Consider the following 56,901-nt stretch of genomic DNA (forward strand, 5'->3'; position numbering starts at 1 on the left):
AACTCCGTAAAATTATTAGCAATATAGAATACATTTTCTCTCGCTACTTCCTCTGCTTCCTTAGCCGTAATCCCTTCGCTTTCCATCAATGTTTCCTTTTCCCATGCTCCCTCATGTTCCCAAAAGACGACAATTGGATCTTCTTCATGATTTTTATAATCAAAGCAAATTAAATTTCCTGCTGGATCAAATGCGAAAGGAAATAATTCTTTAGGTAATGTATCGATAAAGTCACTATATACATCAACTATATATTCATCACTATTTTCATTAAAAGATAATAAAGTACCGAAAATTCTTTCGTGATTATTCACATTAAATAATTCTGGTTCTACATTGGCACCATTATTTACAGCTACACATTTTATATAATCCATTGGAAATTTAAAACCTATTTTATTACTAATCTCTCTCACAAGATCTTCATTTACAGCTTCATCAGCAAATTGCCATTCTACTTTTCTCACCAAGTTCCATCACCCCATGGTTATTTACTCTTAAGTAATTTTACAAACTGTCCTATATGTTACCAATAATATATTGTAATTTTTATATCAATGGATTATCTTCTCGTTTAGAGCATCGGTTGATGAATGCTAATTCCTCTTTTGTCGGTGCAACTTTTTTTCTAATTACATCCCCATGTTTATCCCATTCTGTATAATGTAAACAAATACCAAACTTAAATTCTCCTTCATATTTGAGTACTTCGCATTCATACCAAATTTTCCGTATCCCTCTTGTCTGTCCTTTTATCATGAAATTCGTAGTTTTCACTTTTCCGCTCTGATAAAACTTAACATAATTCCCTTCTTTAAAACCATCCCTATAGTAACAATAATACGCTAGGGTGCCATTGTCATATAACTCATATGCTAAACCAGTAAAAGGTTTCCCATTCTTTTCTTCTGGCTTATCTAGCACTTCATCACTGGATGAGGTAAACCATAGTTCCTCATCAAAATTTATTCCATGCTCTAATACGTATTTTTTACTTAGTACATCCATCTTATTCTCCAATTTTATTCACCTCTAAACAACAATCAAAGCTTTCCGTTATAGTAAAAATCACTCCTTAACAGAGTGCCATAGAATGGTTTTATTTTCATCACATATATCGTTTTCTTATACGACTACATGTCCATAAAAATACTTTTTACCAATCTTCCATTCTTTCTTTGTTAGAACATCGATATATGACATCAACTCTCTATTTTTTTCATTTGTTATTATCGTATCGTATTGAATTGGACATTTGATTCCACTCCAAATTGATAAAACGGAAGGTATAGTAACAACATTATAAGTAGTTCTATCTCTTAAAGAACTCATAACTTCCGAAACTAACTCCTTTGCCAAATCTCCAGGAAAAGATAGTCTATTACGATAATAGTATTCTTGCGTATCGTTATTTTCGATAAAACTAGAATAAGCTTCATTAAATTCTTCTAACGATACTTCATAATACTCGTCCTCAATTCCAAGCATCCATGAAAGTTCATTTCTTATAGCTTTTTCAACAAAGGTATCTTCCCACTCTTCTAGTAACGCTAAAAGATATGGTACTACATGATATGAAAGAGTTTCACCAGCACTTACTACAAAATTATGAACTCTATCCTCTGAAGCACTTGAAAGGAATTTCAAATTATTCGTTTCTAATAAATCATCGTGAGTAGCTACTGAACAAAATAGTCTAGTGCATAAATGTAAAACAAGCCCATTTCGAGTACTATTCATAAGTTCAATTAGTAATCCCTTAACGGAGAAATCACCTAACTTTAACAATTCGTTAATTAAAATAAAGGATTCTGTCTCTGCTACACTATCCCTTAAGTTAGACTTAAGAGTTTCAATTGTATGATTAGAAACTTCTCCATACCAAATATCTTTTTTTAAATGCTCTAAATCCATCATTCTCCCGCCTTTTATTGCTGCTTACATTTATACGAACCATTTTATATGGATAGTATTATTAATCATGTAACTTATTTAAAAACTCCGTAAATTTATTAGCTACAAAAAATACATTTTCTCTCGCTACTTCCTCTACTTCTTCAGCCGTAATCCCTTCACTTTCCATCAATGTTCCCTTTTCCCATGCCCCTTCATGTTCCCAAAAGACGACAATTGGATCTTCTTCATGATTTTTATAATCAAAGCAAATTAAATTTCCTGCTGGATCAAATGCGAATGGCACCAATTCATTTGGCAGAGTAGAAATATACTGGTTATATACTTTAACGATATATTCACTACTATCTACATCATAGGTAAGTAAAGTTCCAAATACTTTTGTTATCGTGCCTATTTCAAATTTATAAGGTAACACAGCCGAACCATTATTATTTATAGCACATTCTGCATAGTCACATGGAAATATATAGCCTATCTCTTTTCCCACATTGTTTATATATTCTGCTGAAACTGGCTCATCCGGTACTGGCCATGTTAAGTCATTTCTCATTTAACTTCACCTCCTAACAAATCACATCACGTTTATCCGAAATAACTTATTGCATCATCTGAACTTTTATGCAAATTCAAGTCTAATTACGACCTCGCTTCTTTTAACTTTCCAAATACTTCTTCCAGGCGACATTAGGAGAATAGGTTACAACCATCCGACTTTCATGAAATCTTGGTATAGCTATTACTTGAGCTGGTTCCAAATGATTCATTACAGATAACCAACTATCGAGTAACGTATCAATATGTGCTTCTAATGGATTTTGTAAAAGGTCTATACTCAGCCCGCCCCAATTCAATTCCGATACAACCCCCGGGCTATTTAACAATAGTTTCTTATCAAAAGCTTCTAAAATATAACTACTAAAATATGTTCTAGCTCCTACCCCCAAAGGACCGTTAGGAAGAAACCTGACTGGTATAGGTAGCGAAGATATATTCATTTTCATATGTAAACTCTCACGTTCCGTATTCCACGGATAATTTGCTTTCCAAAAAATATGCGCCACTCCAAAACTTGGCTTTGCGATTTCTGCGATTTGATCAGATAACTCAAAAAAAGCACACCACAATTTTTTAGGTATCGATTTATGAAACTCAAACTCCAAATATGAGCGACGATTCAATTTAATTTTAAAACTTCCTCTATAAATTACCGATTTATCGCGATACAAATGAACTTCAGATACCCTTTGCTCCAAAATTACTTTTTCTATGATTTCCTGGCGATTATATTCTACCTGCACCGTTTCACAGTTTCCCCAATGAGTAGGAGCAAATTTTTCATTTGACTCAAACACATCTAAAAGACAATTTAATATCTCTTCTTCGTTAAATGCTACAGTCGGATACATTGCGATTGTAAAATAATTCGGTTTCATTTTACTACTCCTTTTATTTGCTTTATCACAGCCAAATAAGTTTAAATCCCTTTCCCACTATTAATCATGTAACTTATTTAAAAACTCCGTAAAATTATTAGCAATATAGAATACATTTTCTCTCGCTACTTCCTCTGCTTCCTTAGCCGTAATCCCTTCACTTTCCATCAATGTTTCCTTTTCCCATGCCCCTCATGTTCCCAAAAGACGACAATTGGATCTTCTTCATGATTTTTATAATCAAAGCAAATTAAATTTCCTGCTGGATCAAATGCAAATGGCACCAATGCACTCGGTAATGTGTCATTGTAGTCATAGAATACCTCAATAATATTTTCATCATCATCCATATCATAAGTTAGTAATGTACCAAAAACTTTTCTCTTCCCCTCAACTTCAAATACTTCTGGGCTAACATGTGCTCCGTTATTCTTCATTACACATTCTATATAATCTAAAGGAAAATGAATGCCCAACTCTTTTTCCACATTCTTTACATTTTCTCGCAATAAAGGCTTATCTGGTGATCTCCATTCTACTTTATTCATCTCCTACCACCCCACTGAATCTCCTCAAGTCTTTTTTTCATTTATATTTGTTCGCGCCATAAACATACTTCTATATTTCGATACCTCTTCACATTTCCTATATATCTTTCTATGACTATCTCTCAATCGAATTATAATTCGTTATTTTATTAATATTCAATATTTTTAATGTAGTGTTCCTTACTTGTTTAAACTGCTACTGAATTTTTCCGCATATAATATATCGAATTCAGTTGGTTCTATTTTTTGTTTTACAACATTCCCTTGTTCATCATACTTTTTAAAAGTCATTTCACGTCCCGCAATATATTCAGACTCATGCTTCTTCATTCCGTTTTGAAAAAATTCAACATAGTAGCCTTCAACCGCGCTTCTATTCATATTGCTGATTCTTTTTAGATTTCCATCCATGTAAAACTCCACATACTCTCCTTGTTTAACACCATTTTCTACATAGAAATAACATTCTATATTTCCATTCTCATAAACATCATAAGCTAAGCCAGTAAACAATTTTTCTTTATCATCATCTGCACACTCTACTATTCCTAGCCCATAAGGTCCCCCATATTCTAAACACTCTTCAAACTCAAGGCCATTCTGTATTATATACTCCTTCGTTAATACATCATTTAACATCTTCAATCCTCCTTTACAATATTAGCTAATGGTTAAGCTGTTATGTAAAAGTAAGTTTTTATCGTAATATAATTCTATTTTTATTATGTAATTTCTATATACAATGAGAGGGATTTTCTAATATTTGTTTATAACGTATGCTATCCATCATAGGCCTTTAAATGTTCAAAATTCATTTATTTCTCACCATATTTAATATTCTCTTTAAAGAAGTCCGCTTCACCAAATCTACAATCTGCAATATGTATTTCCTCTAAATTACAGCTTCTGAAATCGGCAAACTCAAAATCACAATCAAAAAACGATGCTCTCATACTTGTTTGGCCATAATATCCTCTGCCATCACCTCTTACAAATCAAAAAAGTAAGGTCTACATTGCTCATATCTAGCCCATCTATTATTTCATCATTGTATTGAGATCGATTTAATATTTCCATGACTCTTATTCTATTATTCTCATTCATAACTGCGATCCCTTTTCATTTATCTTGTTAAATAATCCTTCCAGGCAACATTCGGAGAAAAAGATACTCCCATCCGATCCTCATCAAAGCTTGGTAGAGCCATTACTTGAGCTGGTTCTAAATATTTCATTGCAGCTAGCCAACTATCAAGCAACAAATCCATATCAGATTCTAAAGGGTTGTGTAAAAGATCTATGCAAGTTCCACCCCAATTCAGTTCTGATACCACTCCTGGGCTATTTAATAATAATTCCTTATCAAACATGTCTAAAATATGACCACTCAAATATGTTCTAGCTCCTAATCCTAATGGACCGCTCGGAAGAAACCTAACTGGTATAGGTTGAGAAGATATTTCCATCCACATTTGTAAGCGTTCACGTTCGGTATTCCACGGATAGGACAATGGCCAAAAAATTTGAGTTACTCCAAAACATGGTTTCGCGATTTCTGCGATTTGATCAGATAACTCAAAAAAAGCAGACCATAATTTTTTAGGTATCGATTTATGAAACTCAAACTCTAAAAATGAACGATGGCTCCAGTTAACTTGAAAACTTCCTGTGTAGTTCACAGACTTATCACGATACAGGTGAACTTCAGATACTCTACGCTCTGAAATTACTTTTTCTAAAATTTCCTGACGGTTATATTCTACCTTTACTGTTTCACAGTTCCCCCAATGAGTAGGAGTAAATTTCTCATTTGACTCAAATACATCCAAAAAACGTCCCAGTATCTCTTCTTCGTTAAAAGATACCGTTGGGTACATTGTAATAAAGAAAAAATCAGGTTTCATGTAAATTCTCCTTTCAATATATAATTTTAACATTTAAATACATATTTTCTGTTATTTTCACATGTTTTTTCTGATTTTTAAATTCACTCCTCAATCTCCTAATGAACTAACAGATCCCCCTTAGTTATTTTTCATTTTGCACATTATGTATTAATTACACACAAATAAAAAACTACAGTCTAAAAGTATATCACTGTAGATTCTTACATTTATTCTTCTTGATAAAGCACTATATCATAAGGGTAATTGCATCATTTTAAGTCTATCTATAGTACTTAATGCATCTTTCTTGTGAAGGGATTCTATCATCAAGCAGCAATTCTTCTTGCAGAAATTTTGTTATATCCTCTATTTTCGCAATGAATAATGCGAAAAAGTCGCCCGAATTAGGATAAGAAAATAGTCCATATCCCCTTGGTGACAGTATTTTGTTGGCCACCCCAATCTTTTCAGGTAAATATTCATAGTTAAATGCTTCTAATTTCTCGAGTTCTTCTTGTGTCGCTAATTCAATTTGGTTTGTAAATTCGTAATCAAGCATAAAGTTGACAATTTCTTGATATTGCTCACCTTTATAGTCAACGTATAAAAACAGTTTCGTCATCAAACCATATTTTAATAGATCTTCATGTAAGCCATAACCTCCTTGCTCCTTCAAAAACGTTTCCAAATCCTTGCTATCAGGAAATATACTCTGCGCTATACCTTGATCCGGCATATTAGCTTCCTCCTTTTTATTAAAATAATTCTCCATGCTTGTTAGGAATATATTCCGGATAGTTTTTACGATAAAATTGATCAATCATCTGAAGCACAGTATCCCATTTAGGATATGGCTCACGTTCCTCAAATACCATTCTCGCTTCTGGAGTATTCATCAGAAAATTATCAATTTGAGTAGGTACTGGCAACCCTAGTTGTTTCCTTACATGAATTAAAAATAAGATTTCAACAGGATAAAACCCGTATCTGAAATCGCCAAATTCACCTAGTTGTCCGATTTCAGAAACTAATGCAGAATGATACTGAGCCATTATTGAAATTAGATGTTCTATTTCTTCTAAATCATCAGTCGCCCAACGTCCCAACACTTCATCATACATGTTAAGGTCTTCAGGAATTAAATCGCATCGCAGCTTAGCTTCCTTAAACTTATTTTTCACGATTAAGTGCAATTTTTGATTTGTTCCCATGATGGTTTTATTTTTATACTGCAAGTACAGCTCTAGCAAAAACCAAATATGTCTATTCTCTTCATTAGCATCTATTAAATGTCCACAGAAGTGATGAACCATAAAATCATATAATATATTCTCTTCTTTCTCCCATCCATACATTGCAAAATGAACTATTGTGAGGGCGACTTCTCTAAACGTATATCCCAAAATCATCTTTGGATACCTGATTGTATAGAGATCCTGTCCCATGCACTGGTAAAATAAGACTTTCTGCATGTTCTTTAATCCTTCTACATTGTTTCCATCGTTTATCAATACATCGTTTTTCCATAGTGACAAGTGATATGAGAAAATTTTGCTTAAATTTATTAATAAGATGTGATCTTTCTCTGTTTCATTTTGCTCAACAATTTTCTCAATCTTATTTTTACTGACATTATACTTATCTTTAACATCTTCAAATTTGATTCCATCCACAAAATTTTTGCTATATCTTTTAAAAGCCATTTCTAACTTTTTTTGATTCATAACTGCATCCTTCCTATGAATACATCTATTTCCTTCTTTAGCCTTTCCCCTTAATTCACTCTCACCTTCAACGAACTCATATATTTCTATACAATTTGTATTATCTATTCATTCATATAACTTATCACCAGACACACTTTTCTGTTCAATCCAAACCTCGCATTTACACAGTGCATCTCTTTCAGTAAATTAAAGCAATAGAAACTATCTTTAGTTTTTCCTCTTCTCTTATTTTTTCCCACAACTGTTTGCTAAGTGAACATGTTCATTAAAAATGTTGTTGTTAATTTGTTTTTCATATTTTTTTAATTCTTCATTGATTTTACTGCCAGTTTTACTTTCAAAACTTTTCTCTAATTCTGCTGCTATATCTCTTAGACTCGTTTGTAATTCATGAAATGCCCCTATGTTTTTTTGAAGAGTATATGTATCTTCTTTTATAATGTCTATTGATTTAAACCCTACTTCTGTTTTTAACATCATACGCTGCATTTCTCTTTCAATCTGTTTTTTAGCAGCTTGTAACTCCTCAACTACCTGATCCGCTAAATCTCCTGTAACACTTTCGATTTGCTTTTCTATCTTTTTAATTTCCCCCATAAAATCCATCATATAATTATCTCCTTATCTAAACTGAAAATTCCCTGCTAATTGATTGTCTTTATCCCTAAGTGAATTTGCTGCATCACTAATTTCGTCCCCAAATCTACTTAAACTTTTTTGTTCTTTTCTTAAAAGATGAATTAATTCTTCTGCCATGTGTACATCGTGAAAATAGTCATTTCCACCTTCTTTCGTTTTAGCAATTCGTGAGATGGCTTCATCTATTTCGTATGCTTCTAATAGATGATATTTCCCACCTGGCCCTGTTTCATATTTTAATTGACTTTTCAACTTTTGAACCGCTTCAGCTTCTCTTCTTTGAAACTCTTCTATATTTTTTGCTATATCTGATAATCGATTGCTGAGTGTTTGAATTTTTTTTGCTTGTTTTATAATATCTTCAGGTTCTAATTTTAATATGGGGCTTCCATTTGAATGAAAGGATCCCATAAATGTATCTCTGCCGTGTCCGTCCATAGTTAAACGTGTAAAAAGTCCTTGTTTTGTATCGTTCTGTCTCACTGTGTATTGCTTACCAATTAGAGGTGCACCGAATTGAGTGTGGTTACCAATCGGGTCATTTTCATGTGTATAATCAGTTGCTTTATTTTCCATTTTTCCTTCATTTACTCGTTTTTTTGCTTCAGGACTTAGTACACCATAGGGATTCGGTGCAGCCCATGTAGTTGCATAACAATCTAATTCTGCAGCGATAAGGTCCGCTTCTGCACCACCTTTACTATGTCCAGTAGTATGAAGAGAAGAAGGGTTATATTTTGCTACGATGTCATTTTTTGCCCATTTTAATCCAGTATCAAATGATGTTGCAGAATCAGGTTTTATAGTTTGACTGTTACTTGGAGTAATTACTTTAGAATGTGTTTTAATTCCAAACGTAATCTGATCGATATCTGTTTCGAAATCTGCTAATTGCGTAGGCTCTGTTCCACGAAATGCTAGGATTATATCATCATAATGTGTTGCATTTTCATCATATTTGTCTGCTGGTACTACTGCGATAGCTTCTAATCCATTTTTTACTTTTTGACAATCTGCATCAATTGATTCTATAACTACCCACTTTTTACCATCTGCCATTTTTATTTCTTTACCTTTTTCTAAAACTTGGTCATCATAAACTTGATCTGCTAGTTCGAAATAATTTTCATCTGTCGCAATTGGATTCTTTTTAAATTCACCCATATGTTTCAACTCGTTTCATGGTATATTTTAACTATATTTAAATACAAGGGGATTTTCTATGAAGAAAAAAACGGTAATTATTTTATCCATTATTTGTATTATAGCAGGAGGGTATTTTACAATGGAATACTTAAAACAAAAAGAAGAAGAGGAAAAGTTTTGGAAAGTACAAGAAGCAAGGGTAGAAAAGTATATTCGTTATAATATTCAGGATGTAAAATCGATTACGTTTACAGAAAAGAGTGTAAGTCCTATGGGAGTCCCTAGATTAAAAGGCTATATAAATAATAATAAAGAATTAGATTTCATAGCTCGTATAAGTACTACTGAAAACTTTGAAGGCCAATTTACGCGTTCTGGGAAATTAGGAAAACTGATAAAAGACCCTGAAAAATCGGTATCCGAAATTGAAAAGGAGGAGAAAGAAAAACATCAAGAGTAGTCTTTGCACTACTCTTATTTTCTGTATCCTATTTTAAGAAGAGTGCAATGGTAAGTTTTTTATAAGGGGATTTTTTATGAAGAAAGTAATGATTTTATCCATTATTTGTATTATAGCAGGAGGATATTTTACTATGGAATACTTAAAGCAAAAAGAAGAAGAGGAAAAGTTTTGGAAAGTACAAGAAGCAAGGGTAGAAAAGTATATTCATTACAATATTAAAGATGTTAAATCTATTACATTTACAGAACGTGAAACTAGTCCTATGGGCATTCCTAGACTAAAAGGGTATATAAATAATGACCAACAATTAGATTTTGTAGCTCGTATTAGTACTACAGATAATTTCGAAGATAAATTTGACTGTTCCGGGGAATTAGGAAAACTGATAAAAGACCCTGAAAAATCCGTATCCGAAATTGAAAAGGAAGAGAAGGAAGAGAAAAAAACAATAGTCTTTGCCCTATTTTTGTCTTCCCTACCCCATTTTAAGAAGAATGCAATCGTAAGTTTTTCATAAGGAGATTTCCAATGAAGAAAGTAATCATTTTGGTTGTATCTGCTGTGGTGCTCATAGCAGGAGTTTTTTTTACAATGGAATACTTAAAACATAAAGAACAAGAAGAAAAATTTTGGAAAACACAAGAAACAAGGGTAGAAAAATATATTCATTATAATATTAAAGATGTGAAATCTACTACGTTTACAAAACATGAGGTGAACCCGATGGGAATCCCTACTATAAAAGGATATATAAATGGTGATCAAGAATTATGGTTTGTAGCAAGTATTAGTACCACAGAGAATTTTGAAGATCATTTTGGACGTTCTGGAGAATTAGGAAAACTTATAAAAGATCCTGAAAAATCCGTATCCGAAATTGAAAAGGAAGAGAAAGAAAAGAGGTAAGAATAGTCTCTGCACTACTCTTGTCTTCCCTATCCCATTTTAAGAAGAATGTAATGGTAAGTTTTTTATAAGGGGATTTTCTAATGAAGAAAGTATTTATTTTGATTGTATCTGCTTTGTTACTCATAGCAGGTGGGTATTTTACAATGGAATACTTAAAACATAAAGAACAAGAAGAAAAGTTTTGGAAAGTACAAGAAGCACGTGTAGAAAAGTATATTTGTTATAATATTCAGGACGTAAAATCTATTACGTTTACAGAAAAGAGTGTAAGTCCTATGGGTGTTCCTAGATTAAAAGGATATATAAATAATAATAAAGAATTAGATTTCATAGCTCGTGTAAGTACAACTGAAAACTTTGAAGACCAATTCACTTGTTCTGGAGAACTATATGATAAATATGTGAAAAAACCGGAAAAATCGGTATCTGAAATTGAAAAAGAAGAGAAGGAAAAGAAAAAAGAGTAGTCTTTGTACTACTCTTTTCTATCCCATTTTTAAGAAGAATACATTGGTAAGTTTTTTATAAGGGGATTTTCTAATGAAGAAAGTATTTATTTTGGGCGTATCTGCTTTGTTACTCATAGCAGGAGGGTTTTTTACTTTGGAATATTTAAAACATAAAGAAGAAGAGAAAAAGTTTTGGAAAGTACAAGAAACAAGAGTAGCAAAATATATTCATTATAATGTTAAAGATGTAAAATCGATTACATTTACAGAACACGAAACTAGTCCTATGGGCGTTCCTCATATAAAAGGATATATAAATGATAATCAAGAATTATGGTTTGATGCTGGTCTTAATAGTAATAATAATTTCGAAAGGAAATTGGGGCGTTCTGGAAAACTTGGACAGCTTATAAAACAACCGGAAAAATCCGTATCCGAAATTGAAAAGGAAGAGAAGGAAAAGAAAAAAGAATAGTCTCTGCACTCCTCTTATCTTGCCTATCCCATTTTAAGAAGAATGCAATCGTAAATTTTTCATAAGGAGATTTCCAATGAAGAAAGTAATTATTTTGGTCGTATCTGTTGTGGCGCTCATAGCAGGAGGATTTTTTACTTTGGAATACTTAAAACATAAAGAACAAGAAGAAAAGTTTTGGAAAATACAAGAAGCAAGAGTAACGAAGTATATTCATTATAATATTAAAGATGTAAAATCGATTACATTTACAAAACAGGATGTAAGTCCAATGGGTGTTCCTAAATTGAAAGGGTATATAAATAAAGATGAAAATTTATGGTTTATAGCTCATATTAGTACTACAGAGAATTTTGAAGATGATTTTGGATGTTCTGGAGAACTATACGATAACTATGTTAAAAAACCGAAAAAATCAGTATCCGAAATTGAAAAGGAAGAAAAGAAAAAAATCAAAGAGTAGTCTTTAAGATTACTCTTTTGTTTTCCTATAAAAAATAAACCAAAAGTTGGTTATTTTTTATATAGTAATAATCATTTTACTATCTATAAGATAAATTTTTTTATATTTGATACCCATATGCCTATTAATCTCTTTATTTTAGTCTTATTCCTTTTCCAATCTTTATTATCTCTCATCTATCTTACGTTTTATGTATGCAGCGATTTCTATTCTCTTGTTTAGCTATGTCTCTTACATTTGTAGAAACATGAATTATTCAACCGAAGATTTATAATCACTCTTTACATTTTTTAATCCTTCTATTACATTATTCATTCTTATCGATAAATCTTTTATTTCCTCTACTGTCAATTCACCTTCTGCCTCTTGAAGATTAAACATACTTAGCCTCTTTGTTATACCTTTAACACGCCCAACAAAAGCCATATGATGATTGACTGCTATTTCTCCTATGGCAGTATCAACGATAACATCTTCAATCTTTCCTACATTATCAAATTCATCCGCTAGTTTTGCTATAGCATATCGATACCCTCTCTCTTCACCTAATAACTCTTCATACGCCTCCCGAATTGCATGAAATAATTCATTATACTCCCAATCTTTCATACATGCTCCCTCAAAAAAATCCCCATGCTTATGTGAAAATAATCTTTCAACACAAATATGAGGATTTCCTTATTTCATTACTATACTTTATACATTTTATTCGTTAGAATCTTCGTCTTTCAATTTATATACTCTATCTCTTTTCTCATCACTTTTGACAAAAATAAGCTTTTCTTCTTTAACAAAACCTTCTAATAGTAAGCATACTTGCCCATATGCTTTAGGCTTATTCGTTGTGAATCTTTCATCTGATATTTTACCAGCTCGTATTAATTGTTCGCATAACTCAAGTGCACTTATTTCTTCAGAATTAATTAACTCTAAAATATCCTTTTGTAAGGGCGATAAAGGTACGGGAATCTCAGCTACCTCCACCTTTTCTGGTTTGTTTTCTTCTTCAAATAAATCTTCGAATGAAATTTGATTCATACTTCTTTTCCTTTCTAACGATTGATTTGTATAACATGAACTGAATCCTATAGCGTATGTATTATTATGTATTACTTACCTTTTTTCATAAATCTCAAACTCATGTACATCGTTTCATATAGTATATTTCGATTATACCAAATATACGTTCTGTTTTCTATTGTAGAATTCATTATAATAGGAATGAAAGTAATTATGAACATTTTTCTCGTTGTTAGTCGTATAACCCCTGTAAAAAAATAGAAATACAATCTATAAATTTGTATAATAAAATAGCACGAGTGAAATTTTATTATAGAAAGGTTCTGGTAATATGTTAGGTATTCATGTTGAAAAAACAAAAGATGAACTAATTATTTCATGGCAATTCTCTAAAATTCATATTCCATTATGTGAAATCACTGAGGTAACGGAAGATAATACATATGCTGGTGTTGAAGAAAAAAGCGTAATCCGAATTGGAACAGCATATGGTACAACTGATCGTATTTTAATTAAGACAGTAAAGCAAAATTATTTACTATTCACTACTAATAGAGTATCCATTTTAAATAAAATAAAAGCTTAATTGTTTTTCTTCCTATATTTAAATGTTAAACGCCTACATTCTATTATAGGAAACGCTACAAAAGATTCGTTGATTACTCCTGCTCCTAATTCGGAAGCATATGGTGAAACTATATAACACAAACACCCTAGCTCTTCGCTAGGGTGTTCTTACTTTCAACCATAATACAACCCTTCTTAACCTTTATTAATACGATGTACTTATAACATCATATTAATAGTTTTATAACGGATTGATGTCTTCATTTTTCTACTTAAATCGCGACATCCTAATAACCTATTCTTGTTATTTCTTCATTTGTTAAACAAATATCTAACCCAAGAAAAGGAACAAACCCGAAACATTCACTCTATGTAAGTGTTCCATACTTTTCTATTACATCAATATGTGGCTTCCATCTCAAGTGTACATTTTTAAATATTCAGCGATTTCCACTTTTCCTCTTTCAATAGCAAATTCATAAGCTCCCATATCTTTCATAGTATCCCCTGTATACTTTACAGTTATATCAATACCGCTCTGAACAAGATACTTTACAATATTAAAATTTCCACCATAAATCGCTGAAAATAGAGGATTTCTATTTGGATCACTAACATCTAATATTGCACCATTATCAAATAAGTACTCGACAATACCCATTTCACCTTCACTAGCTGCATGTGCAATAGGTGCTGACTTTGGTACACCTTCATTACGGTTAATATCCATACCAGACTCAACAAGAAATTTGATCATATCCAATTCACCAGCTCTAGCCGAAACATGTAGCCAAGTTCCAAACGGTGTTACAAAATCAAGTAAACTTTTATCAGTGATAATTATCTCTTTCGCTTGTTCTATATCACCATCGCCAATTAAATCATAGATTTTTATCGCTTTTTCCCTACTTTTCATAGAATCCCCCTGCATTATTTTCATCTAGCTTAAGTAGTTAAACATTGACTACGATACATTTAGCTTATTGCTGCTGAGAGAGCAGATTTAAGCATAGTATCAAAATCGCAAAAAGTTTCCATATGCTCGCCTGAAGGCTTGTCTAGTTCAACAAATTTCTTTTTGGAAACATTATAACAATACCAAGCTATATCTGAATCTCCGAAAAAAATCAGCTCCTCTTCGTCTTTAATTGATTCCCATATTTCATTAGCATCAAAAAAACTATCTACCTGATTTATTGGCTTAAAGTCTAAAAAACTTTGGTCAATCCCATATATTATTAATCCATTAAATTCAATTCCATTAACTGTTTGTAAAAATTCATAGTACTGCTGTGGCAATACATCTTCACCAAATTTTTCTACTACAGATTTACGAAATCTTGATAACTCCTTTTCATTAGTAGGTAAATTCAATTTTCGATTTTGGTTTTCTCTTATTTTTGATATATGACTAATCTTCTCTCTCCACATAACTTCACCTTCTAATAAATATTCAATCCTTTTTTGGGCTAGAATTACACAAAGTAATCCTCAATAGTACGCCCCATTACAAGGATTGGTTTCAAATTGCCCATTGCTTTTGGCGTGCTATTCAAATATTTTTCGAAGCCACTCTAGCTAGTGTTAACCATATGATTTATCTAGATTGATATTTTAATGAAACATATTAAAGCTATTTTCATGATCCTACACGCAAACTTTAGAGTTATTTTATAATTAAAGTATTAAATAACCTCTTTACAAATCAAATCAACTTTTTCAAAATATTGTTGTGGTTGTTTCTCACTTATTTCTTTCAAAATTTTAATAACGCCTTCTTTATTTGTAGTTTTAGCCTTCTTCAATACATTAATAAATGGAATAATAAAATCATCTGAAGCTAGAAGACTTCTATAGAACCTTTTAGCACAATATTTAGCTTGTGGCAAAACAATACTTATCCCTTCAATAACTTTACTTAAACCATCTTCAACTCCATTTTTTTCGATTATATAAAAAATCGATTCAATTAAATCACCAACAATCGAAGGTTCATCTATTTCATCATGAAATACACTGCATAGATCAATAATTACTTTATTATCTGCCTTTTGCAATATTTCATTTAAGATTTCTTCAAATAGCTCAATGCTATCATCTTCATGCTCCAGAAAACGTATTCTTTTTAAAATAGATATCTTTTTTTCTAATGACATTTATTCCCCTCCATACTTTGAGTATAGTTTATTAAAGCGTTTCAAAAAATTCATAGTTTAATAAAAGAATTAACTTTTAGAATACGAGTCTATCTTTTGCTATTAATTCAAATAGATTGGTAATTGATTTAACCATTCTTCAAAATTATCGGCTTCCTTAGTTACACCATGTTCTTCATGAAAATAAAAGTAAACTCCCGTTTGCTGGCTCTCTTTTGAATGAAGACAAAAGTAATCTCCATTACCTATACTATAAAAAGGGATTAGTTCGTTTTTCCAAAAACCTTCTTTCATTTCATAATCATAAATAAATTCAATAGTATCATTTCCGTTCGTCTTACCACTAGAAACATTTAAAATATCCCCTGGAAATACATATTCAGACATTAGTTCAATAAAGCATTTAAATTCTTTAGGAAATTGACATCCAAATTTTTTCTCCAGTTCCCTCCAATCATTATCTGAAGGGGAATCTAAATCCTCTAATTCTTTATCTAACATACTGTCTAATAAGTTTGCAATTTCATCTTTTCCCACAAACTATCCCCCCTTATACTAGAAAAAAGGCTGAATTCTATTTTATTTACAAGTATTCTCTCGATTAAAGTCAAATGCTGCTTCAACGCCATTTTTCATTAATTTTTGTAATCATACATCAAGCCCATTAGTAAAATAACAATATTTTTTTCTCAACTATTACTTGTATCTAGTTCTATACATATATTCCTTAGTAACATTTCGTTTACCAACCAGTATGTTACTAGGAAAAGACCCTCTTTTGAAAAAACGAATCAAAAGAGAGCCTTTCTTTATAACTATATTTCCTATCCATACCTTCTGTCTAAAAGACTAATTAATTATTATGCATTTCTACGTTTCATAAATAATATTGCTCCAAGAGTTAATAACAAAAGACCGGCTCCGACTGAGAACCACGTAAAGTACATATTTCCACCTGTAGCTGGTAATGTTCCAGCTTTTGATGTTTTTCCTGTTTTAGGTTGCTCTAATTGCGGCTTTTCCCGCTGTGTTTTTCCTAATTTTTCCATTTTGAACTTCACTGTATGGTCCGCATCTTCAATGTCAACGTTGATTGCTACTAAGATATCATCTTGATATAGTTTTTCAAATACTACTACTTCTTTACCTTGTAGTTTAGAAGCATTAAATGTGAAATCAAGTGTGATAGAACCATTCTTCTCTTTTGCAGTAAATTTAGATTCTACTGCTACTTCTTTACCGTCAACTAGTAAAGGTTTCTTTGTTGCTTTATCCATTAGTTTACCTTTTGCTACATATTCTTTTCCTACGATTAAGTCTTTGTATTCCACTTTATCTTGGATCGTGACAGATTCGTTTGCATGTATCTCTTTTCCACCATCTGCTTTGTTTGTTGCTGTTGTTTTGATTGTTGGTTCTACGAATCGAACTGTTTGCCCTACATCGTTAATGTCAGATTGAACTGCCACTAAAACACCGTCTTGATATACCTCTTCAAACACTACTACTTCTCTTCCTTGCTGCTCTGCACCAACGAAAGGAAAGTCTAGTGTTACAAAACCATTCTTTTCTTTTGCTGTAAACTTAGTCTCAGCTGTTACTTCCTTTCCATCTATTAATAATGGTTTGTTCATAACCTTGTTCATTAATTTACCTTTTACAACATATTCTTTTCCTACGATCAAGTCCTTATATTCCACTTTATTTTGGATCGTGATGGAATCTTTTGCATGCATCTCTTTTCCACCGTCTGCTTTGTTTGTTGCTGTTGTTTTAATTGTTGGTTCTACAAATCGAACCGTTTGCCCCACATCGTTAATGTCAGATTGAATTGCCACTAAAACACCGTCTTCATATACCTCTTCAAATACTACCACTTCTCTTCCTTGCTGCTCTGCACCAACGAAAGGAAAGTCTAATGTTACAAAACCGTTCTTTTCTTTTGCTGTAAACTTAGTCTCAGCTGTTACTTCCTTTCCATCAATTAATAATGGTTTGTTCGTAACTTTGTTCATTAGTTTACCTTTTACAACATATTCTTTCCCTACGATCAAATCTTTGTATTCTACTTTATCTTGAATCGTGATGGAATCTTTTGCATGCATCTCTTTTCCACCATCCGCTTTATTTGTAGCTGTTATTTTGAGTGTTGGTTCTACAAATCGAACCGTTTGCCCTACATCATTAATGTCAGCATGAGTTGCCACTAAAACACCATCTTCATATAGTTCTTCAAACACTACCACTTCTCTTCCTTGTTGTTCTGCACCAACGAAAGGAAAGTCTAATGTTACAAAACCATTCGTTTCTTTTGCTGTAAACTTAGTCTCAGCTGTTACTTCTTTTCCTTCAATTAATAATGGCTTATTTATAACTTTATTCATTAGTTTACCTTTTACAGTGTACTCTTTACCAACAACTAAGTTAGTGTACTCTACTTTGTCTTGGATCGTGATAGACTCCTTTGCATGCATCTCTTTTCCGCCATCAGCTTTGTTTGTAGCTGTTGTTTTCAATGATGGAATCTTTTCAATTTCTGCGCTAGCCTTTGGTAACATTAAGTTAAAGAAAAGAGATATGACAGAGAGTAAAGCTAGAATCCTAATTACATATTTCCTCTCCATATTTACAACCTCCTGTTTGATTTAGATTACAAACATTTCAATATTTAAAATAGTCTTACCAAACAACAATTCCATTATAAAACAAATAATTACATACTTTAACATTTTATTTCAATTTTCCGAATTTTAATTATAGGGATTTACCAATGACTTATTATGAAATGAAGCGTATTTCCTGAAACAAACTAGGAATTACGTGCTCGATTTAATTTATACATGAAAGATGATTCGGTGAGAATCATTGAGGAAAATAGGTTGTTGGCAAGAATAAACGATGAGTTGTGTGTAACCATATATAATAAGTATAAAAACGTATGAGATGAGATATTCGATACAGTAAAAAATGAGACACCTACCCTATGATAGGACAGCTATCATAGGATATCTATTTTCAAACACCTTATATCTATAACCCTAGTAGAGATTATTTTTGTGTATGAATATATTCTTTAATTAGTTTCAGATCACTTTCTCTCTTTTCATCAGGAGAAACTCCTAACTTTTTATACTTCCATATAAGTAATCTCTCATAATGATTATAATTATTTTCTTCCTCTAATAAAGTATAATCAAATTCAACATCAAACTTACCAGTAGAGTATAACTCAAATGTTAAATTGGTCCAAGGTTCCTGCTTATTTCTTTTAAATTCTTTCCATAACTCTCTGAAGATACTGTCAAGAATATTTAATTGACGATCAGTCTCGTCTTCATCAATCCCTTCCATATCTTCAATATCTAAATTGTATATCGGTTCCTGCTTATTTTTGGGATAGTAGAAAAATACCGTCGAATCACTATATTCATCAACTTCTGAATATACCATTACTTTTTCCCACGGTTCTGGAATAATACTGTTTAACTGTATAACTACTTTTTGATAAATACTTTCCAAGTTCTCTGTATTCATTTACTTTCCTCCATTGATTCTACAGAAAGAATAACGTATTTTTTATTTTGAGGGTATTACTTTTTGCTATCAAACTAACTTTTTTATTAAGGCTTTGTTAAAGAACAATGCTGATAGTAGGCTATATTAATAACATAAGTTTTCATTAAAATACTTGATACACTCTTTAACGTTCTCATGTACACCCATATTTTGATTAATAAATATTACAAATAGTTCTATTCTCTCCTCTATAATGCACTCGATAGCCTGTGGCACATATTTTTGATTTTCCATTTGATAGGCAAGACTACATAATACACACTATATTCGTTAATAAAGCCCACATATACGATTCTTCCTCGGTTATACCTTTCAAACAACCAAATTCTACTATATCGTATCCATCCTGTGAATCAACAGTTTCATATATATCATCAGCAGTAATTTCATTATTTGTTATCCATTCTTTACATATACCAATTACCCGTTGTCCTTCTTTATAAAAATCTTTATTCTTTACAATATCCTCATAGGTATTTAAAAGACTTTCTGCATTAATTAATAACGTATCATATTGCTCTACTAAATTCATATTGTTATTCCTCCTCTCTCTATTTATGATGTATTTAATAATAAGATTTCAGATAGGTTTTAAATATCAACATTTCCCCTTAACAGAGCCTTTATTAAAGATTGAATCTATAAAAAAGGAAACCCTCACTAACTTTCTCTGCTTCTTCTGTTGTAATCCCTTCACCCTCTATTAACACTTTTTCCTCCCATGCGCCTTCATGCTCCCCATAGATGACAATTGAATTTTCTTCATGATTTTTATAGTCAAAACAGATCAAATTCCCTGAAGGATCAATTGCAAAAGGAATAACCTGATTAGGAATCGTTCCTTTATAATTTTCATAAACCTTTAATATATTCTCTATGCGTTTTTCATCATAAAAAAGTAACGAGCCAAATCACCTCACTACTTCATTTACATCAAAAGCTTCTGGTTCCGCACTTGCACCATTATGTTCAAGTACACATTCAATATAATCTTGTGGAAAATGAACACCCATTTTCCGGGCTCCCCCTAGCACATAATACCGACTAACAAGTTTTTCTTGGTTATCCCATTCTATATGACTCATCTAAGTGGTTCATACCAATTGCACTTTATCTGGAATTTGGTGTTATTTCTATTCTACAAATGAACGTTACAACCTTCATGAGTTATTAATTCAATTTAAATCTATCTATTAATTTTAATTTTGATTTTTTAAAGGTTATTATTTTTCACTTTCTCAAACCACTCATCAGCAAAATCATTAGCCGTTTTTATATCATCGTTTGTATGAATTAAATCATACTCATATTCAGCTTTAAACTTACCACTCTTAGCATCGTATATTAATTTCATCTCAGTTGGCATATCTTTTTCGTATTCTTTGCATAACATTTCAATTCTTTTTACTTTTTCACTCCTTAGATTAAAATTCAAATAGCAACATCTTGATACCCCACTTCAGTTACTTTTTCATTTAGTAAACGTATTCCTAATCCATTCTCTGTATCCCACGTACAATCGAAAGTTATCCCAATATCTCGTTCTTCATGAATATCTCCATATGGGACTACAATTCCAACTAAAGTGATCCTCTTAAGTAATTGATCAATTGTTTCGATATGCGGATAATTTTCATTAAATCCAATATCATATCCTAATTGTTGACGCTCTTGCTTGTAATAGTCTAAAATCGCTTGTAAAAAACCGTGCTGTAGTCGTTCCCAATTTTGCAATAATGAATTATAAGCAGTATATTGTCCTTCATCAAACTTACCGTCTTCTTCACCTTTCACTATCAATGCTATTTCAACTTCTTTTCCACAAAATTCAACGTTAATGTCCTTAACCCATCCATATGTATACTCAATCTCACCAAAAACTGCATCATTTATAATCATTTTTAACTCTCCCTATTTACTCCCTTGGATCCATATAGATTTCTCTATTCTTATAAAAGTTACCCTCTAATATTAACTGTTTTTTCCAGTCGTTTCTATACTCAGTATAGTACTATCAATTGCTAATTTTTCAATAAGTTTTTTCGCCTTCCCGTATGGAAATCTCTCTACTAATATATAAGGCAGATTTTTTGAACCCTTTAGCAAATCAATTGCGGAAATCTCAAGCTCTAATACGTTCTTTATTCTTATTAAATCTTTCAAATCTTCACTAGGAGTTTTCACTAACACTATATTACAAATATCAGATGACTTATGTATTGTTTTCTGTTCTATTTCACCTACACAACCACTATTCACCCATTTTTTAAAATCAGCGGTAATTACAGTAGCATGGCTTGGATTCATATCCCCAGAATCAATTACTACCACCTCTTTTTCCTCTGCATGTTGAGCCATTAAAAATACATTCCCCCCACCATCATCACCAATTGAGACATATCCCCTCGCATACTCATCTACTTCCCAAACCTCGTTCCTTTCTGCAATATGCTCCGTTCCATAAATAATTAACCCACCACCAATTGAAAAGCCATTTGTACATCTCAATAATTCTTTATATACATTAGGTAATGTAACATTCATACGATTTTCTACTGCTTGAATTTCAATATCACTCGCTGCTGACTTTTCTATCAAATCTGGAATATTAGATAGATTAATCATTTAATAATTCCTCCTAAACTATCAAGATATTTAAACGTATCGCCTGTCATCTCTCTATAATCGTTTCGCAATAGATTTCATGAAATTTATAAAGTATGTCGGTATGTAAGCCTTCATTTTTCATTTGGTAAGTAGACAATCATTTTCCCTTCCATGTACTCACCTTTCCATCCACAAGGCCATCCTCCCATTTTATACACCTCAAATACCTTTTCATAAAGTGAAACTTTAATCAGTGGGGGTTTTGTTCATCACCCACTGATTATTAGTTGAACCAATCGGGCTTTTACGGGCAGTTGATTCCCTACCTAACTTCTTTGTTTTCGCTGAATTTTGAGGTGGGGGTCTTACTGCCCGTTAATGCGGGATAAAAATTATCTACTTTTCCATTTACTAAACGATTTAGTGCACACATCTCAAGGTCTCTTTCTACTTCTTCAAGAATATTTATATGATCAATAGAAATAAAGTCTAATCAAAAACAACTCTCAATCCTAAGTTTTACGATAAATAAAAAACATCCATCTTGAAAAAAGATTGAGCAAAATGGAGTCTTCTTCAGCAGATTTTTTGTTTCGGCTTTATAAAAATCCAAGCATTTTCTGCCTGTATTGCTCCATCATCGTGCCTGATTATTCTCTTAAAAGTGAAGAGTTGCTATTAAACTTTCTTAATATACTCATACACTTCTTTAGGTTTTATATTAAGCATGTGGGCAATTTCCGTTATTTTCTTTCCTTCTTCCTTCATCTTTTTTACTTTACTCTCCATTGTTTGCTCATATTCTTCTGCAATATCAAATAATGGACTTAATAAAGAGTGCCACATTTCAAAATCAGTAAATTTATTTCTTTCCAAAAACTCATTTAGCAATATTTCCAATTCTTTAGTTTGTATCATTCTTTTACCTTCTAACACTTGTTTCTCAGTAAGAAAATCACCTATATCTTTCATAAAATTAATAAATGATTCCATGGAATCTGCAAGAAAATCGCCACCACTCCAACTATCCATTCCGTGCATGAGGGAAGATATAGGGTATCCTTCTTCACTTAAGTCAATAATAATTGGATCTCCACACATAGTTTCATATGCAATAACAATCCAATTTGCATCCCAAGTATCTTCCTCATCGGTTACAAGGGAGTTTCCATCGGTGTCAATGCTGTATCCTACTTGAAATTCATCTAATTGCTCAAAAGAACATACATCAAAATTTACATACTCTCTAATTTTTTTATGTTCTAAGTTCATAAGTTCTAAATTTCTCTTTATCTCTACTTTTTGATGATAAGAATTAAATTGTATCATTGTCATTTTTACTCCATCCCCATTATTACATTAGACTTCTAATCTTCATACATTACCGACCCCATATACTTCAGGTTTCTACCATCCAGTTTTGCTTCTTCAACAGGTTCTTCATACTCAAAATCATATAACCTAATGACAGTATTGTATTGTTCTTCTAAATTTTCACCATAAAAGTCTATAAGTTCACTTATAATTGATTCAGAATACGAAGCATTCTGTAGTAATTCAGACAAAGAAGATGTAACATGTTCATTATATGTACATTCTAATAAGTCTTGGTTATACTCAATGAAATCTATTTGAAAATCATTCATAAAACGCGAAGGAATTCTGTTCCCCTCATTATCATATTTTATTTCTACATACTTTCTTAACACCATTTCGCTAGTACTACTTCCAAACCAAAGAGAAACAGCTCCTGGACTTTCCATATTAATCCTCCTTTCCAATTTTTCTATGTTCTAATGGTAATAAATCAGGCATACTGTTTCAGATATAATGTAATCAGCTTCTTAAATTCTTTTTACGCAGCTAAACATTTACCTTTTTAAAACTTTCAGATACTTAGTATTCTTCGGATTCCCAAAACATCTACCTTCTGATTTTTTATTGGCAATACTAAAAAATTCTTTTGCGGTTTCTAAATCACCTAATTCAAAAGAAACTTTTCCTGCAATAAATTCCTTATCACCGGAATCTATACGTGCAAATCCAGTTAAAAATATTTTATCTGCCCACTCTTTTGCTTTTTTTAAATCATTTAGCATAAAACAAGTGGAGATAATATCCTTAACTAAATGGTAACTCTCTTCACAATAAATACCTTTAGGGTCAGGTATTATATCCCATGCCTCTTCTAATAACACAATAGAATCATTATAGTTACCATTATTGAATTCTTCATTGCTTTTTTCCAAAAGACTTTCGAATTCTTCTTTTATATGTGATTGTAAAATAGCCATATTTACCCTCCTCAAATCATATCCTTAATCAATTCAAAATACTTATCATCCTCATTAAAAAAGAGTTTATAGCCTTCTAAAATATATGCTCTTAGCAAATACTCTCTAGCTTTATCAAGCTCCCCGCACTCGAATAAACTCTCTCCAAGTCTCAGTAAAATAAATGGATTTGAAATACCATCCGGACAGTTTCGTGCATTATATAAATTACTTTTCGCTTTCTCATACTCACGATTTAAAAAATAAGTATCTCCTAATGCTGTATAAATCCATGTACTTGTTTCCCAATCGGTCTTCGGTAACGGAACCAAATCCAGAGCAGCGATATAGCTCTCTATTGCTTTATCATCTTTTCCTTTTTCAACAAAAGCATCTCCTTCGTTACATAATCTCACAATTCGGTCATACACTTGATCATTAAGTTCCAATATAAATCCTCCCAATAATTATTTATTTGTTGGCAAGTAGTTTTCATTTAACTTTGTACCTGCGAATCGATTTAAACTATCATGATCTAATACATAATTATTGGAGTCTAACATCCATTCTCTAACCGCTGGGACTTCGCTCCATAATGTCTACCTGTATGTACTATTCCACCATAAAACTACATCAGTTAAATGAGTCATATCTGCTTGATCTAGAGGATACCATTTATTATCACTTGCCATAAATTCTATTTCACCATCACGTTTTGTACGATTTTCGATGAAATTGAATTTCCCATTCTTTCCATTTACTTCTCTCCCCGTATTGGAGCCTTTCCCAGGCGTATTCCCCACCAGGTCGATGCCATTTTCCATTTGCATCTTGATTGATAATAGCCTTTAGGTACATTACTCGTACCCTATGTTGTAATCTTAAAATAAAAAGCACTTGTTGTCTTTAGCTGACAATCAAGTACTCAAAGTTCATCTCTTTTAAATAGCATTAATTTTGTAAGTTTTAGAGTACTATGGCACCTTTTATATGTATTGACAACTACTACGTAAAAACTTATGGGTTTATTGGTTTCATGCCCATTCCATGTGTTTATATTCACCACTATGTAAAATTTCATTTTGCCTAAGCTCGTACTTTGTTTTCTATTCTATCATCGCACATTGTACTCCATGATGGTACTACCTTCATGGGCTCTGAATTTCAGCATATCATCTTTCATGTTGTCCAAAGTAAATATCCATAAAAAGCACATCATTAATTCATAATTTAAAAATATTCTTGTTCAATTTCGCAAATAACTACTCGAAATAAAGGTTATAATCTATCTCAACCTTACTAAGACCATCTAGTACTTTCTCTACCCTATTAGTCAAGTCTACTATTTCTTCATGTGTCAGTTCGTTTGTAACATCTAAATCTTTAAACATACTTAATCTCTTTGTTATCCCTTCAACATATCCAATAAAGACCTTATTTTTGGATAACAATATTTCACCTACAGCAGTATCAACAATAAAGTCTTCTACCTTTCCAACATTTATATATTCATTAACAGTTCTCGCTATTGCATAATCATGTCCCCTATTTAATTTTAAATAATCATTATAGTCTTCGTTAATCACCTCAAATATTTCATTATATTCCCAGTCTTCCATGATATCACTCCTCTTTTATAGTTTAAGTCTTTCATCGTTATTGCGAATAACTTCCAATTCAATATTCTTATATTTATTAGCAAATTCAGCTATTACTTTGCTACAACTATCACACGTATCTAGTTATCTAAATGATATAATTTTACCAGTAATATTTACAGCATACCCCAGTTTTAAAGCAATTTCATTCAAAAACATATACTCAATCTTACAATTTTTTATATCTGTTAAAAAACCAGCATCCATGGTCAATGGATACTGGCATAATATTCTTACGTATCAAACATATTATAACAAGTAAATGTAATACCTCTAGTCTTGTTCTTTTAATCCAATGTTTTCTCTTTTAATATCAAGTACATCTGAAACACCACATTCATCAAATTTTCCTATTAAATATTCATGTCCTTTTTGTAAAGCTTTGATTCTTTCTTCTGTATAAATAGGTATTAAAGTATAAAAATTAATCATTCTATTTTCTGAATCTACAAAACTTCTTACCTCTTTAGATCTACCGATTAAAATACATGATAATTCTGTATTAGAAGCAAATGGCATTGGAGGTTCTCCATTTGGAAGAATGACCCCTTCCTCTAACCAACCATCATATTTATGAGGTATGTGAGCAGCCATTCTCACCCACTTCAAAGGCCAATAATTATCTTTGTTCGTCAATTCTGTTTTGTTTATTGGCCAATTTGCAGGCAACTTTAATACTAATTCAGCATACTTAAATCCCTTACTGTCTTCCGAATCATCCATTGCAAAATCACTCATCCCAGTAGTCACAAGAGTTATAAAATCATGTTTTTTTGATGGCAATATAATTTGAATATCAATTGATACCTTACTACCGGGTATGATTTCACTGATAGTATCCTCAATGGGGCCGAATTGTTCTGTTATATAATCTAAAATCTCAGTTTTTTCATTTTCCCCAGTATCTTTATATGCCCCTCTTTTAGTAGCATCCAATAAATTCGCTATTTCTATTTGCCCTTGTTTATGTGCAAATGCTAACGCATTCATATTTTTCATATATTCTCCCGTGTACTTAACGTGAATGTCAATTCCATTTTCAATCAGAAGTTTTACAATATCTATATATCCACCCTGAATAGCACCAAACAAAGGATTCCTTTCCGGTTCACTCGTATCCATTTCAGCTCCACAAGTCAATAGATACCTAACAATTTCAAACTGTCCTTTTGAAGCCGCTTGGTTAAGTGCCCCACCACCATATACATCACCGCGCTTATTTATATCAGCACCTAATTCTATAAGTCGCTTGACTATTTCAAGCTTTCCATGTGTGGCTGCAACATGAAGAAAAGTTCCAAACGGTCTCATCGACATATTCAAGAGCTCAGTATCTGAACCAATTAACTCAACTACACCTTTAACATTATTTTGCTTAATGGCTGTACGAATTTCTTTAGCTAGTTGAATATTTTGCATATTAATCCCCTTATCTCAACTTCTTTTTTTCTCCGTAAAGATGCCGATAATTTTCTTATAGCGTTATTCAAATTAACTCGTAATGGTACTACATTTTAAAGTTCATTGTATCCACACCCAAAACACTATTCTTTATGCTGCTCTTTTAGCATTTCCATTCCGTACAAAAATCTCTTAATAGAATCCTCGTTCTTCAATAATTTACTTAAGTATAGTAACACATCAAACTCTTCAGGATCTGCATCATAATAGATCATTCCTGGATCAATAAAAGGCTCGTAAACTATATGGCAGATATTTCGGCCTGCTATTGTTACACTAAAACATCTTTCATATTTGGAAATATACCTATTTACACAAATGAAATTGCCTATCGATGTTTCAAATGAAAGTCCATTATAGAAAAAATATAATTTGTTATTTTTAATATATATACCAACTACCTGCCCATCTTCACTAAATCCTCCAACACCTTGTCTAACCAACTCTACCTTGTTCTTTTCGACTATTGAATATCCGCTACTTTCTAACATGATATATGTTCCTATCTTGGAGTAATTATTCATTATTATCATAAATTGCCGCTCCTAATGCTTTCATTCTAATAGTATATGTATTACATCATCTTTTTACATTGATTATTAAACTAATATGAATTTGTATTAATCTACTATAAGTTTTAATATGCTCAATCCAGTACTAGTACAATCCACTGTACTCAAACTTTCTTCCCTTCATGAATGTCCAAATATTTCTTTTTGAAATTAGATTTAGGTATGAGGTTAAATTGTATATTCCCATATTGTCATTCATACGAATTTACCTTTGGAAGATACTCATAATTATAGCCAACTTTAAATTTACCATCTATCATCAATAGGTATACTATATTGATAAATTCCAACAAATTCTAATTCGTTACTTTTATATTTAACCTTTCTTTGCTTAGCATTGTATTCCATATTGTAAATTAAAATGGCTGCGTTAAATTTCTTTTCACAGTTTGTATACTTAAATCGTTGAATAAATTGATCAACGTAAGAAAAACCTTTCAATAAATCCTTTATATTATTTTTTGATTGACTAACCCATTCCTTTTCAACTAAATCACGATCATAATAAATCAAATTAAAGTCCTTTTCGAAATTAGAAGATATACTATCTCCATCTTCTGTATATTCATTATTTGTATAATTCAAAAATTCATCCTTACTCTCAAAATTTCCAACCCATATGGATACTTTCTCTTTCATAATTCTACTACCTTTCTATTCACACATTCTTTTATACATAAACCTACAAACTATTTATTAAACTTTCTTCTCATCATTATTAGTAATAGGATCGTCATTTAATACATACTTTTTGCCTATAGTTAAAAATTCAGTTCTATCATTTGAATCCTCCTAGTTATTTTGTATTAATATTACTAGCTCCTATGTTGGTAACTTCACATGAAGCGTAAATATATACTTTATCCGCTCTATCTTCAACATATTCCATACATATGGATACCATATCAGCTTGCAATTCACTAAATCTATCTTCAAACTCTTTCATACTACATTTCCCTCCTTTTATAAAATTTTTAATTTTGCATTACCTGGCTTACCATCTATATTGTAAGTAACTATAAATTTGTATAGACTCATATCATTCCCAAAGTATATTACATCAACCTTAACTGTTACTTCTTTTGGTGATTTTTCTTTTAAAGCTGCAGCTCGTTTATTACGAATGAATAATAAAACAATATTATTGTCTCTATAAAAATAGGCTTCAAAATTTAAAGTACAACATCCTGATAACCTACCTCTGTTACTTCACCTTTCATAAGACAAAGGCCTAATCCATTTTCCATATCCCATGTACAGTCAAATATAAGTCCAATATCAAGAAAATCGATAAGATCATTATCTGGAACAAAAATTCCAACTAAAGTTATTTTTTCAAGAATTTGAGTAGCTGTTTCTATTAAAGGATAACTTTCGTTAGGCTCAACATCGTAACCAAGTTCATATCTTTTTTGTTTATAATAATCTAATATAGACTCTAAAATACTTTGTTGTAATTGTAGCCATCTTTCTATTAAAAAGTTATGTGCCGTATATTGTTCTTTCTCAAAATGACCATCATCTTCTCCCCTGACTATTAATGCCACCTTAACTTCGTTCCCAAAAAACTCAATGTTTTTATATCCAATCCAATCATAATTATTAAACTCAAGTTCGCCAAAAACTGTATCATTTATTTTCATTACATATCTCCTTTATTGTTTACTCTTTCTACCGAAGTTCGTTCCACCCTATTTACGTGTACTTCCATTAAGTTATGTTTCTTGATTTTTTATGAAGAATGGGGTATTGTCCATGTCTTTTGCTAATATATTTTTAATTATATAATATTAGCAAATTTTGTTAACTTGAATTCATATAAAATAAGTTTATAGTATTGCATGCACGAATAAAAAAGCACTTGCTTGCCTCAAGTAGACAATCAAGTGCATTAATTTCATATGTTTTTTAAATAGCATAAATTTTGTAGGTCTTAGCCTGATCTTTTATTACATCTTTCTATAAAAAACTGCAGTCCAATTGTATCTAACACTTAGGCTACACTTCATATCAGACATTTTTTCATATAAATGTTCTTAGTATATTATTTTTGTAACTTTAAATTAGAAATCAACTCATCTAGACTATCCGAAATCGCTTTAAACGAACCTCGTTCAAAATTCTCCAATTCAACCTTACCACTTACATTATGTAACACAACTATCAAACCGTTCCCCTCTACACCTATCGGAGTCTTATCAACCTTATTATGATTGTTTTTATACCCTTCTAAATTACTTTCGAAGGAATCCAATTCAATATTTGGTAATACAGGTTCTAGCCTAATATAATGATTACCAATAAATCCATCTAAATCAGCAAACCAATAAGAATTAAAATAATCATCAATTGAAGTGTGCAGTTTAATTTCAAACCTTTCCTCAATCATCGTTAAATCATTTTTATTATTTTTTTCAATAGGTTTCCATGAAATTTCTTTTTCATCATCCATTTCACCCTTATATATAAATGAAGCCACTTCTTCGCTGTATGGCGTTTTAAATAAAAAATCTAACCCTTTATCAAAATATTCTTTTCTTAAATTAAAATATTTGCTCATAGCATCCTTCATTACCAAAATAATCACCCTTACTTTTCTAATCGTTCAGCATATTTTTGGTCATTTCCCCAAACTCCTGCGATTTTCTCAGGATGATGAATCCACCCTAACCCTGGGTATGGCTTTGAGGGTACAGGCATAACCTGACCTCCACCAGGTAGAATCGGATTATAGTTCCATATGTGAGTCACTTTACCACTACTTGGATCAGTATAATAAATTTCACTATTCTTCCCCAAAGTCTTGGTTGAGGAGGAATCCCATTTAAATCGGGTTTATCACTTGATATTATCACAACAGGACTACCGTTTTTCGAAAGGATAGTGCAAGTGGGGAAACGATTGTTCGTTTCTAGTACCAACCAAAAACATACTTGGGGCATTACCATAAGGTGGCATGAATGCTAGAGCGTCAAACTTCCTAGCGATAGACGAAAAGACCTATCGTTCTAACTCAAGCCCCCACTGAAATGTTTCATCTCAGTGGGGGCTTGAGTTGATAATCTACAGCTACTTGCAAACTATCAGTCTTCTTTTCTTCTGCAACGTCTTTGCTAGAACAAGCTATTCCTGACAATGACATGATTGGAACAACTAAAGATAACAATTTACGTTTCATTTACATATTCCCTTTATTATTTTGATTTATCTGCAATACCCTTTGTTGCTTCATCAAATATCTTTGCACCTATACGTGTCTTACCCATTGACTCATGAAGTTTAGCTTGGTCTTCTTGCTCTATTGCATCAAATAGAAGTTGGAAAGCATCTTCATAATATTGCATGGATTGTTTTATCTCGTTTTGTTCTCCCTCAAATCCTGAAGGTGCTTTTAATTCCTTTAGTTTCTTAGCATTTGCTTTTGCTCCACCTACACTTAGTTGGATTTCACTTTTCTTCTGTACATAAGCCTTGATGTCTGAACCTGCTATTCCTTCAATTAAGTGCATTGTATCTGCAATTGCATTCGAACTGTCTATAATGTCTTGCTTATACTTCGTAACTTCTTCTAAATTAGATACATCGTTTGACTTAGGAGCATCATCTGTTCTTTTTATCGTGTCAGAGTCTGTATCCCCCAATGCACTCTGCTTATCCTTTACAGCTTTATTTGCATTCACAGCGCCTACTCTAGATGTTTCGTCTTGGACAGGTTGGAATCCTGATATCCAATACTTATTACCTCGTTCGATTAACTCTGTGATTTCCTGTTTCTTATCAGGGTCTATATCCTTCTCATTTGCTTTAAAATACTTAGCTTGTTTTGAGTAAGCTTTACTATAACAATCAACTGCTTTTAGTAAATCTTTATGTGATTTTGCATACTCTTTTGGTGGTTCAATCTTATCAAACTTAGCAATGATTGTTTGTAACTCAGATTCTTGTTTTAGGACTTCTTTCTTTAAAGTTTTCTCATCCTTTTCTTTATTCATTGCTACTTCTACTATATTCGTGATTTTTCCCATTAACTCAGATGATAAGCTAGTCATACGTACTGGATAAATGTCTTTCGATAACTTCTCTTTTGTTTCTGCTTTAGACTCTACTTTATCCTTCGCTTTTGAGTCTACTTTATCTGTCCCACAACCTACTAATAACATAACTGGAATGGCTAACATTACGAGTTTCTTTGCTTTCATTATGTATACTCCTATTTAAAAGTTTTTTAATTGACTACCATATGGAACTGTAACATAAAATAAATAAACAAATATAAGCTCATTTTTGCTCTTAAAGGAAATTTCAGGGATTTTAATAATATGATAACATGTATTACGGTTGTAGAGAATCCCCCTTTGTATACCTTTATTCCAAATTTATCCTTATTCATCCCGAATCAAAAATACATGTGATTTTTAGAATGGGTTGTTATAAAAACCTTAAGTTGATGGCTTTGGACTGAGACTTCCAAATATTGTGCGTTCTCATCAAATACCAAACATAAAAAGGATTTTACATTTAATTCACAGGAAATCTCTCTTTTACAAGATCTTCGATATTATTTGCTTCTTTAATTTCTTTTGATGATAACCAAGTTGTGTATAATGTTCCAGTCTTATTGGTTAAATCTATGACAAAATTTTTATTATCTAGTTCTTCTTTAAGCATGATGGTTACTTTGAGCAAATCCTCAATGAAAGGGGGATTATTTTCAAATATACCGTCGCTATTAAGTGCTAAAATTACTATATATTTTCGAAGTCCCTCATGATCCGAATTTATATAAGTAATATCTTTAATTGTAAATCGATCGTTTTGCATTTCATGTAATCTTTCTTCTACTTTGGTGTGCGTTCTAATCCAATTTCCCTAATATTTATGGTATCTGACATCGTAGATTTCATTGTTTGTTTCCTTCATTTCTTCTACTATTTTTCCTTGTTCATCATATTTTTTAAAACTCACTAATCTCCCTAAAGCTCTATGTTCCATTAATCTTATAACACCATTTTCATAAAATTCTTTTTGTATACCTTCTAAAGTATTATTCTCTATATGTTTAATTTCTTTAATTTGTCCATTTGGATAAAAATTAACCATTTCTCCATTTTTAATTCCAGCCTTAACCATATAGTAATTTGCTAAATTACCATTCTCATAACAGTCATAAATGATTCCAGTAAAAATATGCTCATTATTGTCTTGATCATCTTCTACTATAAAAGAATCGTATTCATCTCCTCCATATCCAAAATCCTCTCCAAACTTTTTGCCATTATTCATAACGTATTCTCCATTTAATATTTTATCTTCCAAATTTAGAAACCTCCGATATCATTTCAAATTCCTTCAATAAATATGAACAATGTGGACAACACTTGAACGTAATTTCACCAGGCTTATTCTTATTAATTCCTGTTCTTATAACATTTACAGTTAAATCTTTTACTCGAACATTAGGATTCCTCTTTAGTGCTTCTTTTACGCTTTCACTGAAGTTCGTTCACCGTATCTACGTACACTTCCATTAAGTAATCTCTTGGTCTACAATCATTTATTCAATCGGCCCCATAAACTGCGTAATTAAATAAATATGTTCAATCAATTTAACTTTTTGCAGATTCTCTACTTTTTCTGTCCCTCCTAATCCAAGAAGAGGAATATAACCAAAACACTCATTATAAGCTGGTATTCCGTAATTTTGGATGGCTACTAAATAAGGATTCCATTCTATGTCTTCTTCTAAATATTCTTCTTCCTCAAGAAACCTTAAAAATAGCTCAAATTTAGAAGCAATGACTTTTGATTTTCCTTTACGATAATTTAATTGAATAATATATGATTTATCACCATATTTCTCAAGCAAAAGGATATCCCCCATACTTGTTGTAAATAATGGTATTGTATTTTGATGTCTAATATATGTTTCTTTCACAATTTCAAAATAATCTTCAGGATTAATTAACCTAAGAAATCCATTCAAGGTCGTTCCCAATCCATACTCTTTCCAAATACCAGTTAATGATTCAGGAAGTGTATTAGAATATTTTTCAATTATACTTTCAGGGACTTTTTGTTCCAGTTTAAATTCACTCATTATTTTTAAGGTATGCAAAATTTTTCCTCCTTCAATTTGTTAATTTGACATTCAAATAGATATTTTTCAATTGCTCTTCATTCACGTTCGAAGATATTTTTCAAATTTGTTCATCTAGTACATTTATTCAATCCTCCATTGAGAACATAAATACTGAATCTCCTCAGCGACTTGACCTGGATTACATAAGACCGCTTGAGTTTTCATTCATTCACTTCTTTAAGTGTTAATCCTTATTCAATTTATCTCTTAATGCTCTTTCTCCTGCTGCTTTTTGTGCTGCATTTCCTTCTATTGCTCTACATTCATCAATAAATCGCTTCCGATTTTGCTGATACTCATATACGGTTAATGCATTCATACCTTTTTCTTGATCCTTTAACTGTCTTGCAAATTCTTCTGAATCGAATTTAGTTACGTAATTAAAGTCTACTTCAATTTCATCAATTCGCGGAACGTTATCTAGGTCCTTTCCTTAACACGTATCCTTAGTAGGTACTTAAACACAAATTAAAAAAATCCACAGTATAAAATTTTATCACTGTGGATTCTAACATTTATTTTTCTTGGCAATGCACCATATCATAAGGGTAATATGAACTATCTTTCAAGGTTGAGTCATCTAATTTTAAAATTTTAGCGATTGCTCCAATTTCAAAACTCCAGTAACCACTATAAATATCATGTTTATTTTCATGTGCATCATACCATGCTTCTTCTGAATGTCCCTTATACCAATATTCCTTTATATATTTCTCTAAATTTTTTATAGCATTCTCTTGTGAAATTTTATTACTCTCAATTACTTCTTTTAATTTTAAATATGGATCTTTTACATAAAACTCACTTTGCTCATAAAAATCTGATGACTCACCATTTCTAAAAGCATTAAAATAATTAATCAAATAATCATTTAATCCTTCTTTCCTTACCATCGCTATTAGTCTATTAAATTCTTTATCTTCAACATTTAGCATTACTGCTATAGATATCATCCATAACATACGTATATATCCACTTTCTTTATTCCACACTTTTTCCATTATATTTATTACTTCAGGTAAAAAATCACGAATAGTTTGAATAGAACAACCCGCAGAGTACATTGCCCTTAATTTATTAAAATAATATCCTTGTAACGCTATATATCCATTCTTTACACCTTTATCACCTTTGCCTCTTTCCCCAATAACCTTTTCAACCAATATTAAAAACTTTTCTATTCTCTTTTCCTCATAATCGATAAATTCGATAAAATATATATCATTTTTGATTTTATCCCTTAGCATAATTTCTCTTCCACCTTTTATATGTGGTAACAACTATTACGTTAAAACTTACGAGTTTGTACGAGTTCGTTTAATATACATTCCATAATTTATATTCAGCCCCCAGTAAAATGTCATCTCGCCAAAGCTCGTACCTCTTTTTCTATTCTATCATTACACATAATACTCCATGATGGTACAACCATCATGGAGTATATAGTTCAAATATCCTATTATTTTTTTATCCACTTCACATAAACTTTATTTTTCATTCATCATTATATTTTTTAATCGTGTAATTTACTTAAAAAATCAGTAAATGTATCTGCAATGTAAAATACTTTTTCTCTTGCCAGTTCTTCTACTTGTCCTTCTGTTAAACCTTCTTGACGCATTAACATTTCTTTTTCGCCAGCATTCTCATGTTCCCAAAATACCACAACAGGGTTACTTTTTGCATTTTTATAGTCAAAACATATTAAATTTCCTGCTGGATCAATTGCAATAGGGAAAATCTTTTGCGGAAGCGTAGGTTTGTATATTTCATACTTTTTAACAATGTACTCACTACTTTCCTCATCAAAACTAAATAAACTGCCAAAGCAACGCTCTACATTACCTACATTAAATTCTTCTGGTAATACACTCGCACCTCCATTTATTTTTACACACTCAATATAATCTTGAGGTAACTGGAAGCCTAATTGTAATCCAATTTCTTTAATCTTAGTTTCTGATACTTCTGCATCAGCATATTCCCACTCTAAATCTTTTCTCATCTCATACCCTCTCCCCATCATTTATTTCCACCAATATGGTTAACTGCCCCATGAATATCTTCTAATACTAATTACATCTTTCCAGGAACCTGATGATGGCGCCAAGTAACCTCCTTTATTCTAGCTCTTCCCTTTTCAATCTGATCAAGCTATTGTGGAGTAAAAAGTTCTCTTGGCACTTCACCTTTTTCAATTTTTAAACTGTATATCATCTAACTTAATATATAAACTTTTATCTAGTTTCATTGTAATCTTAACATCATTCCCTTTAAATATTGGGAATCTTAAAATATCAAGCCGACAAACTATAATATCAATGGTATTGCCGATGAAATTAATATTATTGAGGATTTGCGAGCGAATGTCGGTTTTTGTTGAAAAAATAAGAATGAAAAAGGCGAGCTTTTTTATTTAGATTGATTGATTCGAGTGCATGTTGGAAGTGGTAATGAATGCTTTAGAGCATTTACAGAACTTCTTTACAAGCAACGAATCGAACGAGACATGAGAAAAGCTATCCTTGAAGTTCGTAAAAACAAATTGAATAATCTACGAATTGCTGGTAAAAACAAAGAAACCATTAACTTAAACGAAGATGATAAATAAATCTTGTCATGAAATGACACTATAAAAAAAGTCAACAGACCATTACGTTCTCCTAACGTCGCTGTTGACTTTTCTTATTGGAAATGTATTTTTGTTAGTGATCAAGGAACTCACAAAATAGCATCAATTTCCTTTTACAATTTGAACAATATCTTTCTCATCTTCACTTATCAAATCATAAAATCCTACATGAACACCTTCTTTATACAACCAACATAGGTCTGTTCCATAGGGAGCATCAAAAATTTCTAACATAACTGGGGCTATTTCTAATACAGAGTTTGCTCCTAAAACTTGAAAATTACTAGAATCATTTACATATTCATCATTATCTTCTGAAGAGTAAATAGTCCACCCATTTAATTGAGGAACTTCTGATTTTTCTCTAAATGTATAACGTATTGGTTTTCCGGCTACAACATTCTTAGAAACAATAAAACCTCCATAGTCAGAATGATTAACTTTCATATTCACACTCCTCAATAAGAGTTAATAAATCATTTCTCAAAGAATACTCTTTGGTATAACCCACACCTTTTGCTCTTCTAATTTCAATTATACAATATTAACAATTTATTTTCTTTTATTAATATATACCGCGCATTATTCATTAAGTTTAAATACATCTATGAAAAAAGCACTTGTTGTCCAAAATAACAATCAAGTTCTTTAATTTCATATGTTTTATAAGTAACATTAATCCGTCACTATTCTTTTTTTCAATAGTCCAACTAAAGCTAGTTAATTTGGATATTTTACATATTTACTCGCTAATAATGCATTCCTTAATTTAACAAAAAATATTTTAAGATTTATTTTGCTCTTCATATTCTTTCATCTCTTCGAATTTTCTTCGCTCATTTTCATTACTAGGTTTCTTCCCTAAATATTTATATTCAAAATAATTCACTCGGTCACTCGGTCCAAAAGTAGATTGATACCATTTAGTATACCCATAATGAATTTTTACTTTACCCTCAGATGTCACAATCATGTCAAAAGAATACCAAGGTTCCTGATTATTTTTTATAAATATTTCCTGTAACTCTATACTTAAATGAAATAATTCATCATATTTCTTATCATATTCTTTTTCACTTACATTAAATACATCTGGTATATCATGGGAATATATATATTCATCTAATCTATCTGGGGTATTGAAAAAGAATAATACCCCACCCTCTTGGTTATGAATCTCTGCATTAAAATAAAAGATATCCCATTCTACGGGAATTGTATCATTTATTTTTTGAGCTATATTTTGATAGATTTTATTTAATTCTAATTCGAACACTTTTACATCAACCTCCTGTTTTATTAAGTATTTCACGTATTACCTTACGTTGACCTTCAATTTGGTATTTTATTTTAAATAAGTTTGGTCTTAGCGATGAACCTAAGTATACTGGTTCAATCTTTACTGATACTTTTTTAGGAGGCTTTCCACCTAATGCATTAGCCCATTCTACACCCGAACGATTAATTTGTTTATTTTGAGCGACTAAATTATCAATATGACCGGATCCATGGAATTGCGTTCCTATCAAGTGCCCACCATCATCATAATCATCATCAGGCAATCTATCTTCTCTTCCTGCAGCCACTTGCATTCCTGTGTTTCGTTTTCCTTTTTGAAGTATTAATCCTTCCGCCTCGACATCTACTATTCTACCAATTTCATCTGTTGTATATTTATAACCGTCCTCAATAATATAGCGACGTTTGGCGCAAGTTCTTTCCTTCCATTTTCCCTTTAATAATGTGCTTCCTAAGATCTTTCTCTTTTATTTCAGCTATCTTAGGAGTTTCACCCGTACCCTTTAGTTAAAACAAAAAGCGATAACTGGAGTACCAATTATCACTTACTAAGTCAAACTATTTTATATACTATAAAGTAATAATTATTTTATTTTCTATGATAGTTCTAAAATTGGTGTAATTTCTCATCATGTTATTACCATATGTACTAACTGCTTCATTACCACACACCATATTTTCATAGTTGTCTTTAAATTCTTTTTTTATCGAATCTTCCAAACTATTATAGTATCTTTTGATAGCTTCCTCTGCTAATTCGCGCGACCCGTGTGTTAATATAAAATTTATATCTACCATATAACCCTTTTGAGGATAAAAACCCCTTTCAACAACCTCTTTTACAAAGTTGTTCAAATCATTCTTGCACCTTTCTACAATTGGCATAAATACACTATTTAACCAATTAGTGAATTCGTTAACTGTCCGCTCCCACTCTTCCTCATTTGCAATGTTCCAATATAACTGACCGCTTGGTACATTGCACTGACGTGTATTAATATGAAATATTTTATCTTTAGATTTTAAAGGAAGAATTGCGCATTCACCATAAAATACTACATTTTTATCAGATATATTATTCCAACTTGTATAAAAGAGTACCTTATAAATGAAATTTTTATCTTTTTTACTCATCCAATGACCAGACTTAGAATACTTCCAACCATTATCTAAATACTTTTCAGATATTAGATTACATACACATTCAAATGCTTTATTAGCTTTCACATTACACCTCCAATAACCCCTTGCAATTTTCAATTAATTTACATTTACATCATTTAATATAGTTCCAACTAATTCTCCATATGAAAAATCAACTTCATCAAAACATGTTTCAAAACAACTACTTATATTTATCTTTGCATATTTCATATTCGCTTTAGAAAAATCCGCTTCGCCAAACCTACAATCTGCAATGTTGATTTCCTCTAAATTACAACTTCTAAAGTCAGCCAATTCAAAATCGCAATCATAAAACGCCGCTCTCATTAATGAAGAAGCTCTCAACATAACTCGTTTTGCCATAATGCGCCTTGCCATTACTTCTGACAGATCTGAAAAAGTAAGGTCTAAATCACTTATATCTAACTGATCTATTACCTCATCATTGTATTGAGATCGATTTAATATTTCCATGACTCTTATTCTATCATTTTTCTTCTCATTCATTATTACTACCTCCTTTCACTTAGCTTTTCAGATGGTCCTTCCAAGCAACATTAGGTGAGAAGAATACCCCTCTTCCATTATCACCAAAACTTGGTATTGCCATTACTTGAGCTGGTTCCAAATATTTCATTACATGTAACCAACTATCAAGCAATGTATCAATATCAACTTCCAATGAATTTTGTAAAAGATCTATGCACACCCCACCCCAATTCAGTTCTGATACCACGGCTGGACTGTTTAGTACTAACTCCTTATCAAACATATCCAAAACATGACTACTAAAATATGTTCTAGTTCCTATCCCCAAAGGACCGCTAGGAAGAAACCTAACTGGTATAGGTTGAGAACACATATTCATCCACTTATGTAAGCGTTCACGTTCCGTATTCCACGGATAGGATACTGGCCAAAACATATGAGCCACTCCAAAAGATGGTTTCACGATTTCTGCGATTTGGTCGGATAACTCAAAAAAATCCGGCCACATTTTTTTTGGTACAGACTTTTGAAACTCAAACTCCAAAAATGAGCCATGGCCCAAGTTAACTTGAAAGCTCCCTCTATAGTTTACAGATTTATCACGATACAAGTGAACTTCAGATACCCTACGCTCCGAAATCACTTTTTCAATAATTTCCTGACGGTTATATTCTACCCGTATTGTTTCACAGTTGCCCCAATGAGTAGGAGCAAATTTCTCATTTGACTCAAACACATCCAGAAGACGCCCCAGTATCTCTTCCTCGTTAAAAGATACTGTGGGGTACATTGAAATTGAAAAATAATTAGGTTTCATTTATATCCTCCTTAATACTAAAAATAAAGCCATGTAACTATTTTATATTTCCCCATTTATCTTCACCAGGTAAATCTGAATCAGTTTCCCACTTATGAGTGACTTTATCGGTATTTAGATCATCCAAATAGTAAATGTCATCTCACCAAAACTCGTACTCCTTTTTCTTTACTATCATTTGGTCCAACCATCATGAAGTACGTACTTTCTAACAACCTATTCTTTTTCTTTCCACACAACATATACTTTATTTTCATTAACCTTCTTATGAGTTATTGTATATTTAATTTTAGCAATACGGACATTGACATATGTGCAAATGAATTAGTAAGTATAAGTTATTAAAACTAATCCTATATATCCATTCGCATAGGATCAAAACACATGCTGCTTTTTCTATTATTGGACAGGGCCCATAAACTCAGTAATAATTAGAATATGTTCCTTCAATTTCACCTTTTTTAAATTCTCTACTTTTTCTTCTCCACCAAGCCCTAGTAAAGGTGTATAACCAAAACATTCTTCATACTCTGGTTCATTATATTGTTTTATTGCCTCTGGATAAGGTAACCAACCTAATGCCCTTTGTTTAAATGCTTCTTCCTCTAAAAATCTAATAAACAAAGAGAATTTTGAGGCTAAAACTTTTGTTTTACCTTTCCGATAGTTAATCATCACTATATACGACTCTTGATTTTCATCTTTCTCAAAAATTATAATATCACCTAGGGATGTAGTAAAAATAGGAATTGTTCCTTTACTCCCTAAGTATGTGTCGCTTACTAAAGAACTAAAATCATCCGGATTTATTACTTTTAAATAGCCATCCATAAAAGTCCCATAGCCATAAATTCTCCATGCTTCAATCAATTCTTTAGGAAGGTATTCTTTATACTTATTTATTGTATACTCTTCTACTTTACTATTTTTTTTAAAATCACTATAAATACTCAATTGACATTCCTCCTTTACTATGTAAATTTAACATTTAAATACGTACTTTTCCGTTGTTCTAAGGTTAAACTGTTTTCAATTCCTTGATTTGTTCATCAACAATATCAATTCTATACCGCCATTGACTACCTAGTGAAGAATTTATCCTTTTATCTCCCAGCCCACCAATATGCAACGGATTCCCCCCTGCTATTTGATCCGGATTATGAAGTGCTACCTGTGTTTTCAACCAACTAGCTGCTTGTTGTGCTGCATCTCCTTCTATTGCTCTACCTTCATCAATAAATCGCTTCCGATTTTGCTGGTACTCATATACAGTTAATGCATTCATACCTTTTTCTTGATCCTTTAACTGTCTTGCAAATTCTTCTGAATCGAATTTAGTTTTATAATTACAGTTTACTTCAATTTCATCAATTCGCGGAACGTTATCTAGGTTCCTCACTTCACTCGTACGCTTCGCTTTTTACTATAAGCTTTTAATTTCAGTATAAAATTATAAAAACCTTGAGAGGCATACAGCCCATCAAGGTTCACTTTAGCAATTACTTTTCTCCACTTCCTCAAACCATAAATCAAAAATATCATCCGGTAATAGTTCTTCATCATTTGAATAAACTAAATCATATCTATATTTTCCTTCATAATTGTGACATTTCCAAATGCATGCAATCCTTTAGATACAGGTGCTACATCTACGCCCCCAACACATCGCGTAACCAACGTTCATTTGTGTCAAGTTTCCGTTGTGTCAAAAATCTTTTCCCATTACTGCACCGGAAACTTCCATTACACCAACACTCGCTGTAAAGACAAATAATGCTGCACCAGCTAGTGGAAAGAACACTGTAGACCCAGCTAACAATAGCGTCATGCCCAGTATCCCCTCATCACGCCAAACTTCCTTATGTTCATGTTGATCTTTGATTGAGTCATAGTTAAATGCACGGCTGTCTAATCTTCTCTTTTGATAGGTCTCATAAGACATGTTACTTTCCCGATTCTCTTTCTTATACGCCTCAAATTGAAATTATAATCTAATAACCTTTGGCTTGCACTCCTCAATAGCATAAATATAAAAAATGACTTTGGATTAACATCCCAAAGTCATTTTTAGTTCATATTCTCAAATTTTTTTATTAAACTGGCCATTTTATAGAGTACAATTCATAATAAACTTAAGTATTTTTTTTAACTAATGCCCATATACCATATTTATTATAAAATATATTATCTTCTGGAAAATGCCTACACTCAGCATACCTTAAAATAAAACTCGGACTGTTCTCATCTATACTAAACGTAGAACCATTTTCTAATTTAGGCTGCTCAATAAGATTGTATAAGCAAAAAATCCGCATCAAATCTTGAGCATATTGTGTTGTCATTTGATTTTTAAAAGCAATAACATCTGGTAATCCAAAACAATGCATTCCACATGTGTAGTAAAAATCTGTTTCTTCTACTACTGTTACAAATGCCTGAAATAAATCCACTGTATCATTTGTATTATATATATTAGCCCACTCTTCAATTGTATTTGCAGTACCTGATGATTCAACTTTAACCCCAAGTCCACCAGCCTTTAAAAGTACATTCCCAACTTCAAGTATCTTTACTACTTTATCAATAGATCCGCCTTCTCCAACTAAATATACAGTTAAAAAATGGTTTTTAATACAATCAAGTTGCTCTTCTGTAAATTTACGATTCCCTGCAATCTCGAAAGCTTCCGCCAAATGTTCATCATACCCATAAATCTCGGCTTCAAAAAATCCTATTGGTTCACCAAGCTTACCAATACTATTTCCTGCAAAAATATATCCTTCACTTTGTCTTGCCACTAATTCAACAATTTCACTTCTGTTTTTCCATAACCCTGGTATACATAAAATTATTTTTGAGCTTTCCATAGTAACCCTTCCTCACCATTAGTTATTTTCTATCAACTTCTTTTAGCTCGCTAAGAATTTCATTAGCAACGCCCTCGAATCTTTTAGGATCGTCAGAAATAATTTCATTAAGCAAATTGATTACTGTTAGTTTTATATCATGATTCATTCCTACAAGAATTTTAGCATACTCACTTCTATATAAATCATTATTTAAAATTCTTATGTTTAGTAGCATTGCCCACTCTTTTGCACTCTCAACCATTTTGGGTAAAGCTTTAGGCATCTCTGTTAGATATTTTTCCATTTCAAAATCTTCAATAAAATGAACTAGACCAAACATAACTTCTTCCTCTTGTGTTTCATCCTCAAATACTATACACAACTCTTTAATAAGCTTCTCATCATCACAATCTGCTAAGCTTTCTAATACACTGTCAAACTCTTCACATTCCGATTGATTTTTTAAAAATCTACAACTATATAATCTCTTGATCTCAGATTTGCTGTCCATATAAACTTCTCCTTTTAAAAAAATTAATAAAATTGTAACTGCTCAGCCATATATTTCATTTACAAGTTTGGTAAAAGGTACTCATTTTTCATCATATAGATTTCTGCCATGAAGATAAAAATGGACATACACTTCGCTTTCTTTCTATGTTTTAAAACTTTACGCGTGGCAGAAATAGGCCCTAACCGCTTCTATGTATGGCCAGTCCCTCTCGACCATTTAAAAAAATGCTTTTCAGTCGATTTTTTATAGAGTGGCTGAGTAGTTACATAAAATTAAATATTATTGAAATACATAAGACAAATAAAATTGAAAACTAAAATGTTCCTACTATTATAGACTAGTAAAGTAAATCATCATTCTTTCCTTAATTCTTTTTTATAATAATCCTCTCTTGCTTGTCTAGCATACTCTCTCAAATTTGGGAGTATCTCTTTATATACGTTATATTCTATGTATATTTTTCTCAAATTCAACAAATCAAAAGCAAGAGCATCACGCGGCTCTAAAGAATAATAGTATGCTTTCTCCTCATTAGTCATATTTCGACCGTATGTCTCAGTCCTTCTATGTCTTCCACCTGTTTTCGGTTGTTCTACATTCATTGCCATACCGTCATTTTTAGCTTTTTTAGAATCCCATTCCAGTTTTCTTACTAAGAATTCTTTTGAAGGCATGTGATGAGGTGTAATGTCATCACCAGGTGATCCTGCTTTAATTAGATCTTTATACGTTCCTATGTCCCCTTCATTTGGTAAAAGTTCTTTTAAATCTACATCTTTTACAGTATTACCTGTACCCTTAGTAGGTACTTAAACACCAATTTAAAAAACCCACAGTGTAAAAGTTTATCACTGTGGATTCTTACATTTATTTTTCTTGGTAATGCACCATATCATAGGGGGGAGTATGAAGTATCTTTCAAAGTTGAGTCATCTAATTTTTAAATTTTTGCGATTGCTCCACTTTCAAAACTCCAGTAACCACTATAAATTTCATGTTTATTTTCATGTGCATCGTACCATGTTTCCGAATAAGTTCTCAAGAAACTTTCAATATAATAATTGGCTTTGAATTATCTCGACCGCTTTCTAGTTTAACATGTCCATCATTTGCTTTAGCCATTTCACTTTATTCTTTAAAAATCTTTCTCCTTCGCTCATAGAATCTAGTGAAATAGCACATACTATCTTAATTTTAATTTAAGTTGCTGTTTTAACAACTTCAATAATATCATGAAAATCTCGTGATAATTCTTCATTTCTACCATCTTTATACATGGAATACCCTTCCAATCCTCTATGGATAATAGCAAACATAGTAGGATGGAAATTTTTATCTGTGGAATTAATAAGAAACTGGCTAAATTGAACAGCAGACTCTAAAGAATAATTTAGTTTTTCGTTTAAAATCTGAATCATAGCACCTTGTATGTCAACAGGTTTAATATTTTTTTCGTGTCCTAATCCATTAAACATTCCAAAAAGGTATGCACCTAAGATTTGCTTTTCTTGTTCATCATTGATGCCTATTTTAAAAACCTTATATATGGTAGTATTTATAATATTCATACATTCATTAAGGAAATCTTTATTTTCTTCCAAAAAACTTCACTCCTTATCATATAACTTTTATATTTCCTTTAGGATATTCTCCAGTCCACCCACATGGAATATAACCATTTATATATATTTCGTATAAACAATTATAAAATTCAGACTCGCATACTAAAGAATAACTTTTATATAGTGCGATATTCATTATATCAAATAAAATTTGACTTTTCATGTTTTCTAAAAGTTGTCCTTCACTAATCAGAACAGACAATTTTTCATCAACAATAGGAATAATTTCCTTCTTTATATCCATCGCTAAATTATTCCAATTTTTATTATACATTTCTTTATAATTCTTTGATAAATGTGAAGTAACATCTCCTATTTTATCTAAACAAAGGTTCTCCCACTTTAATTGATTAATACTTTTACTAGCCAATTTTAAAGTTGGTACTATCTCAAAATCAATTTCTAATTTTCTAGTGTGTGATAAAAAATCAATTCTACATAAAGACTTCACGACTTCATTTTCTAATCTCACTTTACTTCCTCCATCAAGGTTTTGGTTTTGGTTTTGGTAAATTAATTCTCCCCGGTATTCTAGGTACGAAATCATCAGCCAAAAGACCAGCATTTATTTGTTGCTTGATTGCTTCTGAAACTGCTTTGTTTACTTGTGCTTCTGATAACCCTGCATTAATTAAAGAATCTCTCAATGCATTGTTATAGTCTGTTAAATTAGGCTTAAGCCCTGCTAGATCTCCATTTTTCCTGTAAATATTCCAAAAATCTTCTAAACTTTTATGAGCATTGTAATGGGGGCTATCTATATCTTTAAATATATTTCCTTCCAATTTTACAGAAAGTCCGTCATTTGTTGGAATATAGTCTCTAAAAGCAGCATCTTGATTCAAATGATGTGCTTGACCTGAAATTTCTTTATTTTTCCTCAGATTTTTGTATGAATCAATTAAGATATCATCGAATTCATTAGCCCCACTGGCTCCCTTACCAATATTACCCGTACCCTTAACCCCACCACTCTCCAAATTCGAGATCCTACTCTGAATAATCGCATTTGAGGCATCATGGGCTTCTTGGGATTTCCCGCTATAGTTCGTTCCAGTTCTAGCGACACTTCCATCTGGCAGTATTTCTACACCTTTAACGAATGGGGATACGGAGTCCGCAACTTTTGCTAATATATTTTCAATTATATAATACTAGTAATTTTTGTTAGCCTGAATTCATAAAAAATAATTTCTAAAAATTTATAGCATGTCTATCTAATAAAAAAGCACTCGTTGCCTTTAGTCGACAATCAAGTGCTCTAAATTCAAATAATATTTTCTAAGAGTTTAATTTATTGATTATATAAGACACACGGAACCAATAGCAATTTTTCAACAATATTATTTTGAATTAATAATTGTATTAAACGGTTCTTAATTCAAATCCACTCTATTTTAAGCCCTAAAATCAGTTAATCAGTACTAGATATTTTCAATATATCCCCTAATTCGCCTAACAGTTCTATGTTTTTTAAAGCCAACTCAACAGGTATGTCTTTCATTAACACGAATGGTAATTGCTTTGATCCTTTTAATAAGTCAAACAATCCCTTTTTGATGATAAATACCTCTTGTATTTTCTTTAAATCCATAGCCCCTCCTACCGGTGGACTTACCAATATAAGATTACACAGTTTTTCCTTAAACACTTCCTGTTTTTCGTCCACACAGTCAATATCTATCGCTCCGTCATTTATCCACTGTATAAAATTCTCACTTACTGTGGTAGCATAATTCGGATCCATAATCCCCGAATCAACTTGTACTAACTCTGTTGTGTTTTCATTTGCAGTCATTAACAGTATTTTGCCTCCACCATTACTTCCTACAGCAACATAACCCTTTGCATATTCATGGACTTCATATGTTTTATTCCTTTCATCTATTATATCCACTCCAAATATAACGACTCCATTATCGGACACGAAACCATTTGTATGCTTTAGTAATTGTTTATAAGCATTAGGGAGTATTAATCCCATTTCCTCTTCAATTTTTTTAATTTCATTTTCATCAACTGGAGAATATAATTCATAAGTCGACAATTTTTGAACATTTATCATTTAAATCCTCCTAATCCATCAAAATATCTATATGCTTCTCACATTACTTTTTTTGCTACTTTTAAATCTACACCCGCTTCAATCATTTCTTTATAGCTAATATTAAATTCGTATATTATATCCGTACTAAAACCTTCATTCCTTCTTCTAGCTCTTTGAAGAGCGGATATTATAGCATGTGGTTCACCAAAGGTAGATTTGAGTAATATTGATGGTGCTTGTCGACTGCTATAATTATTACCGCTTGTTTTAGCCCATATCTTAGCCCATTCATCTTGTATTGTTTGATGCGCTTGTACCAATCCATCATTTTTTGTATTCCGAAACCCCAAAGCACGATTCTTATTTGGACTCATTTTTTTATACAAGTCAACATCTTCAACAATATAACCTCCATTTTTAAGTTGACTCCTAGTGGACCTTTGCGGAAATGTAATACCAGCCCTTTCATTAATATTAGCATGGAGCTGTTCAGAAGTTAATTCGCCAGATTTCCCTCTCAAATATTCTAATCTGGAATCTCCCGTACCCTTAGTGCACTTATAAAATTATAATTCTCTTTTCACTTTTCGTTCTAAAATCAAAAAAGTACTCTTCTTCTCTTGTAAAACAAGCAAGCACTAAGTTAAATGAACAAAAAAACAGACCAATCATAGTGTTATCTGACTATAATCGGCCTGTCTAACGTAGCATTATTACGTTAAATAATATCTATAATTCTTACTATAAACCAACATTTACCCTGTTTATATCTAAAACATCGGAGATACCTTTCTCATTCATTGTTTTAAGCAGGTACTCATAACCCTTTTCTAATGCCAGATTTCTTTCTTCTTCATAAATAGGAACAAGTGTATAAATATTTATATCTCCTTGTTCAACTTGAACTTTATCGAGTCCGGATTCTTTGGGACGACATACCATTATACATGATAAATTTGTATTCGATGCAAATGGTTGTGGGGGTTCTCCATTCGGAAGAATAACTCCTTCAGCAAGCCATCCATCATAAATATGTGGAATATGAGCTACTTTCCTTAACCATTCAAGAGGCCAATAATAATTTTTGTCCTCCATATTCTCTTTCCCAACTAACCAACTTGAAGGCAATTTCAATAATAATTCTGCATATTTAAACTCGCTTTCTTCATTTGAATAACCCATAGGTACATCACTCATACCTGTAGTTACCAGAGTTACAAAATCTTTATTCATTGACGGAGGAATTATATGAATATTGACTGAAACATTACTACCAGGAACAATCTCAATTATAGTATTTTGGATAGTTCCAAAGTATTTAGTTACATGCTCTAAGATTTCATCATGATAATCTTGATTATTATCATTTACTTCGGCTATAGTAGTAGTCAATTCTTTTTGGTTCTCTAATAACTTTACAATTTCTAATTGACCCTGTTCCATTGCAAAAGTTAATGCATCTATATCTTTCATGAATTCACCACTATATTTAACTTTTGTATCTATCCCACTCTCAATTAACAGTTTTGCAATATTAACATGCTCATTACTAATTGCACCAAACAACGGATTCCTTTCGGGTTCACTCGTATCCATATCAGCTCCACATGATAATAAATATCTTACTATATCAATATACCCTTCAGAAGCAGCTTCGTTTAATGCTCCACCACCATATACGCCACCTAACGTATTTATATTTGAACCAAGTTCTATTAGTTTTTTTACTATATCCAATTTCCCTCTAGAAGCAGCAACGTGAAGCCATGTCCCAAAAGGTGTCATCATATTTAAAAGTTCTATATTAGAACCAATTAATTCAGCCACCTCTTCAACATTGCCATTTTTTATAGCTGATCGGATTTCTTTTGCAACCTGTTTACTATCCACCTTAATTACTTCCTCCTTTTTGCAATATCTCCAAGTTTATTAAGCATTTCTAATATATCATCTCTATCTCCACCAGCATCCCTGACTTTTTTTAGGTTATCAACAACATTTCTAAGCGCTTCAATACCATGCTGATCTTTAACCCTATTCGGAGCCCAAACAAAATTTTCAAGTCCTAAAATCGGATCAATATCATATTCCTTTAATATCTCTTGCCCCTCTTTAACTAATTCTTTTTGGACTTTTCCATTTCCCTTTTTAAATACAATATGATGCGCATGCGGATCATACATATCTTTTGGAGGATCTCAAGCTCCATAATCAATTTTATCTACATCCTTAGTAACCTTACCCGTACCCTTAACCCCACCACTCTCCAAATTCGAGATCCTACTCTGAATACTCGCCTTTGAGGCATCATGGGCTTCTTGGAATTTCCCGCTATAGTTCGTTCCAGTTCTAACGACACTTCCATCTGGCAGTATTTCTACACCTTTAACGAATGAGATACGGAGTCCACAACTTTTGCTAATGTATTTTCAATTATATAATAATAGTAATTTTCATTAGCCTGAATTCATAAAAAATATTTTCTAAAAATTTATAGTATATCTATCTATTAAAAAAGCACTCGTTGCCTTTAGTTGACAATCAAGTGCTTTAAACTTATATGTTTTCTAACTGTATAAATCTCTTTAAGTTTGTAAATTTTATAACTTTATAGTGAAAGTATGACACCTCTTATACGCTTTGAAATGTAATGTATTTTAAAATAGGAGCTTGTACGAGTTCGTTAGTTTATTGTCTTCCACATGTCATTATAGTTGTATCCTAATACGTATAGAATACACTATTTTATCCTTCCATTAACTTCTTCCTCATTTTATGTGTTTCTAAATCTGCTAATCTAACTGGAATAGGTAATCGACTTTCATTATTTATGCAGTTCATTACAACTTCAGTACTTGTATCTAAATCAATCCAGTTCCCACATGAAACAAAGATTGGCTTTATACAATACGAAGTCCTCAAAACTCTACCATATATATCACCATGAATTACAATGTCAGTGTAAGAACCTACTTCCTCTTTAGGCATCGTAGCGTCGACATTTTCTATTTTCAAATAGCTCTTTGCCACGCCAATTGTTGGTTTGTTTAAATACATTGCAGCATGGGTAGCAATTCCCATATGACGATAATGTAAATACCCATTTCCATCAAACATATATAAATCAGGTTCATTAGATAATTTCTTCGCGGCTTCAAGTATTAAAGGCAACTCACGAAAAGCAAGAAAGCCTGATATATAAGGAATGCTTATTTCACCATAACTATATACCTTTTCAACAACTTCCTTTGTATAATAATCAATCATTACGATACAACATGTACCATACGTTTTATTATTTACATCCCAGTAAGCTAAATCTATCCCTGCAACGTTTTTGATTTCATTAACGTCAAATCTATTCTCAAGATTTACTTCGGATAACAATTCATTCTGAATGTCGGTAAATTCATTTATCAATTTCATATTATCTAAATCTAAATTCTTCATAAGGTATCACTTTTAGAAACTGATTCAATCAATTTTAAATCTGTTTCTGTAGGGGAAATTTTTTGTTTTATGATACGACCTTTTTCATCCCATTCTGTATAATGGAGAGCTATCCCAAATTTATATTCTCCTTCAAATTTTAATTCTCCACTTTCATACCAGATTCTTTCGGTACCATTACTTTGTCCATGAATCAAATTTTTCACTGATTTTAAATTTTCATTTTTATAAAATTCTATTAACTCACCCTCTATAAAACCTTTTACATAATTTGTATAGTATATCAAATTACCATTATCATGTAATTCGTAAGCTAAACCGGTAAAAGGTTTACCGTTCTCATCTTCCGGATTATCTAAAACTTCATCACTATAAGATGTAAACCATAAATCTTCGTCAAAGTCAGTTCCATGTTCTATAACATATTCTTTACTTAATATATCAATTTGATTTTCCAATCTTTTTCACCTCTGAACTAAATTCAAATCCTTCAGTAATAAAATTACAATGTGGGCAGGTTGGCATCATCATACCAGCCGGTTTCAATTTTTTACCAGAACGTACTACATGAGTGATAAAATTCGAAGCACTTGCTTGTGAATTTGCAAGTAACGCTTGATTTAACGAATAAACTTCTGCGTGAGATCCCTCCCCATACGTAAATGTATATCCCTCTTTAATATATTTTGGCATATTGGTAATCCGTTGTTCTATTAATGGATGTAATTCTTCTGGAATCTTACCTAAAGTATTATTGATTCCAAAGTAATACTTACCTGTTGTTTTGTCAAAAGTTCCAGCAACCGCAGGCCCCATCTCCCTGTTAGAAAGGCCTAAATTATTTAATCTTTCAACTTCTTTCGCTACAGCATCACGCAAATTAATCCTATTGTTTAATTCCTGGTGAGTAAACCGACCATATTTATTACGCAAGTATTCTATTCTACTTAAACTTTCACCACTATTAGAAACTTTACCCGTACCCTTAACTTCACTAGCTCCCGTACTTCCTCCAGAACCACTATGCCCCTTCGCAAGTTTACAAGCTTCATCCTTACCCACACACGTTTATGCAAAGCTTTTTGCCACGTCTCTAGCAGTTGAATATTCTAGGGGGGCTTTACTCCCTTCCATTATCCGTCCAATTAACTCTTACTGGAATGGGCTTATTTTACACAATTTTCAATTTGCTGTGCATCGACAATTGTATTTTCCAATCCCAAAAAACTATTTAAAGAAAAAAAGATAACCGTCTACTAAATATAGATAGTAGATTGTTATCTTCTTTTCGTTTTCTTTATATTGATAAAATCCCTGTTTCTTACTCAAAGTAAGTGCTTTTTTAAGAGCCTCATCAAAATCAAAGTCATTTTTTTGTCTGAATTTCTAAAAGAACTTTTATTAAACTCTTCATTTTATATGAATACATTTCATAATTCTCTTCCATTTTTTCATCTAGTAGGATATTTTAATAAAAAATATTATCTTTCCTTTTTGTATTTCTCAATAATCTCTTTATCAAATTCATTATTTTCATCAGGTAACTTATTCAATTTTTTATATTTCCATATCACATGTCTTTCGTAATCATCATAATCACAATTATCCAAGTCTGTATAATCATAATCAATGTTAAATTTCCCCGAAGAAGTTAGTTCAAATGTTAAACTAGACCACAACGGTTGATTATTATCCTTAAATTCCTCGCGCAGTTTTTCTACATAGTCATTAAGTTTAAATAAATTTTCCATATACTGATCTTTTTCTAAATTATATATTTTAGGAATCTCTAAACTATAGATAGGTTCAGAACCATTGTTAGGATAGAAATAGAAAAAGGTCTCATTACTAAAGTCATCTATTTCTGCATATAAATAAACTTCCTTCCACCCAACAGGGATTATACTATTAAGATAATTTGCAATTACTCCATATAATTCTTCCATTTTTTCAGTTTTCATATTCTAACCTCCATATACATTTTTTAAAATCTTTACTTTTTCAATACCATTTATTTTATAACTGATAGCAAAGCTATCCGGTCGTATTGAAGTTCCGCTATACCTTGGCCTTATATCCACAAAAACCTCTTTTTCTCTTCTTAAAGCTTTCGCCCAAGCAGATTCCAATTTTTTATAAGCACTTACATTCACATTACTATTCATTGCAACTATATTATCAATAAGCGGAGATCCATTAAATTGCGTACCGATTAAATGTCCACCATGATCGCCTTGAGTACTAGGAGCTTTAACTCGGTCTTCTCTTCCAGCAGCTAGCTGATGCTTACTATTACGTTCTCCCATCTCTAACATTAATTCTCCAGAAGCTCTCTCAATTCTTCAGAGTTCATCTGTTTGATATAGATATCCATTCGTTTCATATTTTACCTTAGGTTTCAATTTAAATTCATCTGAAAAGCGAATACCATCTTTAACTACATCATCAACAGCCTTACTAGTCTCACCCGTACCCTTAGTTAAAACAAAAAGCGGTAACTGGGTTACCAATTACCGCTTACTCTTCCTTACTTACAAGTATTCTCTCAATTAAAGTCAAATACTACTTCAACGTCATTTTTCATTAACTTTTGTAATTATACATCAAGCATGTCTGTTACTTTCCCTTCGCTTACTCAAAGCTAGGTAAAATAGTTTATTAAATGTACAATTCTACAAAACTTTTCCTAGTTTCAAAAATCTAAAAAAATAAATTAGAACGTAAACAAGTCATAAAAAGCTATTCTCCTGGTAAGTGAATATTGATGAATATGTCAGTATCATTTAATTGACTGGAAACTACGTTCAGAAATTTCATTCCATTTTCCGAAACACTATGTTGAAAATCTATATCAATTATTTTTTCTCAAAGTTGTCTCCATAATCTTTAAAATACTGCTTATCTTCAATATAGACTAAGTAATTATTAATTTTTTCTTGTAGTACGTCTAGATGCATATCTTCATATTCCCAGTCTAGATAGTCTATTATTAACAACTTTAGATTTTTACCTTCTACTCCAATTGCATCTAACTGATCCAAATCTATAACTGCCATATTTTCTCTTATCCTATATATGTCTATTGCAATAATCTACAACGTACTCATATATATTTTTCTCTTCATTCATAAATCTTCCATATTCGTGTTTTTCTATTAGATTTTTTGCAATACTTTTAGCTTCTTTATACTTTCCTGTATTTATTAATAATAACATATTAACAAGGTTATAATCATAAAGTTGATTTTTATCCGAAGATTTCGAGAATGAAAGGAAATCACCAAAACCTTCAAAAGACTCTACAGTCTGCTCCAAATATTCATAGCATTTATCTATTAATTCATTAGCATCATCTCCTAGACTTTCTACATCACCATATTTTACATCATTGTAAAAAGCCTCAAATCCGTCAACTTTGTATGCACCGTTTGCTCGTAATCCAATAGGTTCATTACTATTAGATTTCATATTAAAAACTTCCCAAAAAATATCATCTATTATATATGGCTTCACATACCCTCTAATTCTAACAATATCATTTTCCACACCAGTCGCACCAATATGCATATATATAAAATATTGTCCTATTTTCTTATAATAAATTCCACCTCTTGATTTTAGTTTATATTTTTTCAAGTCTTTTTTTATCGAGGCACTAATCCTCTTATCTAAATCTTTTCTTTTAAGTTTCATATCATATCACTCCCTTATTTTGGGGCTAACGATTTTAACAGCATTCCCAGGCGGAATCTCGACTCCATGAATAAACATTCCCTTCTCCTACAATAACTCCTCCACTTTCAAGTCATTCCACAAATCCATCTCTTTGATTTGAAGTTAGTGGAGCTGTAGCAGAAGATTTATATTCTTCTATCAACAATGCTCCTGTTTTTTTATCATATCCAATTGCATCTACTCTATTTTTGTTCCGTTCTTAGTTACAATTGTTATCTGTTCTTGAACATCAATAGCCACTTTGTTAAATTCGTTTATTGCTTCTATTTCAAAATCTCTTCCTTGATTCCGTAGTTTCGCCCACTTATCAAAAGTTTCTTTCCAATCTAATCGGTTACGAACATTTTTACCAGATTTAGTATTTCTCTTTACATAATCTTGATACTTAGATTCTAATACATCATCAAAAAATTTCCTACTTGAATCAAATCCAGCGACCTTATTACCAGTATTATCTACTCTTTTACTAGCAAATGAAGCATCTACACCCTTAATCTTATCATCTATACTTTTTTCCGTTTTCCCCCAATCTCATCCCCCTATAAACTCTGGATTTCTCCATACCTAAACTATTGCAAATTTACAATAGTTTAGGTAGTAGTTTGTTGAACCTCTCTGTTAAATAACCATTCTATTCTAAAATAAAAAGGGGTATCTCATAAGCAGGTGAAACCCGCCACTTATAAGATAGCCCTTTAATTTTAACGCTCTATTAATCATGTAATTTACTTAAGAACTCTGTGAACGTATTAGCAACAAAAAATAGATTTTCTCTTGCGATTTTCTCTGCTTCTTCTGCCGTAATCCCTTCACTTTCCATCAGCGCTTCCTTTTCCCATGCATCTTCATGTTCCCAAAAAACAACAATTGGATTTTCTTCATGATTTTTATAATCAAAGCAAATTAAATTTCCTGCTGGATCAATTCCAAAAGGAATTACATCTCTAGGTAAGGTAGCACGGTAGTTATTATCATCTCTCACAATATAATCACTACTCTCCTCAGCAAAAGAAAGTAATGTACCAAAAACTCTTTCTATTCCTTCAACATCAAAACAATATGGTATTACATTAGCCCCATGATTTACCTTTGCACACTCGATATAATCTTTTGGAAACTCAACTCCCAGTGATTGACCTATTTTCTCCACAAATTCTTCCGTAACCGAATTATCCGCATACTTCCATTCTAAATTCTTCATCTAATTCCGCCTCCCCATAATCTATTTCCACCTAAATGATTGACACTATGAACTTCTTTTATTACTAATTGCATTTTCCCGGGTATTTGATGATGATGCCATATTAATCCATCTATTCTAGGCAAACCATCATTTATTTGAGCTAACTGCTTTTTAGTGAATAATTCTTTTGAGATTTCGCCTTTCTCAATTGCTTCTTTTACCAATTTAGTACATTCCCTAAATTGATCTGTATCTTTCATAACATAGAAATCTTTCTCTAACTTTAAAGAAAACTTAACATCATCCCCTTTAAATATTGGGAATCCTAAAATATCAAAATCTACTCCTTTTTTCACATGTGTTCCTCCTGCTAAAGGCTTATTTAATATATTATTTTTCGTTTTAGTATTCAAATATGTTTCTGTTAGTTCTACAACTTCTTTAAACTCTTCAACACTATCATATCCCTTAGGAACAATTGATCTATTAATCAAGTTTCCGTCTTTATCGTAATTATTTTTAATTACTTCGTCAATTTCAGATCTATGAACAGCGTTACCCGTACCCTTAAAATCTTTATTGTTATCAGATTCTTCCTCACTACCATCAACAGAACACTATAACCGCTTGAATCATAAGATAGATATATATTTTTCACTACTTGCATGCAGGCTGAGTCTTTAAAACACATCAAGTTTACTTTTTTAACATTCTGATATTAAGAAAATGGAATGAAATTAAATAAAAAACCTTGATTGAGTGACCAATACCCAATCAAGGTTTAATGAATTATTTTGAAAACTTCTCTACCAAAAATGTATAGAAATTTTTATATTCATTTATTCCATCTTCTTCGTCTTGCTCCCAGTCAATAACTGGACACTCATTATCGACTAATCGTGAAGTATCAAGACAATACACACCTGCTCCATAGTTCTGGATTACAACGAACTCCATTGGTAAACCGTATTCTCTCCATTCTTCAGTTTCTCTTACACAAGTTGGAGCATCGAGAAG

The 56,901-nt window shown here is 31.7% G+C and carries 72 protein-coding genes and 14 pseudogenes (1 of these 86 only partly in view); 7 read left to right on the forward strand and 79 right to left on the reverse strand.

All coding sequences use genetic code 11. The annotated features are described in order from the left end of the window. From JDS82_RS23500 to JDS82_RS23560, 13 genes and pseudogenes are all read right to left on the reverse strand, one after another. Window positions 1-467 (reverse strand): SMI1/KNR4 family protein (locus JDS82_RS23500; protein ID WP_199714040.1); only part of this gene is annotated, 467 nt, incomplete at its 3' end. 82 nt (window positions 468-549) lie between these two features. Next, complete coding sequence (locus JDS82_RS23505; protein WP_142291262.1) at window positions 550-1,008, reverse strand: toxin-antitoxin system YwqK family antitoxin; 459 nt, start codon at window positions 1,006-1,008, stop codon at window positions 550-552. A 117-nt stretch (window positions 1,009-1,125) separates the two neighbouring features. Then, entirely contained in the window at window positions 1,126-1,914 is a 789-nt protein-coding gene (gene imm47 / locus JDS82_RS23510; protein WP_199714041.1) for an Imm47 family immunity protein, read from the reverse strand. Window positions 1,915-1,975: 61 nt separating this feature from the next. Continuing rightward, complete coding sequence (locus JDS82_RS23515) at window positions 1,976-2,467, reverse strand: SMI1/KNR4 family protein (RefSeq protein WP_199714042.1); 492 nt, start codon at window positions 2,465-2,467, stop codon at window positions 1,976-1,978. A 103-nt stretch (window positions 2,468-2,570) separates the two neighbouring features. Beyond that, window positions 2,571-3,350 (reverse strand): hypothetical protein, encoded by a 780-nt coding sequence (locus JDS82_RS23520; RefSeq protein ID WP_199714043.1) that lies wholly within the window; start codon window positions 3,348-3,350, stop codon window positions 2,571-2,573. Window positions 3,351-3,410: 60 nt separating this feature from the next. After that, window positions 3,411-3,898: pseudogene (locus JDS82_RS23525) on the reverse strand (SMI1/KNR4 family protein). A gap of 180 nt (window positions 3,899-4,078) precedes the next feature. Further along, window positions 4,079-4,537, reverse strand: a complete 459-nt coding sequence (locus JDS82_RS23530) for a toxin-antitoxin system YwqK family antitoxin (RefSeq protein WP_061673153.1) — start codon at window positions 4,535-4,537, stop codon at window positions 4,079-4,081. Window positions 4,538-4,719: 182 nt separating this feature from the next. After that, window positions 4,720-5,002: pseudogene (locus JDS82_RS23535) on the reverse strand (pentapeptide repeat-containing protein); the annotation flags it as partial. A gap of 19 nt (window positions 5,003-5,021) precedes the next feature. Beyond that, window positions 5,022-5,801, reverse strand: a complete 780-nt coding sequence (locus JDS82_RS23540) for a hypothetical protein (RefSeq protein WP_199714044.1) — start codon at window positions 5,799-5,801, stop codon at window positions 5,022-5,024. A gap of 262 nt (window positions 5,802-6,063) precedes the next feature. Beyond that, entirely contained in the window at window positions 6,064-6,519 is a 456-nt protein-coding gene (locus JDS82_RS23545) for a DUF6630 family protein (protein ID WP_199714045.1), read from the reverse strand. Window positions 6,520-6,538: 19 nt separating this feature from the next. Beyond that, on the reverse strand, window positions 6,539-7,507 hold the full coding sequence (locus JDS82_RS23550; RefSeq protein ID WP_199714046.1) for a hypothetical protein: 969 nt from the start codon (window positions 7,505-7,507) through the stop codon (window positions 6,539-6,541). Window positions 7,508-7,735: 228 nt separating this feature from the next. Next, entirely contained in the window at window positions 7,736-8,119 is a 384-nt protein-coding gene (locus JDS82_RS23555; RefSeq protein WP_016134935.1) for a hypothetical protein, read from the reverse strand. A 12-nt stretch (window positions 8,120-8,131) separates the two neighbouring features. Next, complete coding sequence (locus tag JDS82_RS23560) at window positions 8,132-9,313, reverse strand: alpha/beta hydrolase family protein (protein ID WP_016087147.1); 1,182 nt, start codon at window positions 9,311-9,313, stop codon at window positions 8,132-8,134. A 58-nt stretch (window positions 9,314-9,371) separates the two neighbouring features. Between JDS82_RS23560 and JDS82_RS23565 the strand changes: the two genes are divergently transcribed. The 6 genes and pseudogenes from JDS82_RS23565 (at window position 9,372) to JDS82_RS23590 (ending at window position 12,054) form a co-directional block, all read left to right on the forward strand. Further along, complete coding sequence (locus JDS82_RS23565; RefSeq protein WP_016087146.1) at window positions 9,372-9,755, forward strand: DUF1433 domain-containing protein; 384 nt, start codon at window positions 9,372-9,374, stop codon at window positions 9,753-9,755. Window positions 9,756-9,831: 76 nt separating this feature from the next. Continuing rightward, window positions 9,832-10,203, forward strand: a pseudogene (locus JDS82_RS23570) (DUF1433 domain-containing protein); the annotation flags it as partial. Between the two features lie 83 nt (window positions 10,204-10,286). Further along, complete coding sequence (locus tag JDS82_RS23575) at window positions 10,287-10,664, forward strand: DUF1433 domain-containing protein (RefSeq protein WP_199714047.1); 378 nt, start codon at window positions 10,287-10,289, stop codon at window positions 10,662-10,664. 83 nt (window positions 10,665-10,747) lie between these two features. Continuing rightward, window positions 10,748-11,134: a DUF1433 domain-containing protein gene (locus tag JDS82_RS23580; RefSeq protein WP_016087143.1), complete on the forward strand. Its 387-nt coding sequence runs from the start codon at window positions 10,748-10,750 to the stop codon at window positions 11,132-11,134. Between the two features lie 73 nt (window positions 11,135-11,207). Next, window positions 11,208-11,591 carry a DUF1433 domain-containing protein gene (locus tag JDS82_RS23585; protein ID WP_098486208.1) on the forward strand — a complete coding sequence of 128 codons (384 nt, stop codon included), beginning with the start codon at window positions 11,208-11,210 and terminating at the stop codon, window positions 11,589-11,591. A gap of 76 nt (window positions 11,592-11,667) precedes the next feature. Then, entirely contained in the window at window positions 11,668-12,054 is a 387-nt protein-coding gene (locus JDS82_RS23590) for a DUF1433 domain-containing protein (RefSeq protein WP_064057030.1), read from the forward strand. A gap of 252 nt (window positions 12,055-12,306) precedes the next feature. Here JDS82_RS23590 and JDS82_RS23595 read toward each other — a convergent pair whose 3' ends face one another. Next, the gene (locus tag JDS82_RS23595) at window positions 12,307-12,663 is read right to left on the reverse strand and encodes an Imm3 family immunity protein (protein WP_199714048.1); all 357 of its coding nucleotides are present in this window, start codon (window positions 12,661-12,663) and stop codon (window positions 12,307-12,309) included. A gap of 96 nt (window positions 12,664-12,759) precedes the next feature. After that, window positions 12,760-13,092, reverse strand: a complete 333-nt coding sequence (locus JDS82_RS23600) for a DUF3895 domain-containing protein (protein ID WP_048566040.1) — start codon at window positions 13,090-13,092, stop codon at window positions 12,760-12,762. A gap of 313 nt (window positions 13,093-13,405) precedes the next feature. Between JDS82_RS23600 and JDS82_RS23605 the strand changes: the two genes are divergently transcribed. Then, window positions 13,406-13,660, forward strand: coding sequence for a SunI/YnzG family protein (locus tag JDS82_RS23605; protein WP_000900622.1), 255 nt, complete (start codon window positions 13,406-13,408; stop codon window positions 13,658-13,660). Between the two features lie 399 nt (window positions 13,661-14,059). On the opposite strand, the gene JDS82_RS23610 is transcribed toward JDS82_RS23605, so the two are convergent. From JDS82_RS23610 to JDS82_RS23930, 64 genes and pseudogenes are all read right to left on the reverse strand, one after another. Further along, window positions 14,060-14,557: an ankyrin repeat domain-containing protein gene (locus tag JDS82_RS23610; RefSeq protein ID WP_199714049.1), complete on the reverse strand. Its 498-nt coding sequence runs from the start codon at window positions 14,555-14,557 to the stop codon at window positions 14,060-14,062. 59 nt (window positions 14,558-14,616) lie between these two features. After that, window positions 14,617-15,072, reverse strand: coding sequence for a YrhA family protein (locus JDS82_RS23615; protein ID WP_048566038.1), 456 nt, complete (start codon window positions 15,070-15,072; stop codon window positions 14,617-14,619). Window positions 15,073-15,326: 254 nt separating this feature from the next. Next, the gene (locus tag JDS82_RS23620) at window positions 15,327-15,797 is read right to left on the reverse strand and encodes an Imm30 family immunity protein (protein ID WP_048566037.1); all 471 of its coding nucleotides are present in this window, start codon (window positions 15,795-15,797) and stop codon (window positions 15,327-15,329) included. A 102-nt stretch (window positions 15,798-15,899) separates the two neighbouring features. Next, a complete protein-coding gene (locus JDS82_RS23625; protein WP_016087134.1) occupies window positions 15,900-16,334 on the reverse strand; it encodes an SMI1/KNR4 family protein in 435 nt (144 codons plus the stop codon). A 323-nt stretch (window positions 16,335-16,657) separates the two neighbouring features. Continuing rightward, window positions 16,658-18,421: a VaFE repeat-containing surface-anchored protein gene (locus JDS82_RS23630; RefSeq protein WP_199714050.1), complete on the reverse strand. Its 1,764-nt coding sequence runs from the start codon at window positions 18,419-18,421 to the stop codon at window positions 16,658-16,660. Window positions 18,422-18,845: 424 nt separating this feature from the next. After that, entirely contained in the window at window positions 18,846-19,331 is a 486-nt protein-coding gene (locus JDS82_RS23635) for an immunity protein YezG family protein (RefSeq protein ID WP_016134944.1), read from the reverse strand. Between the two features lie 289 nt (window positions 19,332-19,620). After that, window positions 19,621-19,905, reverse strand: a complete 285-nt coding sequence (locus tag JDS82_RS29875; protein WP_242474927.1) for an Imm6 family immunity protein — start codon at window positions 19,903-19,905, stop codon at window positions 19,621-19,623. 94 nt (window positions 19,906-19,999) lie between these two features. Then, window positions 20,000-20,458: pseudogene (locus tag JDS82_RS23645) on the reverse strand (SMI1/KNR4 family protein). A gap of 128 nt (window positions 20,459-20,586) precedes the next feature. Continuing rightward, window positions 20,587-20,790 (reverse strand): annotated as a pseudogene (locus JDS82_RS23650) (DUF600 domain-containing protein); the annotation flags it as partial. 14 nt (window positions 20,791-20,804) lie between these two features. Continuing rightward, a complete protein-coding gene (locus JDS82_RS23655) occupies window positions 20,805-21,272 on the reverse strand; it encodes a DUF2004 domain-containing protein (RefSeq protein ID WP_016134947.1) in 468 nt (155 codons plus the stop codon). 72 nt (window positions 21,273-21,344) lie between these two features. Further along, window positions 21,345-21,998, reverse strand: coding sequence for an SMI1/KNR4 family protein (locus tag JDS82_RS23660; RefSeq protein WP_016134948.1), 654 nt, complete (start codon window positions 21,996-21,998; stop codon window positions 21,345-21,347). 113 nt (window positions 21,999-22,111) lie between these two features. Then, window positions 22,112-22,222: pseudogene (locus JDS82_RS30225) on the reverse strand (cytoplasmic protein); the annotation flags it as partial. A gap of 436 nt (window positions 22,223-22,658) precedes the next feature. After that, complete coding sequence (locus JDS82_RS23665) at window positions 22,659-23,315, reverse strand: SMI1/KNR4 family protein (protein WP_199714051.1); 657 nt, start codon at window positions 23,313-23,315, stop codon at window positions 22,659-22,661. A gap of 32 nt (window positions 23,316-23,347) precedes the next feature. Then, entirely contained in the window at window positions 23,348-23,743 is a 396-nt protein-coding gene (locus JDS82_RS23670) for an immunity 22 family protein (protein WP_199714052.1), read from the reverse strand. Window positions 23,744-23,851: 108 nt separating this feature from the next. After that, window positions 23,852-24,274: a hypothetical protein gene (locus tag JDS82_RS23675; protein ID WP_199714053.1), complete on the reverse strand. Its 423-nt coding sequence runs from the start codon at window positions 24,272-24,274 to the stop codon at window positions 23,852-23,854. Window positions 24,275-24,285: 11 nt separating this feature from the next. Beyond that, window positions 24,286-24,702: a tetratricopeptide repeat protein gene (locus JDS82_RS23680; RefSeq protein ID WP_016124896.1), complete on the reverse strand. Its 417-nt coding sequence runs from the start codon at window positions 24,700-24,702 to the stop codon at window positions 24,286-24,288. A 150-nt stretch (window positions 24,703-24,852) separates the two neighbouring features. Next, window positions 24,853-25,083 carry a hypothetical protein gene (locus JDS82_RS23685; RefSeq protein ID WP_199714081.1) on the reverse strand — a complete coding sequence of 77 codons (231 nt, stop codon included), beginning with the start codon at window positions 25,081-25,083 and terminating at the stop codon, window positions 24,853-24,855. Between the two features lie 432 nt (window positions 25,084-25,515). Further along, complete coding sequence (locus JDS82_RS23690) at window positions 25,516-25,872, reverse strand: Imm3 family immunity protein (RefSeq protein ID WP_098986737.1); 357 nt, start codon at window positions 25,870-25,872, stop codon at window positions 25,516-25,518. A 15-nt stretch (window positions 25,873-25,887) separates the two neighbouring features. Continuing rightward, a pseudogene (locus JDS82_RS29880) lies at window positions 25,888-25,983 on the reverse strand (deaminase domain-containing protein); the annotation flags it as partial. A gap of 201 nt (window positions 25,984-26,184) precedes the next feature. Further along, window positions 26,185-27,330, reverse strand: coding sequence for a suppressor of fused domain protein (locus JDS82_RS23700; protein ID WP_088113440.1), 1,146 nt, complete (start codon window positions 27,328-27,330; stop codon window positions 26,185-26,187). 125 nt (window positions 27,331-27,455) lie between these two features. Then, window positions 27,456-27,905 (reverse strand): hypothetical protein, encoded by a 450-nt coding sequence (locus JDS82_RS23705; protein WP_199714054.1) that lies wholly within the window; start codon window positions 27,903-27,905, stop codon window positions 27,456-27,458. Between the two features lie 285 nt (window positions 27,906-28,190). Next, on the reverse strand, window positions 28,191-28,583 hold the full coding sequence (locus tag JDS82_RS23710; RefSeq protein WP_000660887.1) for an immunity 22 family protein: 393 nt from the start codon (window positions 28,581-28,583) through the stop codon (window positions 28,191-28,193). Between the two features lie 157 nt (window positions 28,584-28,740). Beyond that, window positions 28,741-28,890 carry a hypothetical protein gene (locus JDS82_RS23715; RefSeq protein ID WP_002096454.1) on the reverse strand — a complete coding sequence of 50 codons (150 nt, stop codon included), beginning with the start codon at window positions 28,888-28,890 and terminating at the stop codon, window positions 28,741-28,743. A gap of 226 nt (window positions 28,891-29,116) precedes the next feature. Further along, a complete protein-coding gene (locus JDS82_RS23720; protein WP_000700063.1) occupies window positions 29,117-29,587 on the reverse strand; it encodes a DUF6985 domain-containing protein in 471 nt (156 codons plus the stop codon). A 401-nt stretch (window positions 29,588-29,988) separates the two neighbouring features. Continuing rightward, on the reverse strand, window positions 29,989-30,504 hold the full coding sequence (locus JDS82_RS23725) for a SecY-interacting protein Syd (protein ID WP_016087113.1): 516 nt from the start codon (window positions 30,502-30,504) through the stop codon (window positions 29,989-29,991). Window positions 30,505-30,978: 474 nt separating this feature from the next. Further along, the gene (locus JDS82_RS23735; RefSeq protein ID WP_016087112.1) at window positions 30,979-31,122 is read right to left on the reverse strand and encodes a hypothetical protein; all 144 of its coding nucleotides are present in this window, start codon (window positions 31,120-31,122) and stop codon (window positions 30,979-30,981) included. A gap of 16 nt (window positions 31,123-31,138) precedes the next feature. Continuing rightward, on the reverse strand, window positions 31,139-32,143 hold the full coding sequence (locus JDS82_RS23740; protein WP_016134950.1) for a DUF7018 domain-containing (lipo)protein: 1,005 nt from the start codon (window positions 32,141-32,143) through the stop codon (window positions 31,139-31,141). 319 nt (window positions 32,144-32,462) lie between these two features. Beyond that, a pseudogene (locus tag JDS82_RS23745) lies at window positions 32,463-32,851 on the reverse strand (hypothetical protein); the annotation flags it as partial. A gap of 88 nt (window positions 32,852-32,939) precedes the next feature. Next, window positions 32,940-33,227, reverse strand: a pseudogene (locus JDS82_RS30235) (toxin-antitoxin system YwqK family antitoxin); the annotation flags it as partial. Between the two features lie 271 nt (window positions 33,228-33,498). Then, complete coding sequence (locus JDS82_RS23755) at window positions 33,499-34,041, reverse strand: T6SS immunity protein Tdi1 domain-containing protein (protein ID WP_199714078.1); 543 nt, start codon at window positions 34,039-34,041, stop codon at window positions 33,499-33,501. Between the two features lie 226 nt (window positions 34,042-34,267). Then, entirely contained in the window at window positions 34,268-34,489 is a 222-nt protein-coding gene (locus tag JDS82_RS30430; RefSeq protein ID WP_080117919.1) for a polymorphic toxin type 15 domain-containing protein, read from the reverse strand. 109 nt (window positions 34,490-34,598) lie between these two features. Next, window positions 34,599-35,330, reverse strand: coding sequence for a PoNe immunity protein domain-containing protein (locus JDS82_RS23765; RefSeq protein WP_199714057.1), 732 nt, complete (start codon window positions 35,328-35,330; stop codon window positions 34,599-34,601). A 266-nt stretch (window positions 35,331-35,596) separates the two neighbouring features. Further along, window positions 35,597-36,088 (reverse strand): SMI1/KNR4 family protein, encoded by a 492-nt coding sequence (locus JDS82_RS23770; protein WP_199714058.1) that lies wholly within the window; start codon window positions 36,086-36,088, stop codon window positions 35,597-35,599. A 729-nt stretch (window positions 36,089-36,817) separates the two neighbouring features. Beyond that, window positions 36,818-37,162 carry a DUF2185 domain-containing protein gene (locus tag JDS82_RS23775; protein WP_061672664.1) on the reverse strand — a complete coding sequence of 115 codons (345 nt, stop codon included), beginning with the start codon at window positions 37,160-37,162 and terminating at the stop codon, window positions 36,818-36,820. A gap of 337 nt (window positions 37,163-37,499) precedes the next feature. Further along, on the reverse strand, window positions 37,500-37,991 hold the full coding sequence (locus JDS82_RS23780) for an immunity protein YezG family protein (protein ID WP_016087103.1): 492 nt from the start codon (window positions 37,989-37,991) through the stop codon (window positions 37,500-37,502). 7 nt (window positions 37,992-37,998) lie between these two features. Next, a pseudogene (locus JDS82_RS23785) lies at window positions 37,999-38,521 on the reverse strand (DNA/RNA non-specific endonuclease); the annotation flags it as partial. A 63-nt stretch (window positions 38,522-38,584) separates the two neighbouring features. Further along, on the reverse strand, window positions 38,585-39,241 hold the full coding sequence (locus tag JDS82_RS23790) for a hypothetical protein (RefSeq protein WP_199714059.1): 657 nt from the start codon (window positions 39,239-39,241) through the stop codon (window positions 38,585-38,587). 51 nt (window positions 39,242-39,292) lie between these two features. Beyond that, window positions 39,293-39,685 (reverse strand): annotated as a pseudogene (locus JDS82_RS23795) (pentapeptide repeat-containing protein); the annotation flags it as partial. A 19-nt stretch (window positions 39,686-39,704) separates the two neighbouring features. Then, complete coding sequence (locus JDS82_RS23800) at window positions 39,705-40,484, reverse strand: hypothetical protein (RefSeq protein WP_199714061.1); 780 nt, start codon at window positions 40,482-40,484, stop codon at window positions 39,705-39,707. A 399-nt stretch (window positions 40,485-40,883) separates the two neighbouring features. Next, window positions 40,884-41,438 carry a T6SS immunity protein Tdi1 domain-containing protein gene (locus tag JDS82_RS23805; RefSeq protein ID WP_016087098.1) on the reverse strand — a complete coding sequence of 185 codons (555 nt, stop codon included), beginning with the start codon at window positions 41,436-41,438 and terminating at the stop codon, window positions 40,884-40,886. Between the two features lie 64 nt (window positions 41,439-41,502). Then, window positions 41,503-41,883 (reverse strand): polymorphic toxin type 15 domain-containing protein, encoded by a 381-nt coding sequence (locus JDS82_RS23810; RefSeq protein WP_016087097.1) that lies wholly within the window; start codon window positions 41,881-41,883, stop codon window positions 41,503-41,505. 306 nt (window positions 41,884-42,189) lie between these two features. Continuing rightward, a complete protein-coding gene (locus JDS82_RS23815) occupies window positions 42,190-42,426 on the reverse strand; it encodes a hypothetical protein (protein WP_199714062.1) in 237 nt (78 codons plus the stop codon). A 190-nt stretch (window positions 42,427-42,616) separates the two neighbouring features. Continuing rightward, a complete protein-coding gene (locus JDS82_RS23820) occupies window positions 42,617-43,351 on the reverse strand; it encodes a DUF4261 domain-containing protein (protein WP_199714063.1) in 735 nt (244 codons plus the stop codon). A gap of 22 nt (window positions 43,352-43,373) precedes the next feature. After that, window positions 43,374-43,844: an Imm30 family immunity protein gene (locus JDS82_RS23825; RefSeq protein ID WP_048566018.1), complete on the reverse strand. Its 471-nt coding sequence runs from the start codon at window positions 43,842-43,844 to the stop codon at window positions 43,374-43,376. A gap of 356 nt (window positions 43,845-44,200) precedes the next feature. Next, window positions 44,201-44,521 (reverse strand): hypothetical protein, encoded by a 321-nt coding sequence (locus JDS82_RS23830; RefSeq protein WP_242474928.1) that lies wholly within the window; start codon window positions 44,519-44,521, stop codon window positions 44,201-44,203. Between the two features lie 193 nt (window positions 44,522-44,714). Beyond that, window positions 44,715-44,874 (reverse strand): annotated as a pseudogene (locus JDS82_RS23835) (PoNe immunity protein domain-containing protein); the annotation flags it as partial. Between the two features lie 172 nt (window positions 44,875-45,046). Next, window positions 45,047-45,448 (reverse strand): Imm48 family immunity protein, encoded by a 402-nt coding sequence (imm48, locus tag JDS82_RS23840; protein ID WP_199714064.1) that lies wholly within the window; start codon window positions 45,446-45,448, stop codon window positions 45,047-45,049. A 16-nt stretch (window positions 45,449-45,464) separates the two neighbouring features. Further along, complete coding sequence (locus JDS82_RS23845) at window positions 45,465-45,941, reverse strand: hypothetical protein (protein WP_016134982.1); 477 nt, start codon at window positions 45,939-45,941, stop codon at window positions 45,465-45,467. Between the two features lie 13 nt (window positions 45,942-45,954). After that, window positions 45,955-46,617 (reverse strand): type IV secretion protein Rhs, encoded by a 663-nt coding sequence (locus JDS82_RS29895; protein ID WP_346011126.1) that lies wholly within the window; start codon window positions 46,615-46,617, stop codon window positions 45,955-45,957. A 266-nt stretch (window positions 46,618-46,883) separates the two neighbouring features. Then, window positions 46,884-47,534: an SMI1/KNR4 family protein gene (locus JDS82_RS23860; RefSeq protein WP_064057211.1), complete on the reverse strand. Its 651-nt coding sequence runs from the start codon at window positions 47,532-47,534 to the stop codon at window positions 46,884-46,886. A 38-nt stretch (window positions 47,535-47,572) separates the two neighbouring features. Further along, window positions 47,573-48,037 (reverse strand): hypothetical protein, encoded by a 465-nt coding sequence (locus JDS82_RS23865; RefSeq protein ID WP_199714065.1) that lies wholly within the window; start codon window positions 48,035-48,037, stop codon window positions 47,573-47,575. Between the two features lie 220 nt (window positions 48,038-48,257). Beyond that, on the reverse strand, window positions 48,258-49,406 hold the full coding sequence (locus JDS82_RS23870) for a suppressor of fused domain protein (protein WP_199714066.1): 1,149 nt from the start codon (window positions 49,404-49,406) through the stop codon (window positions 48,258-48,260). A gap of 5 nt (window positions 49,407-49,411) precedes the next feature. Further along, a complete protein-coding gene (locus JDS82_RS23875; RefSeq protein ID WP_199714067.1) occupies window positions 49,412-49,699 on the reverse strand; it encodes an AHH domain-containing protein in 288 nt (95 codons plus the stop codon). 30 nt (window positions 49,700-49,729) lie between these two features. Then, window positions 49,730-49,926, reverse strand: a pseudogene (locus JDS82_RS23880) (DNA/RNA non-specific endonuclease); the annotation flags it as partial. A gap of 335 nt (window positions 49,927-50,261) precedes the next feature. Further along, window positions 50,262-50,966, reverse strand: a complete 705-nt coding sequence (locus tag JDS82_RS23885; RefSeq protein ID WP_088113446.1) for an endonuclease V — start codon at window positions 50,964-50,966, stop codon at window positions 50,262-50,264. Beyond that, entirely contained in the window at window positions 50,963-51,424 is a 462-nt protein-coding gene (locus JDS82_RS23890) for a toxin-antitoxin system YwqK family antitoxin (RefSeq protein ID WP_199714068.1), read from the reverse strand. Before JDS82_RS23890 ends, JDS82_RS23885 begins: the two co-directional genes overlap by 4 nt. Continuing rightward, a complete protein-coding gene (locus JDS82_RS30240; RefSeq protein ID WP_346011125.1) occupies window positions 51,408-52,028 on the reverse strand; it encodes a YwqJ-related putative deaminase in 621 nt (206 codons plus the stop codon). Before JDS82_RS30240 ends, JDS82_RS23890 begins: the two co-directional genes overlap by 17 nt. Window positions 52,029-52,447: 419 nt before the next feature. Continuing rightward, complete coding sequence (locus tag JDS82_RS23900) at window positions 52,448-52,927, reverse strand: immunity protein YezG family protein (protein ID WP_098347616.1); 480 nt, start codon at window positions 52,925-52,927, stop codon at window positions 52,448-52,450. Between the two features lie 3 nt (window positions 52,928-52,930). Then, window positions 52,931-53,305, reverse strand: coding sequence for a DNA/RNA non-specific endonuclease (locus tag JDS82_RS23905; protein WP_346011127.1), 375 nt, complete (start codon window positions 53,303-53,305; stop codon window positions 52,931-52,933). Window positions 53,306-53,705: 400 nt separating this feature from the next. Continuing rightward, a pseudogene (locus JDS82_RS30245) lies at window positions 53,706-54,022 on the reverse strand (DUF6572 domain-containing protein). Window positions 54,023-54,035: 13 nt separating this feature from the next. Next, entirely contained in the window at window positions 54,036-54,659 is a 624-nt protein-coding gene (locus JDS82_RS23915; protein ID WP_199714069.1) for a hypothetical protein, read from the reverse strand. 754 nt (window positions 54,660-55,413) lie between these two features. Next, window positions 55,414-55,902: an SMI1/KNR4 family protein gene (locus JDS82_RS23920; RefSeq protein ID WP_199714070.1), complete on the reverse strand. Its 489-nt coding sequence runs from the start codon at window positions 55,900-55,902 to the stop codon at window positions 55,414-55,416. Then, window positions 55,899-56,420: an HNH endonuclease gene (locus JDS82_RS23925; RefSeq protein WP_064057218.1), complete on the reverse strand. Its 522-nt coding sequence runs from the start codon at window positions 56,418-56,420 to the stop codon at window positions 55,899-55,901. The genes JDS82_RS23920 and JDS82_RS23925 overlap by 4 nt, the downstream gene beginning before the upstream one ends. 253 nt (window positions 56,421-56,673) lie before the next feature. Further along, window positions 56,674-56,901: the 3' portion of an SMI1/KNR4 family protein gene (locus JDS82_RS23930; protein ID WP_199714071.1), read on the reverse strand. It continues 189 nt past the right edge of the window; the window shows 228 of its 417 coding nt (coding positions 190-417); its start codon lies off the right edge, out of view; the stop codon is at window positions 56,674-56,676.

The organism is Bacillus cereus group sp. N14, from assembly GCF_016483555.1.
Taxonomy (GTDB): Bacteria; Bacillota; Bacilli; order Bacillales; family Bacillaceae_G; genus Bacillus_A; species Bacillus_A wiedmannii.

What these genes read in the sequence shown, in the direction of transcription:
- JDS82_RS23825 (WP_048566018.1), bottom strand. Translation starts at nt 43,844, where the DNA reads ATGGACAGCAAATCTGAGATCAAGAGATTATATAGTTGTAGATTTTTA.
- JDS82_RS23715 (WP_002096454.1), bottom strand. Translation starts at nt 28,890, where the DNA reads ATGAAAGAGTTTGAAGATAGATTTAGTGAATTGCAAGCTGATATGGTA.
- JDS82_RS29875 (WP_242474927.1), bottom strand. Translation starts at nt 19,905, where the DNA reads ATGAATTTAGTAGAGCAATATGATACGTTATTAATTAATGCAGAAAGT.
- JDS82_RS23740 (WP_016134950.1), bottom strand. Translation starts at nt 32,143, where the DNA reads ATGAAAGCAAAGAAACTCGTAATGTTAGCCATTCCAGTTATGTTATTA.
- JDS82_RS23830 (WP_242474928.1), bottom strand. Translation starts at nt 44,521, where the DNA reads ATGCCTTCAAAAGAATTCTTAGTAAGAAAACTGGAATGGGATTCTAAA.
- JDS82_RS23605 (WP_000900622.1), top strand. Translation starts at nt 13,406, where the DNA reads ATGTTAGGTATTCATGTTGAAAAAACAAAAGATGAACTAATTATTTCA.
- JDS82_RS23595 (WP_199714048.1), bottom strand. Translation starts at nt 12,663, where the DNA reads ATGAAAGATTGGGAGTATAATGAATTATTTCATGCAATTCGGGAGGCG.
- JDS82_RS23815 (WP_199714062.1), bottom strand. Translation starts at nt 42,426, where the DNA reads ATGTCTTATGAGACCTATCAAAAGAGAAGATTAGACAGCCGTGCATTT.
- JDS82_RS23860 (WP_064057211.1), bottom strand. Translation starts at nt 47,534, where the DNA reads ATGATAAATGTTCAAAAATTGTCGACTTATGAATTATATTCTCCAGTT.
- JDS82_RS23655 (WP_016134947.1), bottom strand. Translation starts at nt 21,272, where the DNA reads ATGATTATAAATGATGCAGTTTTTGGTGAGATTGAGTATACATATGGA.
- JDS82_RS23675 (WP_199714053.1), bottom strand. Translation starts at nt 24,274, where the DNA reads ATGGCTATTTTACAATCACATATAAAAGAAGAATTCGAAAGTCTTTTG.
- JDS82_RS23505 (WP_142291262.1), bottom strand. Translation starts at nt 1,008, where the DNA reads ATGGATGTACTAAGTAAAAAATACGTATTAGAGCATGGAATAAATTTT.
- JDS82_RS23620 (WP_048566037.1), bottom strand. Translation starts at nt 15,797, where the DNA reads ATGTCATTAGAAAAAAAGATATCTATTTTAAAAAGAATACGTTTTCTG.
- JDS82_RS23520 (WP_199714043.1), bottom strand. Translation starts at nt 3,350, where the DNA reads ATGAAACCGAATTATTTTACAATCGCAATGTATCCGACTGTAGCATTT.
- JDS82_RS23515 (WP_199714042.1), bottom strand. Translation starts at nt 2,467, where the DNA reads ATGAGAAATGACTTAACATGGCCAGTACCGGATGAGCCAGTTTCAGCA.
- JDS82_RS23635 (WP_016134944.1), bottom strand. Translation starts at nt 19,331, where the DNA reads ATGAATACAGAGAACTTGGAAAGTATTTATCAAAAAGTAGTTATACAG.
- JDS82_RS23920 (WP_199714070.1), bottom strand. Translation starts at nt 55,902, where the DNA reads ATGAAGAATTTAGAATGGAAGTATGCGGATAATTCGGTTACGGAAGAA.
- JDS82_RS23775 (WP_061672664.1), bottom strand. Translation starts at nt 37,162, where the DNA reads ATGAAAGTTAATCATTCTGACTATGGAGGTTTTATTGTTTCTAAGAAT.
- JDS82_RS23885 (WP_088113446.1), bottom strand. Translation starts at nt 50,966, where the DNA reads ATGAAGAATTTAGATTTAGATAATATGAAATTGATAAATGAATTTACC.
- JDS82_RS23770 (WP_199714058.1), bottom strand. Translation starts at nt 36,088, where the DNA reads ATGAGAAAAGATTTAGAGTGGGAATATGCTGATGCAGAAGTATCAGAA.
- JDS82_RS23600 (WP_048566040.1), bottom strand. Translation starts at nt 13,092, where the DNA reads ATGAATCAAATTTCATTCGAAGATTTATTTGAAGAAGAAAACAAACCA.
- JDS82_RS23560 (WP_016087147.1), bottom strand. Translation starts at nt 9,313, where the DNA reads ATGGGTGAATTTAAAAAGAATCCAATTGCGACAGATGAAAATTATTTC.
- JDS82_RS23545 (WP_199714045.1), bottom strand. Translation starts at nt 6,519, where the DNA reads ATGCCGGATCAAGGTATAGCGCAGAGTATATTTCCTGATAGCAAGGAT.
- JDS82_RS23575 (WP_199714047.1), top strand. Translation starts at nt 10,287, where the DNA reads ATGAAGAAAGTAATCATTTTGGTTGTATCTGCTGTGGTGCTCATAGCA.
- JDS82_RS23585 (WP_098486208.1), top strand. Translation starts at nt 11,208, where the DNA reads ATGAAGAAAGTATTTATTTTGGGCGTATCTGCTTTGTTACTCATAGCA.
- imm47 (WP_199714041.1), bottom strand. Translation starts at nt 1,914, where the DNA reads ATGGATTTAGAGCATTTAAAAAAAGATATTTGGTATGGAGAAGTTTCT.
- JDS82_RS23530 (WP_061673153.1), bottom strand. Translation starts at nt 4,537, where the DNA reads ATGTTAAATGATGTATTAACGAAGGAGTATATAATACAGAATGGCCTT.
- JDS82_RS23665 (WP_199714051.1), bottom strand. Translation starts at nt 23,315, where the DNA reads ATGACAATGATACAATTTAATTCTTATCATCAAAAAGTAGAGATAAAG.
- JDS82_RS23755 (WP_199714078.1), bottom strand. Translation starts at nt 34,041, where the DNA reads ATGAGTGAATTTAAACTGGAACAAAAAGTCCCTGAAAGTATAATTGAA.
- JDS82_RS23670 (WP_199714052.1), bottom strand. Translation starts at nt 23,743, where the DNA reads ATGGAAAGTCCAGGAGCTGTTTCTCTTTGGTTTGGAAGTAGTACTAGC.
- JDS82_RS23565 (WP_016087146.1), top strand. Translation starts at nt 9,372, where the DNA reads ATGAAGAAAAAAACGGTAATTATTTTATCCATTATTTGTATTATAGCA.
- JDS82_RS23660 (WP_016134948.1), bottom strand. Translation starts at nt 21,998, where the DNA reads ATGATTAATCTATCTAATATTCCAGATTTGATAGAAAAGTCAGCAGCG.
- JDS82_RS23590 (WP_064057030.1), top strand. Translation starts at nt 11,668, where the DNA reads ATGAAGAAAGTAATTATTTTGGTCGTATCTGTTGTGGCGCTCATAGCA.
- JDS82_RS23690 (WP_098986737.1), bottom strand. Translation starts at nt 25,872, where the DNA reads ATGGAAGACTGGGAATATAATGAAATATTTGAGGTGATTAACGAAGAC.
- JDS82_RS23550 (WP_199714046.1), bottom strand. Translation starts at nt 7,507, where the DNA reads ATGAATCAAAAAAAGTTAGAAATGGCTTTTAAAAGATATAGCAAAAAT.
- JDS82_RS23540 (WP_199714044.1), bottom strand. Translation starts at nt 5,801, where the DNA reads ATGAAACCTGATTTTTTCTTTATTACAATGTACCCAACGGTATCTTTT.
- JDS82_RS23700 (WP_088113440.1), bottom strand. Translation starts at nt 27,330, where the DNA reads ATGCAAAATATTCAACTAGCTAAAGAAATTCGTACAGCCATTAAGCAA.
- JDS82_RS23610 (WP_199714049.1), bottom strand. Translation starts at nt 14,557, where the DNA reads ATGAAAAGTAGGGAAAAAGCGATAAAAATCTATGATTTAATTGGCGAT.
- JDS82_RS23900 (WP_098347616.1), bottom strand. Translation starts at nt 52,927, where the DNA reads ATGAAAACTGAAAAAATGGAAGAATTATATGGAGTAATTGCAAATTAT.
- JDS82_RS23705 (WP_199714054.1), bottom strand. Translation starts at nt 27,905, where the DNA reads ATGATAATAATGAATAATTACTCCAAGATAGGAACATATATCATGTTA.
- JDS82_RS23630 (WP_199714050.1), bottom strand. Translation starts at nt 18,421, where the DNA reads ATGGAGAGGAAATATGTAATTAGGATTCTAGCTTTACTCTCTGTCATA.
- JDS82_RS23710 (WP_000660887.1), bottom strand. Translation starts at nt 28,583, where the DNA reads ATGAAAGAGAAAGTATCCATATGGGTTGGAAATTTTGAGAGTAAGGAT.
- JDS82_RS23875 (WP_199714067.1), bottom strand. Translation starts at nt 49,699, where the DNA reads ATGTATGATCCGCATGCGCATCATATTGTATTTAAAAAGGGAAATGGA.
- JDS82_RS23580 (WP_016087143.1), top strand. Translation starts at nt 10,748, where the DNA reads ATGAAGAAAGTATTTATTTTGATTGTATCTGCTTTGTTACTCATAGCA.
- JDS82_RS23615 (WP_048566038.1), bottom strand. Translation starts at nt 15,072, where the DNA reads ATGTGGAGAGAGAAGATTAGTCATATATCAAAAATAAGAGAAAACCAA.
- JDS82_RS23685 (WP_199714081.1), bottom strand. Translation starts at nt 25,083, where the DNA reads ATGCAAATGGAAAATGGCATCGACCTGGTGGGGAATACGCCTGGGAAA.
- JDS82_RS23720 (WP_000700063.1), bottom strand. Translation starts at nt 29,587, where the DNA reads ATGAAAATAAATGATACAGTTTTTGGCGAACTTGAGTTTAATAATTAT.
- JDS82_RS23555 (WP_016134935.1), bottom strand. Translation starts at nt 8,119, where the DNA reads ATGATGGATTTTATGGGGGAAATTAAAAAGATAGAAAAGCAAATCGAA.
- JDS82_RS23800 (WP_199714061.1), bottom strand. Translation starts at nt 40,484, where the DNA reads ATGAAACCTAATTATTTTTCAATTTCAATGTACCCCACAGTATCTTTT.
- JDS82_RS23820 (WP_199714063.1), bottom strand. Translation starts at nt 43,351, where the DNA reads ATGGAAAGCTCAAAAATAATTTTATGTATACCAGGGTTATGGAAAAAC.
- JDS82_RS23915 (WP_199714069.1), bottom strand. Translation starts at nt 54,659, where the DNA reads ATGAAACTTAAAAGAAAAGATTTAGATAAGAGGATTAGTGCCTCGATA.
- JDS82_RS23725 (WP_016087113.1), bottom strand. Translation starts at nt 30,504, where the DNA reads ATGAGCAAATATTTTAATTTAAGAAAAGAATATTTTGATAAAGGGTTA.
- JDS82_RS23765 (WP_199714057.1), bottom strand. Translation starts at nt 35,330, where the DNA reads ATGCTAAGGGATAAAATCAAAAATGATATATATTTTATCGAATTTATC.
- JDS82_RS23735 (WP_016087112.1), bottom strand. Translation starts at nt 31,122, where the DNA reads ATGAAACGTAAATTGTTATCTTTAGTTGTTCCAATCATGTCATTGTCA.